Source organism: Vibrio sp. D404a (genome assembly GCF_030248535.1).
Classification (GTDB): domain Bacteria; phylum Pseudomonadota; class Gammaproteobacteria; order Enterobacterales; family Vibrionaceae; genus Vibrio.
Window position 1 is genome coordinate 1 of record NZ_JAHGAJ010000029.1, and the last position, 57671, is coordinate 57671.

At 47.0% G+C, this 57671-nt stretch carries 52 protein-coding genes, 1 rRNA gene and 1 riboswitch (1 of these 54 running past the window's edge); of the genes, 34 read left to right on the forward strand and 19 right to left on the reverse strand.

Annotated elements, in window-relative coordinates; genetic code table 11:
• From KI655_RS17610 to KI655_RS17625, 4 genes are all read right to left on the reverse strand, one after another.
• A 16S ribosomal RNA gene (locus KI655_RS17610) occupies positions 1 to 81 on the reverse strand; the annotation flags it as partial.
• 451 nt (positions 82 to 532) lie between these two features.
• The gene (gene hemG / locus KI655_RS17615) at positions 533 to 1060 is read right to left on the reverse strand and encodes a menaquinone-dependent protoporphyrinogen IX dehydrogenase (protein ID WP_032548604.1); all 528 of its coding nucleotides are present in this window, start codon (positions 1058 to 1060) and stop codon (positions 533 to 535) included.
• Positions 1061 to 1069: 9 nt separating this feature from the next.
• Entirely contained in the window at positions 1070 to 2527 is a 1458-nt protein-coding gene (locus KI655_RS17620) for a TrkH family potassium uptake protein (protein WP_032548605.1), read from the reverse strand.
• Positions 2528 to 2561: 34 nt separating this feature from the next.
• Positions 2562 to 3185 carry a YigZ family protein gene (locus KI655_RS17625; protein WP_150870596.1) on the reverse strand — a complete coding sequence of 208 codons (624 nt, stop codon included), beginning with the start codon at positions 3183 to 3185 and terminating at the stop codon, positions 2562 to 2564.
• A gap of 227 nt (positions 3186 to 3412) precedes the next feature.
• Here KI655_RS17625 and fadB point away from each other — a divergent pair, with 227 nt between their 5' ends.
• From fadB to KI655_RS17640, 3 genes are all read left to right on the forward strand, one after another.
• Positions 3413 to 5584, forward strand: coding sequence for a fatty acid oxidation complex subunit alpha FadB (fadB, locus tag KI655_RS17630; RefSeq protein ID WP_152467918.1), 2172 nt, complete (start codon positions 3413 to 3415; stop codon positions 5582 to 5584).
• Between the two features lie 26 nt (positions 5585 to 5610).
• Entirely contained in the window at positions 5611 to 6774 is a 1164-nt protein-coding gene (gene fadA, locus KI655_RS17635; protein ID WP_285407558.1) for an acetyl-CoA C-acyltransferase FadA, read from the forward strand.
• A 231-nt stretch (positions 6775 to 7005) separates the two neighbouring features.
• Complete coding sequence (locus KI655_RS17640; protein ID WP_285407559.1) at positions 7006 to 7986, forward strand: MDR family oxidoreductase; 981 nt, start codon at positions 7006 to 7008, stop codon at positions 7984 to 7986.
• A gap of 76 nt (positions 7987 to 8062) precedes the next feature.
• Here the strand turns inward: KI655_RS17640 and KI655_RS17645 are convergent, their stop codons facing one another.
• Together KI655_RS17645 and KI655_RS17650 are read right to left on the reverse strand one after the other, a co-directional pair.
• Positions 8063 to 9004, reverse strand: a complete 942-nt coding sequence (locus KI655_RS17645) for a LysR family transcriptional regulator (protein ID WP_285407561.1) — start codon at positions 9002 to 9004, stop codon at positions 8063 to 8065.
• Between the two features lie 169 nt (positions 9005 to 9173).
• Positions 9174 to 9359 carry a hypothetical protein gene (locus KI655_RS17650; protein WP_285352655.1) on the reverse strand — a complete coding sequence of 62 codons (186 nt, stop codon included), beginning with the start codon at positions 9357 to 9359 and terminating at the stop codon, positions 9174 to 9176.
• A 148-nt stretch (positions 9360 to 9507) separates the two neighbouring features.
• Between KI655_RS17650 and tusA the strand changes: the two genes are divergently transcribed.
• Positions 9508 to 9759, forward strand: a complete 252-nt coding sequence (gene tusA / locus KI655_RS17655; RefSeq protein ID WP_032548612.1) for a sulfurtransferase TusA — start codon at positions 9508 to 9510, stop codon at positions 9757 to 9759.
• A gap of 51 nt (positions 9760 to 9810) precedes the next feature.
• Here the strand turns inward: tusA and KI655_RS17660 are convergent, their stop codons facing one another.
• Both KI655_RS17660 and KI655_RS17665 read right to left on the reverse strand, forming a co-directional pair.
• Positions 9811 to 10068 carry a hypothetical protein gene (locus KI655_RS17660; protein WP_285407562.1) on the reverse strand — a complete coding sequence of 86 codons (258 nt, stop codon included), beginning with the start codon at positions 10066 to 10068 and terminating at the stop codon, positions 9811 to 9813.
• A gap of 214 nt (positions 10069 to 10282) precedes the next feature.
• Positions 10283 to 10837 carry a TMEM165/GDT1 family protein gene (locus tag KI655_RS17665; RefSeq protein ID WP_285407563.1) on the reverse strand — a complete coding sequence of 185 codons (555 nt, stop codon included), beginning with the start codon at positions 10835 to 10837 and terminating at the stop codon, positions 10283 to 10285.
• A 39-nt stretch (positions 10838 to 10876) separates the two neighbouring features.
• A riboswitch (yybP-ykoY riboswitch) is annotated at positions 10877 to 11064 on the reverse strand.
• A gap of 209 nt (positions 11065 to 11273) precedes the next feature.
• Here KI655_RS17665 and glyQ point away from each other — a divergent pair.
• The 4 genes from glyQ (at position 11274) to KI655_RS17685 (ending at position 18052) form a co-directional block, all read left to right on the forward strand.
• Positions 11274 to 12194: a glycine--tRNA ligase subunit alpha gene (gene glyQ / locus KI655_RS17670; RefSeq protein WP_032548614.1), complete on the forward strand. Its 921-nt coding sequence runs from the start codon at positions 11274 to 11276 to the stop codon at positions 12192 to 12194.
• A 2-nt stretch (positions 12195 to 12196) separates the two neighbouring features.
• Positions 12197 to 14263 (forward strand): glycine--tRNA ligase subunit beta, encoded by a 2067-nt coding sequence (glyS, locus tag KI655_RS17675; RefSeq protein ID WP_285407564.1) that lies wholly within the window; start codon positions 12197 to 12199, stop codon positions 14261 to 14263.
• Between the two features lie 196 nt (positions 14264 to 14459).
• Positions 14460 to 16547 (forward strand): alpha-amylase, encoded by a 2088-nt coding sequence (locus KI655_RS17680; RefSeq protein WP_285407566.1) that lies wholly within the window; start codon positions 14460 to 14462, stop codon positions 16545 to 16547.
• Between the two features lie 254 nt (positions 16548 to 16801).
• Positions 16802 to 18052, forward strand: a complete 1251-nt coding sequence (locus KI655_RS17685) for a valine--pyruvate transaminase (RefSeq protein WP_285407568.1) — start codon at positions 16802 to 16804, stop codon at positions 18050 to 18052.
• 105 nt (positions 18053 to 18157) lie between these two features.
• Here KI655_RS17685 and KI655_RS17690 read toward each other — a convergent pair whose 3' ends face one another.
• The 5 genes from KI655_RS17690 to dnaA form a co-directional block, all read right to left on the reverse strand.
• Positions 18158 to 18592: an Hsp20 family protein gene (locus KI655_RS17690; RefSeq protein WP_285407569.1), complete on the reverse strand. Its 435-nt coding sequence runs from the start codon at positions 18590 to 18592 to the stop codon at positions 18158 to 18160.
• A gap of 443 nt (positions 18593 to 19035) precedes the next feature.
• Positions 19036 to 21453 carry a DNA topoisomerase (ATP-hydrolyzing) subunit B gene (gene gyrB / locus KI655_RS17695; protein ID WP_032548619.1) on the reverse strand — a complete coding sequence of 806 codons (2418 nt, stop codon included), beginning with the start codon at positions 21451 to 21453 and terminating at the stop codon, positions 19036 to 19038.
• A 17-nt stretch (positions 21454 to 21470) separates the two neighbouring features.
• Complete coding sequence (gene recF, locus KI655_RS17700) at positions 21471 to 22550, reverse strand: DNA replication/repair protein RecF (protein ID WP_150896028.1); 1080 nt, start codon at positions 22548 to 22550, stop codon at positions 21471 to 21473.
• Between the two features lie 37 nt (positions 22551 to 22587).
• The gene (gene dnaN, locus KI655_RS17705) at positions 22588 to 23688 is read right to left on the reverse strand and encodes a DNA polymerase III subunit beta (RefSeq protein WP_285407572.1); all 1101 of its coding nucleotides are present in this window, start codon (positions 23686 to 23688) and stop codon (positions 22588 to 22590) included.
• Between the two features lie 83 nt (positions 23689 to 23771).
• Positions 23772 to 25190 (reverse strand): chromosomal replication initiator protein DnaA, encoded by a 1419-nt coding sequence (gene dnaA, locus KI655_RS17710; RefSeq protein ID WP_032548623.1) that lies wholly within the window; start codon positions 25188 to 25190, stop codon positions 23772 to 23774.
• Between the two features lie 310 nt (positions 25191 to 25500).
• On the opposite strand from dnaA, the gene KI655_RS17715 reads away from it, so the two are divergent.
• The 24 genes from KI655_RS17715 to KI655_RS17830 all read left to right on the forward strand — a co-directional run bounded on the left by KI655_RS17715 (position 25501) and on the right by KI655_RS17830 (position 47520).
• The gene (locus KI655_RS17715) at positions 25501 to 26250 is read left to right on the forward strand and encodes an amino acid ABC transporter substrate-binding protein (protein ID WP_032548624.1); all 750 of its coding nucleotides are present in this window, start codon (positions 25501 to 25503) and stop codon (positions 26248 to 26250) included.
• Between the two features lie 118 nt (positions 26251 to 26368).
• Complete coding sequence (locus KI655_RS17720) at positions 26369 to 27040, forward strand: amino acid ABC transporter permease (RefSeq protein ID WP_032548625.1); 672 nt, start codon at positions 26369 to 26371, stop codon at positions 27038 to 27040.
• Entirely contained in the window at positions 27037 to 27774 is a 738-nt protein-coding gene (locus KI655_RS17725; RefSeq protein ID WP_285407575.1) for an amino acid ABC transporter ATP-binding protein, read from the forward strand. Before KI655_RS17720 ends, KI655_RS17725 begins: the two co-directional genes overlap by 4 nt.
• Positions 27775 to 27980: 206 nt before the next feature.
• On the forward strand, positions 27981 to 28115 hold the full coding sequence (gene rpmH / locus KI655_RS17730; protein WP_004735800.1) for a 50S ribosomal protein L34: 135 nt from the start codon (positions 27981 to 27983) through the stop codon (positions 28113 to 28115).
• Between the two features lie 45 nt (positions 28116 to 28160).
• Positions 28161 to 28484: a ribonuclease P protein component gene (rnpA, locus tag KI655_RS17735; protein WP_032548627.1), complete on the forward strand. Its 324-nt coding sequence runs from the start codon at positions 28161 to 28163 to the stop codon at positions 28482 to 28484.
• The gene (gene yidD, locus KI655_RS17740; protein ID WP_084181753.1) at positions 28451 to 28708 is read left to right on the forward strand and encodes a membrane protein insertion efficiency factor YidD; all 258 of its coding nucleotides are present in this window, start codon (positions 28451 to 28453) and stop codon (positions 28706 to 28708) included. Before rnpA ends, yidD begins: the two co-directional genes overlap by 34 nt.
• 2 nt (positions 28709 to 28710) lie before the next feature.
• Positions 28711 to 30330: a membrane protein insertase YidC gene (gene yidC, locus KI655_RS17745; RefSeq protein ID WP_285407597.1), complete on the forward strand. Its 1620-nt coding sequence runs from the start codon at positions 28711 to 28713 to the stop codon at positions 30328 to 30330.
• A 138-nt stretch (positions 30331 to 30468) separates the two neighbouring features.
• Positions 30469 to 31830, forward strand: coding sequence for a tRNA uridine-5-carboxymethylaminomethyl(34) synthesis GTPase MnmE (mnmE, locus tag KI655_RS17750; RefSeq protein WP_152469501.1), 1362 nt, complete (start codon positions 30469 to 30471; stop codon positions 31828 to 31830).
• A 44-nt stretch (positions 31831 to 31874) separates the two neighbouring features.
• A complete protein-coding gene (gene mioC, locus KI655_RS17755; RefSeq protein ID WP_285407600.1) occupies positions 31875 to 32309 on the forward strand; it encodes an FMN-binding protein MioC in 435 nt (144 codons plus the stop codon).
• 483 nt (positions 32310 to 32792) lie between these two features.
• A complete protein-coding gene (gene mnmG / locus KI655_RS17760; protein ID WP_150870617.1) occupies positions 32793 to 34688 on the forward strand; it encodes a tRNA uridine-5-carboxymethylaminomethyl(34) synthesis enzyme MnmG in 1896 nt (631 codons plus the stop codon).
• The gene (gene rsmG / locus KI655_RS17765) at positions 34688 to 35320 is read left to right on the forward strand and encodes a 16S rRNA (guanine(527)-N(7))-methyltransferase RsmG (protein WP_285407605.1); all 633 of its coding nucleotides are present in this window, start codon (positions 34688 to 34690) and stop codon (positions 35318 to 35320) included. The genes mnmG and rsmG overlap by 1 nt, the downstream gene beginning before the upstream one ends.
• A 14-nt stretch (positions 35321 to 35334) precedes the next feature.
• Positions 35335 to 36108, forward strand: coding sequence for a ParA family protein (locus KI655_RS17770; RefSeq protein ID WP_032548633.1), 774 nt, complete (start codon positions 35335 to 35337; stop codon positions 36106 to 36108).
• 23 nt (positions 36109 to 36131) lie between these two features.
• A complete protein-coding gene (locus KI655_RS17775; RefSeq protein ID WP_285407607.1) occupies positions 36132 to 37013 on the forward strand; it encodes a ParB/RepB/Spo0J family partition protein in 882 nt (293 codons plus the stop codon).
• A gap of 189 nt (positions 37014 to 37202) precedes the next feature.
• On the forward strand, positions 37203 to 37592 hold the full coding sequence (locus KI655_RS17780) for a F0F1 ATP synthase subunit I (protein ID WP_032548635.1): 390 nt from the start codon (positions 37203 to 37205) through the stop codon (positions 37590 to 37592).
• A gap of 8 nt (positions 37593 to 37600) precedes the next feature.
• The gene (gene atpB, locus KI655_RS17785) at positions 37601 to 38398 is read left to right on the forward strand and encodes a F0F1 ATP synthase subunit A (protein ID WP_032548636.1); all 798 of its coding nucleotides are present in this window, start codon (positions 37601 to 37603) and stop codon (positions 38396 to 38398) included.
• Between the two features lie 51 nt (positions 38399 to 38449).
• Positions 38450 to 38704: a F0F1 ATP synthase subunit C gene (gene atpE, locus KI655_RS17790; RefSeq protein ID WP_010319963.1), complete on the forward strand. Its 255-nt coding sequence runs from the start codon at positions 38450 to 38452 to the stop codon at positions 38702 to 38704.
• Positions 38705 to 38775: 71 nt separating this feature from the next.
• Complete coding sequence (gene atpF / locus KI655_RS17795; RefSeq protein WP_032548638.1) at positions 38776 to 39246, forward strand: F0F1 ATP synthase subunit B; 471 nt, start codon at positions 38776 to 38778, stop codon at positions 39244 to 39246.
• Positions 39247 to 39261: 15 nt separating this feature from the next.
• Positions 39262 to 39795, forward strand: a complete 534-nt coding sequence (atpH, locus tag KI655_RS17800; protein WP_032548639.1) for a F0F1 ATP synthase subunit delta — start codon at positions 39262 to 39264, stop codon at positions 39793 to 39795.
• A 13-nt stretch (positions 39796 to 39808) separates the two neighbouring features.
• Positions 39809 to 41350: a F0F1 ATP synthase subunit alpha gene (gene atpA / locus KI655_RS17805; protein ID WP_285407610.1), complete on the forward strand. Its 1542-nt coding sequence runs from the start codon at positions 39809 to 39811 to the stop codon at positions 41348 to 41350.
• A 48-nt stretch (positions 41351 to 41398) separates the two neighbouring features.
• Positions 41399 to 42265: a F0F1 ATP synthase subunit gamma gene (gene atpG / locus KI655_RS17810; protein WP_285407611.1), complete on the forward strand. Its 867-nt coding sequence runs from the start codon at positions 41399 to 41401 to the stop codon at positions 42263 to 42265.
• A gap of 51 nt (positions 42266 to 42316) precedes the next feature.
• Entirely contained in the window at positions 42317 to 43720 is a 1404-nt protein-coding gene (gene atpD, locus KI655_RS17815) for a F0F1 ATP synthase subunit beta (RefSeq protein WP_150870625.1), read from the forward strand.
• An 18-nt stretch (positions 43721 to 43738) separates the two neighbouring features.
• Complete coding sequence (locus KI655_RS17820; RefSeq protein WP_032548643.1) at positions 43739 to 44161, forward strand: F0F1 ATP synthase subunit epsilon; 423 nt, start codon at positions 43739 to 43741, stop codon at positions 44159 to 44161.
• A 161-nt stretch (positions 44162 to 44322) separates the two neighbouring features.
• The gene (gene glmU / locus KI655_RS17825) at positions 44323 to 45684 is read left to right on the forward strand and encodes a bifunctional UDP-N-acetylglucosamine diphosphorylase/glucosamine-1-phosphate N-acetyltransferase GlmU (protein WP_285407614.1); all 1362 of its coding nucleotides are present in this window, start codon (positions 44323 to 44325) and stop codon (positions 45682 to 45684) included.
• A 225-nt stretch (positions 45685 to 45909) separates the two neighbouring features.
• On the forward strand, positions 45910 to 47520 hold the full coding sequence (locus KI655_RS17830) for a diguanylate cyclase (RefSeq protein ID WP_285407654.1): 1611 nt from the start codon (positions 45910 to 45912) through the stop codon (positions 47518 to 47520).
• A 70-nt stretch (positions 47521 to 47590) separates the two neighbouring features.
• Here KI655_RS17830 and punC read toward each other — a convergent pair whose 3' ends face one another.
• Complete coding sequence (punC, locus tag KI655_RS17835) at positions 47591 to 48802, reverse strand: purine nucleoside transporter PunC (RefSeq protein ID WP_032548646.1); 1212 nt, start codon at positions 48800 to 48802, stop codon at positions 47591 to 47593.
• A 162-nt stretch (positions 48803 to 48964) separates the two neighbouring features.
• Here punC and punR point away from each other — a divergent pair, with 162 nt between their 5' ends.
• On the forward strand, positions 48965 to 49879 hold the full coding sequence (gene punR, locus KI655_RS17840; protein ID WP_032548647.1) for a DNA-binding transcriptional activator PunR: 915 nt from the start codon (positions 48965 to 48967) through the stop codon (positions 49877 to 49879).
• A gap of 71 nt (positions 49880 to 49950) precedes the next feature.
• On the opposite strand, the gene ilvA is transcribed toward punR, so the two are convergent.
• From ilvA to ilvG, 5 genes are read right to left on the reverse strand one after another with little or no spacing between them, the layout of a single operon-like run.
• Entirely contained in the window at positions 49951 to 51495 is a 1545-nt protein-coding gene (gene ilvA / locus KI655_RS17845; RefSeq protein WP_150870628.1) for a threonine ammonia-lyase, biosynthetic, read from the reverse strand.
• Between the two features lie 3 nt (positions 51496 to 51498).
• The gene (ilvD, locus tag KI655_RS17850; RefSeq protein ID WP_150896020.1) at positions 51499 to 53355 is read right to left on the reverse strand and encodes a dihydroxy-acid dehydratase; all 1857 of its coding nucleotides are present in this window, start codon (positions 53353 to 53355) and stop codon (positions 51499 to 51501) included.
• Between the two features lie 18 nt (positions 53356 to 53373).
• Positions 53374 to 54324, reverse strand: coding sequence for a branched-chain amino acid transaminase (locus tag KI655_RS17855; protein ID WP_032548650.1), 951 nt, complete (start codon positions 54322 to 54324; stop codon positions 53374 to 53376).
• 12 nt (positions 54325 to 54336) lie between these two features.
• Complete coding sequence (gene ilvM / locus KI655_RS17860) at positions 54337 to 54621, reverse strand: acetolactate synthase 2 small subunit (RefSeq protein WP_032548651.1); 285 nt, start codon at positions 54619 to 54621, stop codon at positions 54337 to 54339.
• 1 nt (position 54622) lies between these two features.
• Positions 54623 to 56269 carry an acetolactate synthase 2 catalytic subunit gene (gene ilvG / locus KI655_RS17865; protein WP_032548652.1) on the reverse strand — a complete coding sequence of 549 codons (1647 nt, stop codon included), beginning with the start codon at positions 56267 to 56269 and terminating at the stop codon, positions 54623 to 54625.
• A gap of 471 nt (positions 56270 to 56740) precedes the next feature.
• On the opposite strand from ilvG, the gene KI655_RS17870 reads away from it, so the two are divergent.
• On the forward strand, positions 56741 to 57671 hold the 5' portion of the coding sequence (locus KI655_RS17870) for a YifB family Mg chelatase-like AAA ATPase (RefSeq protein ID WP_285407618.1). Its footprint extends 593 nt past the window's final position; the window shows 931 of its 1524 coding nt (coding positions 1–931); its start codon is at positions 56741 to 56743; its stop codon lies off the right edge, out of view.

The window sequence follows — 57671 nt, forward strand, 5'->3', positions numbered from 1 at the left end:
GATAACTCGTTTCCGCTCGACTTGCATGTGTTAGGCCTGCCGCCAGCGTTCAATCTGAGCCATGATCAAACTCTTCAATTTAAGATTTTGTGACTCAATGAATACTGATTACATTACATAGTAATGTTGAATTGACTGTGCCGAATCTTACGATTCGAATTGGTCACTCAGTTCATTGAAATCAAGTTGAAACCGAAGTTTCATTTTTGATATTCATCAACGAGTGCCCACACAGATTGATAGGTTTAAATTGTTAAAGAGCTTTTCCTTTTTGAGCTTCGCTCAAATCGGACGGCCATTTTAGCGATTTAAGTTTTAGTGTCAACCACTTTTTTCAAAACTTTTTTCAAGCGCTTAGCTTGGCTAATTTGGCTTACTGATTCGTTCTGGTTTCTTGCGAAGCCATCCCGTGTCAGCGAGGTGGCATTATAGAGATTGCGATCACATTGGCAAGCCCTTTTTTAAGTTTTTTTGCTTTTTTTAATTGTTCGATTAAAAAGAAAACAAAACGCCTCAAAAGTAAGCTTTTCTCTTATAGATTCTTGAGTTTTTCAGTGAATAAAGAGACTTTTTGCCAGTTTGTGTACTCAACTTCTTTGCTGGTATCCGTTTCACCACCAGTCATCGTCATAATAAAGCGAATCATGGTTCTGTCGAAGAAGTTATATCTAGGGTAATAGAGAGCACCTGCGAAAACACCGATTAAAGAAGGTTGCCACGGTGACTTCTTAAGGAATGTCTTTATATACGCACTGCCTTCTGGCGTATCTTTACCTTGGTCTTCTTTACGAGCGGTTAGGTTCACGCAGAAGAACGCCACTTTATTCGATTGAAGTTGAGTAAGATTGCGCTCAATAAACTGGTACAGCTTTTTATTAAGATGACCATAACGAATAGAGGCACCAATCAGTACTTTGTCATACTGAGCGAAATCTACGTCGCCAACAGTGTGCAGATCGCGAATGTCGCAATCAAACTCCGCCATCTCCTCTTTTATATAGTTAAGAATCTTCTTGGTCTGCCCTTCTCGGCTTGAGTAAAGAAATAGTGCTTTTGCCACAATGGTTCCTTAGCTACGCCAGAACGTAGGCGTTAATAGAATTAATAGAGTGAAGATCTCTAAGCGCCCAAACAGCATAGAGACAATCAATACCCACTTTGCTTTATCATTAACATCACCAAAGTGGACTGCTACTTCTCCGAGGCCTGGACCCAGATTGTTCAATGTTGCCGCCACGGCAGAGAACGCACTCAGCTCATCCATACCCGTTGCAATCAGAGCCAACATACAAACCACGAACACCAGAGCATAAGCAGAGAAGAATCCCCATACCGCATCAACAACACGTTGAGGAAGTGCCGTACCGCCAACCTTGATGGTGTAAACCGCACGTGGGTGAACCAAACGCTTCATTTCACGAGCGCCTTGCAGAGTCAGCAATAGAATACGGATAACTTTCATACCGCCACCAGTCGAACCTGCACACCCGCCTATAAAAGAAGAGAATAAAAGCAGTACTGGCAAGAACAGTGGCCACTCTGAAAAGCCGGTTGTAGTAAAACCAGCCGTGGTTGAAATAGAGACCGTCTGGAATAGCGCTTGATCAAACGCATCATAATAAGAGTCGTAAGAGTGGTGATTCAGTAGTAATAAGAAGCAAACCAGAAACAACACCGCTTGGATAAAGATAAAGGCACGAAACTCAGGATCTTTCCAATAGTACTTAGGGTGAACCCCGCCCGATGCAAATGCTGCAAAGTGAAGAGAGTAGTTACACGCAGAGATAAGCAGGAACACAACCGTGATCATGTTAATCGCAGGGCTATTGAAATAGCCCATACTGGCATCATGCGTCGAGAAGCCACCGATAGCTATAGTAGAGAAACTGTGGCTAATGGCATCAAAGAAGCTCATTCCCGCTAGCCAAAACGCTACCGCACAAGCAATAGTTAAACTTAAATAGATATACCAGAGTGCTTTTGCTGTTTCTGCAATCCTCGGGGTCATCTTACTGTCTTTAACAGGACCTGGGATTTCCGCTCTATATAGCTGCATACCACCGATACCCAGTACCGGTAAGATCGCTACAGCGAGTACGATGATACCCATACCACCAAACCACTGCAGGAATTGACGATAAAAAAGAATCGCTTTAGGTAAGTCATCCAGTCCAACAATAACAGTAGCACCGGTTGTGGTGAGAGCCGAGAAAGACTCAAAGAAAGCATCAGTAACCGAAACGTTTGGGTTATCTGCTATTAAAAAAGGAAGTGCACCAGCACTGCCGATTACAGTCCAGAACAGAACAACAATAAGAAAGCCGTCTCTCGCCTTTAATTCATGCTTGTGGCGACGGTTTGGAAACCAGCAGGTAGCGCCACAAAAAAGTAAAACAAAGAAGGTCGTAACAAAAGGAACACCAGCACCATCTCGATAGATCAATGCCACCAGCGCGGGTGCAAGCATTGAGACACTAAAGAGTGCTAATAATAATCCGACGATTCGAATAATTGAGCGAAATTGCATGAGCTAATGAACGAAGCGAAAGGCTTCACACTTCCTAGTTATCTTTTACTTGAGTGACCAGTGCCTTGGCACCGCTTTTATTGATCATGGTTTGAGTGAAGGCTTCGACCTGAAGCAGCTCAATCTCTATGACCATTGTGACCTGAACGCCATAATCCGCTTCAACCTCTACCGCCTGATATTGCGACATGATTGATTGGGCGATCGGCATAAACCCATAGTCTAACTCTAGGCGCAATTTTGTGGTTATTTTTTTCTCGATAGTTTGAAGCAGCTTAAGCGCTTGTTGCACACCACCGCCGTACGCCTTTACTAATCCACCTGTACCGAGCTTAATTCCACCCGAATAACGAGTCACCACGGCCGTCAGTTCCCCCACTCCAGAGCCAGACAGTTGAGCCAATATTGGTTTACCCGCCGTTCCAGAAGGTTCACCGTCATCACTGAAGCCCCACTTCATCGAGTCTTCTGGTCGCCCAGCAACAAATCCCCAGCAATTGTGTCTTGCTGCGCTATGCTCTTGTTTTATCTGATCAACAAACTGCTTAGCCGCCTCGATACTCGGTGTATGAGCAAGGTGGGTAATGAAGACACTTTTCTTAATTTCTTCTTCAAAAACAGCCGAAGCAGCCGGGATTAAATATGGTTGGTCATTCATATCATTTACTTTAGCGATCAGGGCGGCAAAGTGTATCACGGGTGAATAATAAGGGTTAGCGGATCTGTGCTAACGCACAATGTTAAACAATTGTTTAAAAAATGTATTGAAATTAGCCAGTGGTGGGTACAGACTAAAGAAACTGGTCTTACCAGGTATTCTATACTTAAAGAAAGATAACAAAATTCTCTCAAACAATCGTCGATTGTATGTCATGGAGATAGACAATGATTTACCAAGCTAACACCCTACAGGTAAAGGAATTACAAGATGGTATAGCCGAACTTAGCTTTTGTGCTCCAGCCTCTGTAAATAAGCTCGACCTTGCTACATTAGAATCACTCGACAAAGCACTTGATGCTTTAAATGACCACGCTGGACTGCGCGGCTTGATCTTAACTTCAAACAAAGATGCCTTCATCGTAGGTGCAGACATCACGGAGTTTTTGGGCCTATTCGCGAAACCAGAAGCGGAACTAGAAGAGTGGCTGATTTTTGCGAACTCTATTTTTAGCAAGCTAGAAGACCTACCTGTTCCTACCCTTTCAATGATGCGCGGCCATGCACTTGGCGGCGGTTGTGAGTGCGTACTAGCCACTGACTTCCGTATTGGTGACAAGACCACCAGCATCGGCTTACCAGAAACCAAATTAGGCATCATGCCTGGCTTTGGTGGTTGTGTACGTCTGCCACGTGTTATTGGTGCTGACAGCGCAATGGAAATCATCACGCAAGGCAAAGCATGCCGAGCAGATGAAGCACTGAAAGTTGGGTTGTTAGATGCGATTGTTGAAACCGACCAACTACTTGAATCGGCAATTAATACAGTATCTCTGGCCGCGAGCGAGAAGCTAGACTGGGTTGCTCGCCGCAAACAGAAAACCTCTGCGTTATCACTCAGCAAGCTAGAGGCAATGATGAGCTTTACTATGGCGAAAGGTCTAGTAGCTCAGAAAGCAGGTCCTCACTACCCAGCACCGATCACATCTGTTGTCGCGATTGAAGAAGCTGCTCGTTGCGATCGTGATGCTGCATTGGATATCGAGCGTAAACACTTCATTAAACTGGCGAAGTCTGAAGAAGCGAAAGCACTGGTTGGCCTATTCCTTAACGACCAATACATCAAAGGCATCGCGAAGAAAGCTGGCAAGTCAGCGAATAAAGCGACAGAGCGTGCTGCTGTATTAGGTGCAGGCATCATGGGTGGTGGTATTGCCTACCAATCTGCGCTGAAAGGCGTGCCTGTGATGATGAAAGATATTGCTCAAGCATCGCTAGATCTAGGCATGAACGAAGCATCTAAGCTTCTTAATAAACGTCTGTCTCGTGGCCGCATCGATGGCTTCAAGATGGCAGGTATTCTCTCTTCTATTACTCCTAGCCTTCACTACGCAGGTATCGAGCAATCAGATGTGATTGTTGAAGCGGTAGTAGAAAACCCGAAAATTAAAGCAGCCGTGTTGAGTGAAGTGGAGCAGCAGGTTAGTCCTGATACCGTGATTACCTCTAACACGTCGACGATTCCAATCAATCTACTGGCAAAATCTCTACAACGCCCAGAAAACTTCTGTGGTATGCACTTCTTTAACCCAGTACACCGCATGCCTTTGGTAGAGATCATCCGTGGTGAACACACTTCAGATGAAACCATCAATCGCGTTGTCGCTTACGCGGCGAAAATGGGTAAATCACCAATTGTCGTTAACGACTGCCCAGGCTTCTTCGTTAACCGTGTTCTTTTCCCATACTTTGGCGGCTTTAGCATGTTGCTTCGCGACGGTGCTGACTTCACCAAAATCGACAAAATCATGGAGCGTAAGTTTGGTTGGCCTATGGGTCCTGCTTACCTACTGGATGTGGTTGGTCTTGATACTGCGCATCACGCTCAAGATGTGATGGCACAAGGCTTCCCAGAGCGAATGGGTAAAGAAGGCCGTGACGCGATCGACGCGCTATTTGAAGCGAACAAGTTTGGTCAGAAAAATGGCAGCGGCTTCTACAGCTACAGCGTCGACAAGCGTGGTCGTCCGAAGAAAGCCTTCTCAGAAGATATCCTTCCTATCTTGGCAGACGTATGCCAAGCACCACAGGAATTTGATGAAGAGACCATTATCCAGCGTGTGATGATTCCAATGATCAACGAAGTGGTACTGTGTCTTGAAGAAGGCATCATTGCTTCACCACAAGAAGCTGATATGGCTCTGGTTTACGGACTTGGCTTCCCTCCATTCAGAGGCGGCGTTTTCCGTTACCTAGACAGTGTGGGCATCGCGAATTTTGTTGAGACAGCGAAAGGCTACCAAGACCTTGGCGCAATGTACCAAGTACCTCAACTATTGCTTGATATGGCAGAGAAAGGCGAAAGCTTTTACGACGCTCAACAAGCTAGCTCTCTATAACCCACATTTGGAAAAGGAATTACAAAATGAAGAACGTAGTTGTTGTTGATTGCCTTCGCACCCCAATGGGCCGTTCCAAAGGTGGCGCTTTCCGTCATACACGTGCAGAAGACCTTTCTGCACACCTGATGAAAGGCATTCTTGAGCGTAACCCACAAGTTAACCCGAGTGAGATTGAAGATATCTACTGGGGCTGTGTCCAACAGACACTTGAGCAGGGCTTTAACGTGGCACGTAATGCTGCGCTACTTGCTGGCCTACCGATTGAAATTGGTGCTGTAACCGTTAACCGATTATGTGGTTCATCTATGCAGGCTCTGCATGATGCAACACGCTCAATTATGGTTGGCGATGCCGATATCTGTCTGATTGGTGGTGTTGAGCATATGGGTCATGTTCCTATGACGCATGGAGTGGACTTCCACCCTGGCATGTCAAAGAACGTAGCAAAAGCCGCGGGTATGATGGGTCTAACGGCAGAGATGCTTGGTAAGCTGCACGGCATCAGTCGTGAAGACCAAGATGCTTTCGCTGCCCGCTCTCACGCTCGTGCACACGCTGCAACGGTTGAAGGTCGCTTTAAAAACGAGATCTTACCAACTGAAGGTCACGCGGCAGACGGCTCACTGTTCACACTGGATCATGATGAAGTGATTCGCCCAGAGACTACAGTTGAAGGCCTATCTGAGCTTCGCCCAGTATTCGATCCAGCTAACGGTACCGTAACCGCCGGTACATCATCAGCGCTGTCAGATGGTGCATCTGCGATGCTGATCATGAGCGAAGATAAAGCTAACGAGCTTGGTTTGACGATTCGTGCTCGTGTTAAGTCAATGGCAATTGCAGGCTGTGACCCATCAATCATGGGCTATGGACCGGTTCCAGCGACTAAGAAAGCACTGAAGCGTGCGGGCCTATCGATTGAAGATATGGGCGTCATTGAGCTTAACGAAGCCTTTGCAGCGCAATCTCTGCCATGTGCTAAAGACCTAGGTCTTCTGGATATGGTCGACGAGAAAGTAAACCTCAATGGTGGTGCAATCGCACTTGGTCACCCGCTGGGTTGTTCAGGTTCGCGTATCTCAACCACCTTGATTAACCTAATGGAAGCGAAGGACGTGAAGTACGGCCTAGCAACCATGTGTATTGGTTTGGGCCAAGGTATCGCAACGGTATTTGAACGCCCTTAATCTAGAGTAACTCTAAGTTAAGAGACCAATTAATTGTCGTTAGTAGGGTAACGATAAAAATGCAGCCTTAGTCTCTAGGGCTGCATTTTTTTATCTGCCGACTTACCGATATCACAAAACTGGAACTATGCATTTGATGCATAGATTCAATGTTGACGTTTCATTATTTTTTCTTCAATTATTCAACTACAGTTATCTCAGTTTCCTAATATTCCTCCAGTGGAGAGCACCATGTTTAAAGCACTTGTACTAAACCAAGAAGACAAAAAAACGATTGCTAGCGTTTCTCAAATTGACGAGTCACAACTTCCAGAAGGCAACGTTAAGATTGATGTGAACTACTCATCTTTAAACTACAAAGATGGTCTAGCGATCACTGGTAAAGGGCGCATTGTTCGTAACTTCCCTATGGTACCGGGTATCGACCTTTCAGGTGTGGTTTCTCAATCAGACGACCCTCGTTACAAAGCGGGCGACGAAGTGGTACTGACTGGTTGGGGTGTTGGTGAAGGTCACTGGGGTGGCATGGCTGAAAAGGCGAGCCTAAACGGTGACTGGTTGGTACCAATGCCAAAAAGCCTAGACGCTAAAAAAGTAATGGCGATTGGTACTGCAGGCTTCACAGCAATGTTATGTGTTCAAGCTATCGTTGATGCAGGTGTTAAGCCAGAAGACGGCGAGATTCTAGTAACGGGTTCAAGCGGTGGTGTAGGCAGTGTGTCTATCACTCTACTTAACCAACTGGGCTACAAAGTAGCAGCAGTAACAGGCCGTGCATCTGAGAACGGTGAGCTACTTAAATCTCTAGGCGCATCGCGCATTGTTGAGCGTGCAGAGCTAGAAGAGCCAGCAAAACCACTAGAGAAACAGCTGTGGGCTGGTGCTATCGATACGGTAGGCAGCAAAGTTCTAGCAAAAGTACTGGCACAGATCGATTACAACGGCGTTGTAGCGGCATGTGGCCTAGCGGGTGGCTTCGATCTACCAACAACGGTAATGCCATTCATCCTACGTAACGTGCGTCTACAGGGTGTAGATTCAGTAATGTGTCCACGTGAGAAACGTATCAAGGCATGGGAACAGTTAGCTGAACTACTTCCAGAGTCGTTCTACCAACAAGCAACTAAAGAAGTGGCACTGGATGATGCGATCCAAGCTGCTGAAGACATTACTAACGGCCAAATCACTGGTCGTGTTGTCATCAAGCTATAGCTTTAAACACTCGAAGCTATAGAGCTTCAAGCAATAAATACAAGGGGCTGAGTTTACTCAGCCCTTTTTCATTCCGTTAACCCAGCCCGACATCGGCAATCCGCTTTTGAATTAACTCACCACACTCCTCTTTCACCACTCGTCTCAGCCATTGTTGAGAAGCTGACGAATCACAACGCGAATGCCAAATCAGTGAATAATCAAACGGGATAAACTCGAATGGTAGTGGCTTAACAACGAGGTCGTAGCGCTCTGCCACTAAATACGCGAGGTCGGCAGGCACTGTGATCACAAGAGGCATTCTATCGACGATCGCTAAAGCCGCCTCCAAATGATAGGCCCGCAGCACCATCCTTCTTGGCGGTTGATTAGCTAATGCATTATCAAGCAAGGCTTTTACGCCATCACTGATAGCAATCATCGCATGAGGCAGTGATACATAATCATTGAGGCTTAACGCGCTATCAGCCAGAGGGTGATTTTTAGAAAGCAGGCACGATACCCCAACAGGACCTAATACTTGCTGATGCAAGGGGGCGACAGGACCTGTTGGTCGGCATATCGCCATATCAACGCGCTCGGTACTCAGCTGTTTAAATAGGTTTTCATGTTGAAGCGGTGCAAACTCTAGCGAGATGTTTGGTGCTTGCTCATAAATCTTAGGCAACGCATACGGAAGGATGGTTTGCATCGCGTAATCTGTAGTCGCGATCAGGAAACGTTCCGTGCAGTAGTATGGGTCAAAGTCACTTGGACTTAACAGCTGACGAAATGACTCCAACGGCTGATCAATGCGCTGGCTGATTTCGAGTGCTCTTTTGGTCGGAAGTAGACGCTGCCCTTGACGAGTAAAGAGGGGATCGTTAAGGAGTTCACGAAGTCGCCCCAACACTCGACTGGTTGCAGACTGACTAAGATTCAAACGCAAAGCGGCTTGGCTAACGCTGCCCTCTTCAATTAATACCTTAAGAGCAACCAACAGATTTAAATCTCGACGATAAATGTCTTCTAATTCCACACGCTTACCTAGCTGAATACAATGATCATTGTTCACTAACTTGTTTATAGCATGCTTTAGATAAAAAAAATCCCGCAATTACGCGGGGAAGCCCAAGAAAATTTGGGGATAGTGTCGGAATGTGTCGTATCGGAAAAACGTTTTGTACTTAGGTTAGATATCTTGCGATTTAATGTTCCTGCTCTTCTGGCAAGCCACGCCAGCGTCGCATTTCAACCCAAATACCAATAATTGTTGCTGCTATGCCAATGATTGGCATTAACGAGGCCTCTGCTGGTGTGCGTAACACTAACGCGCAAAAAGAAATAAAGCAGAGAACCGAATATATGGTTAATCTATCAAGTGCTGTCAACATCGCCACTCCTTAGCTAGTTGTCATTTGCTAAAGTTGTTACCAACTTGTTAAATAATTTATAGTAAATAATTCTGTTTGCCAAGCACTTATTGCATATTTTTTCTGCAGACGTATTATTCCCCTCGTTATACAGAAAGAGACACCTATCATGACATTCAATCCTGAACTGGCCACACACACTTTAGAAGCACAAGGGCTACGCTGCCCAGAACCGGTAATGATGGTCAGGAAGACAATTCGAAACATGCAGGATGGCGATGTATTACTGGTAACGGCAGACGATCCATCGACCACACGCGACATCCCGAGTTTCTGTCGATTTATGGATCACCAGTTGGTCGGTCAAAACACCGACTCGGTGCCTTATCAGTATCTGATCAAAAAGGGTCTAGAGGCCTAATCGGACGATAATATCCAGATGTAAAAAAGCCGCTCAGTGAGCGGCTTTTTGCTATTCGTTATTTTGGCTGCGGTGCTGCAGATTATCGAGTTGGTTCTGAATTGAGCGCAGCTCCTTACGCATAGGGATGATGTGGGCGACCCGAATCCAAGCCTCAACAGCCAGTCCGGTCATGATCATGGCACCTGCCACCATTGGCAGCCACATGTCCGTCAATACCATCCCCAATAGAGTTAATGCTAAGCCAAAGGTAAATAGGTAGCTCTGACTTTGTGGAGTGATTCCCGTATAACGCGTCAACATAATCATGCCCTCGTGTTCTCAACTCACAACATTAAAATATCATGACAAGTGTGACAGTGATATGTCAGTCGACGCAACTCACAGCACCTCTCTGTAAGAGTTTGAGCTGCTACACATAATGCAGATCGCACCTAAAAAGTTGGCACATTTATAATTATAGATTGATAGATATAGCGATAGATTCCCCCGTTAAACCGAGGGATCTATCAGCGAAAAATCATCAATAGATTGCCGCCGCGACAGCTAAGCCAACAAACAGCAGCGCAGTGATCTTACGAATCAGCGCCAGTGGCATCTTATCGGCGGACAATTTGCCGATCACCACCACAGGTACATTCGCGAGCAACATACCAATCGTTGTACCCAAGATAACCCACAGCAGCGCATCAGCATACTGAGCCCCCAGGATAGAAGTGGCTATCTGAGTCTTATCCCCAATTTCTGCAATGAAGAACGCGATGAAGCTTGCGACAAACGGACCACGGTTGGAGATCTCCTCATCGTCATCAAGCTTATCTGGGATTAGAATCCAACCCGCCATCGCCAAAAAGCTCACCACCACAACCCATTTGAGGACTTCTGGCGATAAGTAATCGGATACAACAACACCTAACCAAGCCGCTAGGGCATGATTGGCAATAGTGGCAAAGAAGATTGCAGCAATAATCGGTATCGGCTTGCGATAACGGCTGGCTAACAGAAGAGAGAGTAACTGTGTCTTATCACCGATCTCGGCCAAGGCAACAGTTGTAATAGAGATTGCTAAAACGCTCACGACATGCTCATTTGGGGCGGGATTATTATTTTAACCGTAGACAAACCTCGCGCCCCACCCCGGTTCACGATGTTTGTCTAAGGTCTTGCTAAACGATGTCGACTTATGTGTTGTTGTGGTCGATTGTCGTCTCGAACGCCATGATGATTTTGCATCAATTATGTTGACGAACGAACCTATTATCCCAGTGTTGATAAATAGGTAAGCTACTCCCCAAAGACGGCGTGATTTTAGCGAGCCCCCTCCTCTAAAACAAGCTGAAAAGTGACTAAAAATTCCCGTTAAGTCGAAAAAAGAAGATTAAAGGGTAAAAAATCCATTAAAAGGGATTTAAGGCTATTAATTAAACAAGATTAACGCTACTCGCTGGGCAAATATCTGGGTATACTTGATTGTTATTTTTCAAATCATTTATAAGAATCGCGCGAACCTGACTATGCAAAAATTCGATATCAAAACCTTCCAGGGAATGATCCTCGCGCTGCAGGATTACTGGGCACAAAACGGTTGTACTATTGTTCAACCTCTAGATATGGAAGTAGGTGCTGGCACCTCTCACCCAATGACATGTCTACGTGCACTTGGCCCAGAGCCAATGTCTACGGCATACGTTCAACCTTCACGTCGTCCGACCGATGGTCGCTACGGTGAAAACCCGAACCGTCTGCAGCACTACTATCAGTTCCAAGTAGCTCTAAAACCATCTCCAGATAACATTCAGGAGTTGTACCTAGGCTCACTTGAAGTTCTTGGTATCGACCCGCTAGTACACGACATTCGTTTCGTAGAAGACAACTGGGAAAACCCAACGCTAGGCGCATGGGGGCTTGGTTGGGAAGTATGGCTAAACGGTATGGAAGTAACTCAGTTTACTTACTTCCAGCAAGTTGGTGGCCTTGAGTGTAAGCCTGTTACTGGTGAGATCACTTACGGTATCGAACGTCTAGCTATGTACATCCAAGAAGTAGACTCTGTTTACGACCTAGTGTGGAACATCGCACCAGACGGCAGCAAAGTAACTTACGGTGATATCTTCCACCAAAACGAGGTTGAGCAATCAACGTACAACTTCGAGCACGCTGACGTCGATTTCCTATTCACTTTCTTCGACCAGTGCGAGAAAGAGTGTAAAGAGCTACTTGAGTTAGAGAAGCCACTTCCGCTTCCAGCTTACGAGCGCATTCTAAAAGCTGGCCACGCATTCAACATCCTTGATGCGCGTAAAGCTATCTCAGTAACAGAGCGCCAACGTTACATCCTTCGTATCCGCAACCTGACTAAATCAGTTGCAGAAGCATACTACGCATCGCGTGAAGCACTTGGCTTCCCAATGTGCAAGAAGGACGAGGAGAAGTAATCATGGCTAAAGAATTTCTAATTGAACTGGGTACTGAAGAGCTACCACCAACACAGCTTCGTACTCTAGCAGAAGCGTTCGCAGCAAACTTCGAAGCAGAGCTAAAGGGCGCGAGCCTGGCTCACGAAGGTGTGAAATGGTACGCAGCACCTCGTCGTCTTGCTCTTAAAGTCGCAGCACTGGCTGAAGGCCAAGAAGACAAAATCGTTGAAAAACGTGGCCCTGCGGTTTCTGTCGCATTCGATGCTGACGGCAACGCGACTAAAGCAGCTCAAGGCTGGGCTCGTGGTAACGGCATCACGGTTGAACAAGCTGACCGTCTAGTAACAGACAAAGGCGAATGGCTTCTTTTCAAACAAGAAGTAAAAGGCCAAGCAACGTCTGAAATCGTTGTTGACCTAGCAGCAAAAGCACTAGGTAACCTACCAATCGCGAAGCCAATGCGTTGGGGCAACAAGACAACTCAGTTCATTCGTCCAGTTAAAACACTAACTATGCTGATGGGTTCTGACCTTATCGAAGGCGAAATCCTAGGCGTAGCATCTGACCGCACTATCCGTGGTCACCGCTTCATGGGTGAGCAAGAGTTCACTATCGATTCTGCAGAGCAATACCCAGCGATCCTAGAAGAGCGCGGTAAAGTAATGGCAGATTACGAAGCGCGTAAAGCGATCATCCTTGCTGATTCGCAAAAAGCAGCAGCAGCGGTTGGTGGTACAGCTGATCTAGAAGATGACCTAGTAGAAGAAGTAACGTCTCTGGTTGAGTGGCCAGTCGTTCTTACTGCGAAGTTTGAAGAAGAGTTCCTAAAAGTACCTTCTGAAGCATTGGTTTACACCATGAAGGGTGACCAAAAATACTTCCCTGTTTACGATGACAACAAGAAGCTACTTCCTAACTTTATCTTCGTATCGAACATCGAGTCTAAAGAGCCTCGCCACGTTATCGAAGGTAACGAGAAGGTTGTACGCCCACGTCTTGCGGATGCTGAGTTCTTCTTCAACACTGACCGTAAGCGTCCTCTGATCGACCGTCTACCTGAGCTAGAGCAAGCTATCTTCCAGAAGCAGCTTGGTACTATCAAAGACAAGACAGACCGCATCACAGAGCTTGCTGGCTACATCGCTGAGCAGATCGATGCTGACGTTGAGAAATCTAAGCGCGCAGGTCTACTAGCGAAATGTGACCTAATGACATCTATGGTATTCGAGTTCACGGATACTCAGGGTGTTATGGGCATGCACTACGCAACTCACGATGGTGAAGACGAGCAAGTTGCACTAGCACTTTACGAGCAGTACATGCCTCGTTTCGCAGGTGATGACCTACCAAGCACTGGTATCTCTTCTGCAGTAGCAATGGCAGACAAGCTAGACACTATCGTAGGTATCTTCGGTATTGGCCAAGCTCCAAAAGGTTCTGACCCATTCGCTCTACGTCGTGCATCACTTGGTGTGCTACGTATTATCGTTGAAAACGGCTACAACCTAGACCTAACTGATCTGATCGCAAAAGCGAAAGAACTACTAGGCGATAAGCTAACCAACGACAACGTAGAAGCTGACGTTATCGACTTCATGCTAGGTCGTTTCCGCGCATGGTACCAAGATGCTGGCTTCAGCGTGGATATCATCCAAGCGGTACTAGCACGTCGTCCAACTAAGCCAACTGACTTTGACCAACGTGTTAAAGCGGTTTCTCACTTCCGTGAACTAGAAGCGGCAGAAGCACTAGCAGCAGCGAACAAACGTGTTGGTAACATCCTTGCGAAATTCGATGGTGAGCTAGCAGCAGATATCGATCTAGCCCTTCTTCAAGAAGATGCAGAGAAAGCACTGGCTGAAAACGTTGCTGTAATGACAGAAGCACTAGAGCCAGCATTTGCGACAGGTAACTACCAAGAAGCACTAAGCAAGCTTGCTGACCTACGTGAGCCTGTTGATGCGTTCTTTGATCATGTAATGGTTATGGCTGATGACGAAGCTCTGAAGAAGAACCGTCTAACGCTACTGAATAACCTACGTAACCTGTTCCTACAGATTGCTGATATCTCGGTCCTTCAAAAGTAAGGTTCTTCAAAGATAAGCTTATAAACAGCTGAAATACGGTATTAAGCCTAACAAAGGGAAGCGCACGCTTCCCTTTTTGTTTTTGTGAACTTGGTATTTATTTGTAGAGGTAATAGCCACTACTCGATTGTATTAGTCCTCAGAATGTAGATCCCAACCTTTGATATAACGGGAGTCTTATTCGGGGAAGGATACAATGAAGAAGACCAGTCTCGCGCTCTCAATTCTTGCACTCAGCGCATGCAGCCAAACCAGCGACAATCCACTCCTGTTGACCATTGACGATCAGGCTCTGACCTTTCAATCAACGGGACAAGGTACATTGATTGCCGAGCGCGAGCTCAGCAAAGGCACGCACACCTTTTCTATGAGCGATGCTGCCCAAACCTGTGGCACAAGTTACGCCTTGGCCGAAGAGAGCCGAGTGAAATTTAATAAGCCTCTGCGCGTAGACGACTGCGCAGAAGAGTCGCAAATTGATATCAAGGTATTCAGAGCCAACACCTACCAATTTACCCTCAATCCACAATCTAATGAGTTGACGGTTAAGGTAAAACCTAAGCAGAAGAAGGTGCAGAGTTTTGCATGCCCTATTCCAAGTGACCAACCCACCACCATAAATGTGGCTCAAACCTTTGATGATGGTACCTTGGTCAGAGATGCGCTTTCCGGTAATCAAACCACGGTAACGAACGGCAGCGTTACCATGAAGCCAGCAGATAATAGCCAAGGCATTCTCCTACTCGAAAAAGTCGAAGCCGAGACCAAAGCGGAATTTAGTTGGGACAACGCCACGGTTTACTTCGTGATGACCGACCGCTTCCATAACGGAAATCCAGACAACGATAATAGCTATGGACGCAGCAAAGATGGACAAGATGAGATCGGTACCTTTCATGGTGGTGACTTAGCCGGTCTAACCGAAAAGCTCGACTACATTGAATCGCTAGGTGCTAATGCTATCTGGATCACCTCGCCACTGGAGCAAATCCACGGCTGGGTTGGCGGTGGTGACAGAGGTGACTTCAAACACTACGCCTACCATGGTTACTACCATCAAGACTGGACCAAGCTTGATGACAACATGGGCACAGAAGACGAGCTGCGTACCTTCATCGATACTGCACACAGCAAAGGCATCCGCGTGATTTGGGATGTGGTGATGAACCACACCGGTTACGCCACCCTAGCTGATATGCAAGAGTTCGACTTCGGAAAACTCAATCTCAGCGACCAAGAAGCCAAACAAACGCTAGGAGAAAACTGGACAGATTGGCAACCCGCCGAAGGCCAAAACTGGCACTACTTTAATAACTACATCTCTTACAGCGACCAAGAAGCATGGGAAAAATGGTGGGGCAAAGCATGGCTACGCAGCGATATTGGCGCCTATGATTCGCCGGGCTACAACAACCTGACCATGTCTTTGGCGCACCTACCGGATTTGAAAACAGAATCGACAGAAACCACGGGGCTACCCAACTTCTATCGCAAAAAATCCACCAGCGCCACCAATGAACTAATGACACCTCGTGACCACTTAATCACCTGGCTATCTGATTGGGTCCGTGAATACGGTGTCGATGGCTTTAGAGTCGATACCGCCAAACACGTTGAGCTCGACGCATGGGCAGAACTAAAACAGAGCACCACACAAGCACTGGCTGAGTGGAAGCAAAACAACCCAGACAAAGCCCTGGATGACCTACCATTTTGGATGACGGGCGAAGTGTGGGCGCATAGCGTGGTGAAATCCGACTATTTTGCTAACGGGTTTGATTCGATCATCAACTTTGAATTCCAGAGCGACATTGCACCGAAAGCGCTCAAGTGTCTGTCTGATCTCGATGCCGATTACCTTCGCTATGCAGAGAAGATCAACAGTGACAGCGAGTTCAACGTACTGAGTTACCTATCGTCTCACGATACCTCGTTATTCTGGACACAACACGGCACTGACTTTGCCAAGCAAACCAAAGCGGCCAATGCATTAATGCTTGCTCCGGGCGCTGTTCAGATCTATTACGGTGATGAAATCGCACGCGACTTCGGCCCAACCGGCTCCGACCCAATGCAGGGCACACGTTCTGCGATGCCTTGGGACCAAATCAATGGGGAGCGTGCAGAGCTACTTGAGCATTGGCAGGCACTCGGTCAATTCCGTCAGCGTCACCCAGCAGTTGCACAAGGCAAACATATCCTGCGTAACAGCGAGGGCTACTATGCCTTCGAGCGCCAATATCAAGATGACAAGGTGCTCGTGGTTTATACCGGCTCGAAATAAATCACGCTGGAAATAAATCTTAAAAACAAAAGGAGAAGCACAGGCTTCTCCTTTTTTGATCCTAAAAACCGGATTCAATAAGCAAACGGTTACTCATAATTCAAACTTTATAGAAGTTTTTTACGTGTTAGAGCATTTGGCGCTATGCGTCGCAAAAACATTACGGTATGTTCAAGGAATACACTGATGGCAGACATAAGGTCTGTCTTAATGACACATAACAAGCAATCACAATGAATTAGGTAAAGTAAGTAATGCAATTCTCTCAATTTGGTGAAAAATTTAATCAGTACTCAGGTATTACGCAGTTAATGGATGATTTGAATGATGGTCTACGCACTCCAGGTGCCATCATGCTCGGTGGTGGTAACCCAGCAGCCATTCCTGCCATGCTCGACTACTTTCACCAAGCCAGTGGAGAACTCCTCGCCAGTGGGGCCCTGATCAACGCCCTCGCTAACTATGATGGACCGCAGGGCAAAGATGTTTTCGTGAAAGCGTTAGCCGCTCTACTTAAAGAGACCTATGGCTGGAACATCAGCGAAAAGAACATCAGCCTTACCAATGGCAGCCAAAGCGGCTTCTTCTACCTATTCAACCTGCTTGCGGGTAAGCAGCAAGACGGCTCACACAAGAAAATCCTGCTGCCATTGGCGCCGGAGTACATCGGTTACGGCGATGCCGGAATAGATGAAAACATCTTTATCTCTTACCACCCAGAGATCGAGATGCTCGACAATCGCATGTTCAAATACCACGTCGACTTTGAAGAGCTTAAGGTCGATGAATCGGTCGCGGCGATCTGTGCCTCGCGTCCAACCAACCCAACCGGCAACGTACTGACCGATGAAGAGATCCGCAAGCTGGATAAGTTGGCTCGTGACAACAACATCCCTCTGATCATTGATAATGCCTACGGCTTGCCGTTTCCAAACATCATCTTTGAAGATGTTGAACCCTTCTGGAATGAAAATACGATTCTGTGCATGAGCCTGTCAAAGCTTGGCTTACCGGGTGTGCGTTGCGGTATCGTGATTGCGAGCGAAGAAGTAACGCAGGCGATGACCAATATGAATGGCATCATCAGCCTAGCACCGGGCAGTATTGGTCCAGCACTGGCGCATCATATGATTGAGAAGGGTGATTTGCTTGATCTAAGCGAGAACACCATTAAGCCGTTCTACCAGCAGAAGTCCCAACGTGCGGTTAAGTTACTGCAGCAAACCATTACCGACTCTCGCTTCCGCATTCATAAGCCAGAGGGCGCTATCTTCTTGTGGCTGTGGTTTGATGAACTGCCGATCACGACCATGGAATTATACAAGCGCTTGAAAGCACGTGGCGTATTGATTGTCCCGGGTGAATACTTCTTTATAGGTCAAGAAGACGAGTGGGATCATGCCCATCAGTGCCTACGTATGAACTATGTGCAAGACGATGAGATGATGCAAAAAGGCATTAAGATTATCGCTGAAGAAGTGGAAAAGGCTTACAGCGAGCAGTAATCAAAGCTTTTAGCTTACCGTAGCCCAAATACAAAAAGAGCACCTGATTGGGTGCTCTTTCACACTTATTTCCCGATGTTTTTAGCTCTTGCGAGCTAATAGTAATTAGCCTTCGATTAGACCATTACCATTAATAGCAATCTTACGTGGTTGCATCGCTTCTGGGATTTCGCGTTCTAGGTCGATGTGCAGTAGACCGTTTTCCATGCTCGCACCTACTACTTTTACGTAGTCAGCCAGTTGGAATTTACGCTCGAAATCACGCTCTGCGATACCTTGGTACACATAGGTTTTTTCTGCTTCTGGTTTACGCTCACCTTTAACAATTAGCATGTTCTCTTTTTGAGTTAGGTCTAATTGGTCATCAGCAAAACCTGCAACTGCCATAGTAATACGGTAGTTGTTCTCGTCTTTTTGCTCGATGTTGTATGGAGGGTAACCGCCAGAAGAGTTCTTCGATGTGTTCGCTTCCATCATGTTGAATAGACGATCGAAGCCAATTGCGTTGCGGTATAGTGGAGTGAAATCTACAGTTCTCATAATGCTATCCTTTTAGTAAGCAATAGTCTTAGTCGTGAGTTTACGCGGATCGATAGTGTGTTCGATCGTTGCCGACTAAGGGATTTATCCGCTACTCCTCGGGTTCTCATAACGCTGGGACGTAGTAATAAATCAGTTCAATTGTGTGCCTTCAAGGTTATCCTCTCCTGAGCGATACCTCTTCAGCGTTTCAAAGGTCTGTTTCTTCTCTCTTGAGCAAGACAGTCACCCTCTTCACCAATAGATATATGGATTGAACAAAATAGTTTCAAGGGATTAGGCTAAAATATTTTCTACGCGCTTCTAGAGATCCCCAACTCGGTCGTTCCTCCCTCTTGAGGATGACGAACCAACCTATTGAAAGATAATTAAAATATCGGCAATAAAAAAGACTGCCATTTCTGACAGTCTTTTAAAATTTTCAGATTGTTTTTTAGGACAATCTACACATCTAGGTTAGCTACCTTAAGTGCGTTTTCCTCGATGAAGTTACGACGAGGCTCAACTTGGTCACCCATTAGCGTGGTGAACAGTTGGTCTGCACCGACTGCATCTTCGATCGTTACTTGCATCATGCGACGTGTCTCTGGGTCCATAGTCGTTTCCCAAAGCTGATCTGGGTTCATCTCACCTAGACCTTTGTATCGCTGTAGGCTTAGACCACGACGAGACTCTTTCACTAACCAGTTCAGAGCATCAACAAAGTTGTTCACCTCTTGAGTGCGCTCACCACGTTTGATGTATGCGCCCTCTTCGATTAGACCATCTAGAGCCTCAGATAGGCTTGCTAGCTTGTCGTACTCTTTCGAGTTGAACAGCTCAACACTCAATGCGTGCTCGTGTGTCACACCGTGTGTACGAACAACAACTTTAGGTAGGCTTAGACCTAGCTCTTCGTGTTTCTCAACTTCTAGTGAGTACTGGCTTGCACCGACTTCTTTCGCGTTCAGTTGCTCAACAAGCTGTTTGCCCCACGCTTCAACTGCCGCTTCGTCGTGACACTGCTCTGCCGTTAGGCGTGGCATGTAGATCATTTCGTGCATCAGTGCGTGTGGGTAACGACGGCTCATACGCTCCACCAGCTTAATGCCAGAGTTGTATTGTTGAACCAGCTTCTCTAGCGCTTCACCTGCCAATGCTGGCGCATCTGCATTTACGTGAAGTGCTGCGTTATCAAGAGCCAATGCCACTTGGTATTGGTTCATTGCGTCTTCGTCTTTAATGTACTGCTCTTGCTTACCTTTCTTCACTTTGTAAAGCGGTGGCTGAGCGATGTAGACGTAGCCGCGCTCGATAAGCTCAGGCATTTGACGGTAGAAGAAGGTCAATAGTAGCGTACGAATGTGCGAACCATCGACGTCGGCATCGGTCATGATGATGATGTTGTGGTAACGCAGTTTATCTGGGTTGTACTCATCGCGACCGATACCACAACCAAGTGCTGTGATCAGCGTTGCTACTTCCTGTGAAGACAGCATCTTATCGAAGCGCGCTTTTTCAACGTTCAGGATCTTACCTTTCAGCGGTAGGATAGCCTGGTTCTTACGGTTACGGCCTTGTTTTGCGGAGCCGCCTGCCGAGTCACCCTCCACTATGTATAGTTCAGAGAGTGCTGGATCTTTTTCCTGACAGTCAGCCAGTTTACCTGGTAGGCCTGCTAGGTCTAACGCGCCTTTACGACGAGTCATTTCACGAGCTTTACGCGCTGCATCACGTGCACGTGCTGCATCGATGATCTTAGTACAAACCGTTTTCGCTTCCGCTGGGTTCTCAATTAGGAACTCAGACAGCTTCTCACCCATCGCCTGCTCAACCGCAGATTTCACTTCAGAAGAAACCAGCTTGTCTTTGGTTTGGCTTGAGAACTTAGGATCTGGCACTTTCACCGAGATAACCGCAGTCAGACCTTCACGTGCATCATCACCTGAAGTCGCTGTCTTCGCTTTCTTAGAGAAGCCTTCTTTATCCATGAAGCTGTTCAGTGTACGCGTTAGCGCTGCACGGAAGCCCGCAAGGTGAGTACCACCATCGCGTTGAGGGATGTTGTTGGTGAAACAGTAGATGTTCTCTTGGTAACCATCATTCCATTGCATCGCTACTTCTACAGTGATGCCATCATCACGCTCGTTATCGAAGTGGAAGATTTTCTGGATGATTGGTGTCTTGTTGGTGTTTAGGTGCTCAACAAACGCTTGGATACCACCTTCAAACATGAAGTGATCGCCTTTGTCTTCTTCACGCTCATCACGTAGCTTGATTGATACGCCTGAGTTTAGGAAAGAAAGCTCACGCAGACGCTTCGCTAGAATGTCGTAGTGGAATTCGGTGTTAGAGAACGTCTCTTCACTTGGCCAGAAACGAATCTCTGTACCCGTTTTGTCCGTCTCACCAATCACAGCTAGTGGCGCTTGAGGCTCACCGTGGTGATAGGTTTGAGTATGGATTTGACCACCGCGGTGGATAGTAAGAGTAACCTGCTTCGACAGTGCGTTTACTACAGAAACACCTACACCGTGCAGACCACCCGATACCTTGTATGAGTTGTCATCGAACTTACCACCCGCGTGAAGAACCGTCATGATTACTTCCGCTGCAGATACCTGCTCTTCTGGGTGCATTTCGGTAGGGATACCACGGCCGTCATCGCGAACAGAAACCGAGTTATCGTCATGAATAGTAACAATGATGTCATTACAGTGACCAGCAAGTGCTTCATCAATAGAGTTATCTACCACCTCGAAGACCATGTGGTGCAGACCGGTACCATCATCCGTGTCGCCAATGTACATTCCAGGACGCTTACGTACCGCATCCAGACCCTTCAGTACCTTAATACTCGATGAATCGTAATTATCTGACATAGTTACTCTCTGACTAATTATCCTTGCTCTATTTTGCCATGTTCCACATGAAACATCCTGCTATTTTCATCATGCATGTCGGCAATCTGATCAGCGGTAATAGAGCTTACAAAAACTTGTGCCTGGGTCGCCTTTAAACACTCCGCAAGGCGTGCTCGGCGTTGGCTATCTAATTCGGAAGCGAAGTCATCTATTAAGTAGACGCACTGCTTACCTGTCATCTGAGTTAGGTGTTGGCCTTGAGCCACGCGCAGCGCGCACACCATCAACTTCAGTTGACCTCGTGACAAGACATCCTCCACTGGAGTGCCGTTCACTTTTATCTTTAGATCCGCTTTGTTTGGTCCACTAAAGGTGTAACCAAGCTGCTGATCCCTTTCAAAATTCTTCTCTAGTATCTCAGCATAGGGCGTATCTTTGTCCCAGCCGCGATAGTAGTTAATCTTTATCTCAAACTCTGGCAAGAAGGTAGCGCAAATCTCTTCTGCGACCTGTTTAAGCTGCTCAACATAGGTTGCTCGCCACTGGCTGATGTTTTCCGCCAATCGCGCCAGCTCCTGATCCCAGTAACTGAGTTCACGATAGTGGGAGGCTGTTTTGAGCAGCGCGTTACGCTGCTTATTGAGGCGCTTCACTCGCCCCCATGCATCGTAAAAACCAGATTCGCTGTGAAACACGCCCCAGTCAATAAAGGCACGACGATGTTTCGGCCCATCCGTCAGTAAATCAAACCCTTCTGGGTGAATCAACTGCAAAGGCAAGACTTGCGCTAATTGCGCCAGCTTTTGTCCAGATTGACCGCCTATTTTAACCTCTGTTGTGCCATCGCGCTGCTTATTAATGCCAATAGGCAGCTCAAATTGATCCGAGGTCAAAAAACGGCCGTGAACAAACAGCTCACTACACTCATTTTGGATGATGCGACCAGTTAAGGAGCTCTTGAAAGAACGGCCATGCCCGAGCAGGTAAATCGCTTCGAGGACACTGGTTTTACCGCTGCCGTTCGCCCCTATAAGAAAGTTAAAGCCTGATGACGGTTGAATGTCACAGGCTTCAATATTTCTAAACTGCTTAACGATCAGACGAGAGAGTGGCATAACGTCATCATATTAATCATTAACGACGGCACCATCTCTATAGACGGATTGGCATAACAACGTACATCGCGCTGTCATCTTGTGCGTTCTCAATCAGTGCACTGGCGTTGGCATCCGACATAGATACACGAACCTGTTCACAGCGTAGCGTGTTCAGTACATCCAGAACATAGCTTACGTTGAAGCCGATCTCTAGCGCGTCACCTTCGTAGTTCACGTCTAGCATCTCTTCCGCTTCTTCTTGCTCTGGGTTGTTCGCCGTGATGCGCATTTCGCTATCCGCAAGATTCACACGCACGCCACGAAATTTTTCATTCGATAGAATTGCAGCACGAGAGAAAGCAGAGCGAAGTTCATCACAGCTAGTTTCTAGCGTTTTGGTGGTATTTTGCGGCATTACGCGGCGATAATCAGGGAAACGACCATCAACAAGCTTAGAAGTGAATACATAATTATTCACCTCAGCACGCACGTTTGAACTACCAATTTGCAGCGTTACCGGCTGTTCAGGCGCATCTAATAGCTTAACGAGCTCTTGAACACCCTTACGAGGCACAATGATCTGCTTTTGTGCGAAATCAGCACCAAGCTGAGCTTGAGATACCGCCATACGGTGACCATCAGTCGCAACACTGCGTAGCGTTGAGCCTTCAATCTCAAACAACATACCGTTGAGGTAGTAACGAACGTCTTGGTTCGCCATTGAGAATTGTGTCTTCTCAATCAGACCACGCAGTTCTGCTTGTGTCACAGACACTTCAACTTCGCTGCTCCAGTCTTCAATATTTGGGAAATCAGCCGCAGATAGCGTTGCTAAAGAGAAACGGCTGCGGCCAGAGCGTACTTGAACACGGTCGCCATCGAGAACCACTGTGATCACTGAGCTATCTGGTAAACCGCGACAGATATCAAGGAACTTACGAGAAGGTACCGTAATGCTGCCCGCTTCAAACTCACCTTCTAGTGTCACGCGACTCACCAACTCCACTTCTAGATCGGTGGCGGTCATTGATAATACGTTATCTTCAACCTTGATCAGTAGGTTACCTAGGATTGGCAGGGTTGGTCGACCACCCAGTGCGCCAGAGACTTGTTGTAACGGCTTAATCAGGTGACTGCGTTCAATGGTAAATTTCATAGCTTGCTCTTAAGGTATCAAGGGCGGCCCGTTATCCAACGAGCGGCCGATATTCTGTTATCTCTGGTTAAGAATACTGTGTATTAAGAAGAAAGGGTACGGATCAGGTTAGAATAGTCTTCTTTAATGTCGTGGCTCTCTTCACGAAGTTGAGCAATTTTACGACACGCGTGCAGAACCGTGGTGTGGTCACGACCACCAAATGCATCACCAATCTCAGGTAAGCTGTGGTTGGTTAACTCTTTTGCCAGTGCCATCGCCAATTGACGTGGGCGCGCAACTGAGCGAGAACGACGCTTAGACAGTAAGTCCGCTACTTTAATCTTGTAGTACTCCGCCACTGTCTTCTGAATATTATCGATAGTAACCAGCTTCTCTTGCAGTGCCAGTAGGTCACGCAGTGCTTCGCGTACGAAATCGATGGTGATTGGACGACCTGTGAAGTTTGCGTTAGCAATGACACGGTTCAATGCACCTTCAAGCTCACGGACGTTTGAGCGCAGTCGCTTAGCGATAAAGAATGCCACTTCATCGGCTAGGTGAATCTGATGGTCTTCTGCTTTCTTCATCAAGATCGCAACGCGAGTCTCTAGTTCAGGCGGCTCGATCGCAACCGTTAGGCCCCAACCAAATCGAGATTTAAGACGATCCTCTACCCCGTTGATCTCTTTTGGATAACGGTCAGAAGTTAGAATGATCTGTTGATTGCCTTCCAGTAGCGCATTAAAGGTATGGAAGAACTCTTCTTGAGAACGCTCTTTATTCGCAAAGAATTGGATGTCATCAATAAGCAGCGCATCAACACTACGGTAGTAGCGTTTGAATTCTTCAATCGCGTTGTTCTGTAGGGCTTTAACCATATCCTGAACAAAACGCTCAGAGTGCATGTACACCACTTTAGCGTTCGGCTTACCATCAACAATCGCATTACCTACCGCGTGCAATAGGTGAGTTTTACCTAGGCCGGTACCGCCATATAGAAATAGTGGGTTGTACGCTGCACCTGGGTTATCAGCCACTTGGCGTGCTGCTGCTAAGCCAAGTTGGTTCGACTTACCCTCAACGAAGTTGTTGAACTTGTGTTTAGGGTTCACGTTTGAACGGTGGTTAAGGTCGACCTCTGCTGCAGGCTCTTCATCATCCCATGTCTTGTGAACAGGTTTACGAGCTTGAAGTTGTGCCGGAGCCGAAGATTCAGCGGCAACATCAGCGGCTGTGCGCGCTGGCTTAGGGGCTGCAGGCTTAGGCGCCGACACCGGTTTACTTCCCACTTCAAAATGAAGATGTGGGATATCGTTACCGCAATACTCTTGCAGTAGACGGTTAATGCTATTTAGGTACTTATCACGCACCCAATCCAACACAAAGCGGTTCGGTGCAAATAGAGTAAGAGTATTGTCATTGAGCTCCGCTTGTAACGGACGAACCCACATACTGAATTCTGTAGCTGGTAGCTCTTCTTGAAGCTGTTGCAAACATTGCAACCAAAGCGAAGATGACACGGTGCCCCCACTCTATTTAAGTTATTTGAAATGACGGGCAATTTTACCTGTTGATAAATCAGATCGCCAGCAATTGATCGCGGATCCAGTGAATAAGATCCAAGTTATTCACAATAATTTTAGCCAAAATGTCTGGATCCACACAAATTGCCCCAAATTTACTCACATAATGATCCACTTATGCCCGGATCCTGTCTAGTTATCCCCAAAATTAGAATTCAATCTGGTTATGGTTAATAACATCTGGTTATTTATTCTATTGACTGTTTTCCCAGTAACATCTCACCCCATAATGATAAGGAGTTACCAAATGAAAAACTGGGTTAAAGCTGCAATTGCGGCTATCGCACTATCTGCTGCTACTGTTCAAGCTGCCACTGAAGTTAAAGTAGGCATGTCTGGCCGTTATTTCCCGTTCACGTTTGTGAAGCAAGATAAGCTACAAGGCTTTGAAGTGGATCTGTGGGATGAAATTGGTAAACGTAATGACTACAAAGTGGAGTACGTAACAGCGAACTTCTCTGGTCTATTCGGTCTTCTTGAAACAGGTCGTATCGATACGATCTCAAACCAAATCACAATGACAGACGCACGTAAGGCAAAATACCTATTTGCTGACCCGTACGTGGTTGATGGCGCACAGATTACTGTACGTAAAGGTAACGACAGCATTAAAGGCATTGAAGACCTAGATGGTAAAACCGTTGCGGTTAACCTAGGCTCAAACTTTGAACAGCTGCTACGTAACTACGACAAAGACGGCAAAATCAACGTAAAAACTTACGACACAGGTATTGAGCACGATGTAGCACTAGGTCGCGCGGATGCTTTTGTTATGGACCGCCTATCAGCTCTTGAGCTAATCAAGAAAACAGGTCTACCGTTGCAACTAGCAGGTCAACCTTTCGAAACTATCGAAAACGCATGGCCATTTGTTGATAACGAAAACGGTAAGAAGCTTCAAGCAGAAGTGAACGAAGCACTTGCAGCAATGCGTGCTGACGGTACGCTAGAGAAAATCTCTGAGAAATGGTTTGGTGCGGACATTACTAAGAAGTAATTACTCACTCTAAACAGCCATAACCCACTGCTTTTCTCTGCAGTGGGTTTTTCTTTTTTTAGTCACTAATAACCACAACACATTACCCAACGCCTGACATAACCAAACGAGATAGATTATGGGATTTGACTTTAATTACATGCTGGAGTTGCTACCGATACTGTTTAAGTATCTAGGCACAACCATGGAGATGGCAATATGGGGCCTATTCTTTGCCCTGATCCTGTCTGTGATACTAGCAAACATTCGTGTGTTCAAAATCCCAGTACTGGATCAACTCAGCCAACTCTATATTAGCTTCTTCCGTGGTACCCCACTGCTGGTACAGCTATTCCTGCTTTACTACGGCTTACCTCAAGTGTTCCCATGGATGGTTGGCTTAGATGCCTTCAGTGCCGCTGTTATTGGTTTAACATTGCACTTCGCCGCCTACATGGCAGAGAGTATTCGTGCCGCGATTATTGGTATCGACCGCAGCCAAATGGAGGCGAGTCTTTCGGTAGGTATGACGACTAGTCAGGCGATGCGCCGTGTGATCCTGCCACAGGCAACACGTGTCGCTCTACCGTCACTGATGAACTACTTCATTGATATGATTAAGTCGACCTCGCTTGCCTTCACCCTTGGTGTGGCTGAGATTATGGCAAAAGCGCAAATGGAGGCCTCTTCAAGCTTCCGTTTCTTCGAAGCGTTCTTAGCCGTAGCACTTATCTACTGGGGTGTGGTGGTGATTTTAACTCGTATTCAACTATGGGCCGAAGCGAAACTGAATAAGGCGTATGCACGATGATCAAATTAGAAAATATCCACAAGCAGTTTGGAGAGACGGAAGTCCTTAAAGGTATCGACCTTGAAATCCAACAAGGTGAGATTATCGTTATCATCGGTTCTAGTGGTACTGGTAAGTCGACCCTATTGCGTTGCGTGAACTTTCTAGAGCACGCCGATCAAGGCTCGATTGCGATTGATGACATCAAGGTGGACGTTGAAAATCACACCAAAGCAGAGGTGCTAGCCCTGCGTCGTAAGACCGGCTTTGTCTTCCAAAACTACGCACTGTTTGCGCATCAAACCGCCAAGCAAAACATCGCTGAAGGTTTGATCACGGTACGTGGTTGGAAGAAGCAGCAAGCCTATGAAAAAGCACAACAAATACTTGATGATATTGGTCTAGGCGACAAAGCTGATAGCTACCCAGCCGCGCTTTCAGGCGGCCAACAACAACGTGTGGGTATTGGCCGAGCCATGGCCCTTCAACCAGAGCTACTTCTGTTCGATGAGCCGACTTCTGCACTCGATCCTGAATGGGTCGGTGAAGTACTTAACCTAATGAAAAAACTGGCAAATCAGCATCAAACCATGCTGGTGGTTACCCATGAAATGCAGTTCGCGAGAGAAGTCGCGGATCGCGTGATCTTCATGGCAGATGGCTACATTGTCGAGCAAGGATCTCCACAGGATATTTTTGGTAATCCACAAGATCCTAAATTAAAAAAATTCCTAAATAAGGTTGGGATCGAGTAAGGATCCTTGAGATTTTAGAGATTCTACGTATAATCCCCCGACCGGAATTTTAGTTAACCCAATCATTGACACTTTTTGTGACAGTGATTACAATTCCGCCTCTTTGTTGAGAGGCGTCGGTTCTCCTTTCTTTATATAAAGAGGGAAACAATGCCCACGCCGGGTTTAACAAAAACCTAAAACTACTGATCAGTAAGGTAATTACAATGAAACGCACTTTTCAACCTACAGTTCTAAAGCGTAAGCGTACTCACGGTTTCCGTGCTCGCATGGCTACTAAGAACGGTCGCGCAACAATCAATGCACGTCGTGCAAAAGGCCGTAAGCGTCTTTCTAAGTAATCTTTGATTATTTTGAAAAAGCTAGCCTTCGGTCGGGAGTTACGCTTGTTAACTCCCGAACATTATCAAAATGTCTTCAAGCAAGCTCATCGAGCTGGCTCCCCTCATTTCACCATCATTGCTCGTAAAAACTCTCTTTCAAATCCTCGTCTTGGATTAGCCGTTCCGAAAAAGCAGATTAAAACCGCCGTTGGTCGCAATAAATTTAAGCGCCTATGCCGTGAAAGCTTTCGTAACAATCAACACAAACTTCCTAACAAAGATTTTGTTGTTATTGCTAAAAAGAGCGCGCAAGATTTGAGCAATGAAGAAATGTTCAAATTATTAGACAAATTATGGCTTCGCCTGTCTCGCCCTTCGCGTGGTTAGCGCTAATACCTATCTATTTTTATAGATGGTTCATTAGTCCACTCATTGGCCCTCGCTGCCGATTTACTCCAACCTGCTCTTTATATGCGATAGAAGCGTTGAAAGCTCACGGTTTTGTAAAAGGGTGTTGGTTATCAGGCAAACGTCTATTAAAATGCCATCCTTTGAACGAAGGGGGCTATGACCCCGTTCCACCAGTCCAAAAACAAGACAGAGATAAATAACGATGGATTCTCAACGTAATATCCTGTTAATCGCACTGGCTCTGGTATCTTTCTTACTTTTCCAACAGTGGAACGTAGCGAAGAACCCAGCACCACAAGCGGTTGAGCAGGCACAATCTGGCAGCACTCTACCAGCGCCATCTTATGCAGACGACCTAGATCCAGCTCCGGGTCAAGTTGCTTCGGCAAAAGCGATCACAGTAACCACTGATGTACTGACTCTGTCAATTGATACGGTTGGTGGCGACGTGGTATCGGCAAGCCTTAACGACTACTCTGCTGAATACGATTCAAAAGACAGCTTTGTTCTACTTAAGAACGAACCTGGTCACCAATTCATCGCTCAAAGTGGTCTTGTTGGCCCACAAGGTATCGACCTAAGCAGCACGAACCGCCCAAGCTACACAGTTTCAGCTGACAGCTTCACACTGGCGGATGGTCAAGATGAACTACGCATCCCAATGACCTACCAAGCGAACGGCCTTGATTACACCAAAACATTCATCCTTAAGCGCGGCAGCTACGCGATTGATGTTGAATACGATGTGGTGAACAACTCAGGCAACAACGCAACATTTGGTATGTACGCTCACCTACGTCAAAACGTAATGGATGACGGCGGTAGCCTAACAATGCCAACTTACCGTGGTGGTGCTTACTCTACGGAAGATACGCGTTACAAAAAATACAGCTTCGACGACATGCAAGATCGCAACCTGTCTCTTAACCTAGCGAACGGCCAAGGTTGGGCAGCGATGATCCAACACTACTTTGCAAGTGCATGGATCCCACGCGACGAAGCAGGCAGCAACCTTTACACTCGTGTAATTGGCAACCTTGGCGACATCGGTGTTCGCATGCCAAACAAGACGATTGCAAATGGCGACCAAGCAAACTTCACAGCAACACTATGGGTTGGTCCAAAACTTCAAGACCAAATGGCTGAAGTTGCACCGAACCTAGACCTAGTAGTGGACTACGGCTGGCTATGGTTTATTGCTAAACCACTTCATACTCTGCTTTCGTTCATCCAAGGCTTTGTATCGAACTGGGGTGTAGCGATCATCATCCTAACATTCATCGTTCGTGGTGCTATGTACCCACTGACGAAAGCTCAGTACACGTCTATGGCGAAAATGCGTATGCTTCAGCCTAAGCTGACTGCGATGCGTGAGCGTATTGGCGATGACCGTCAACGCATGAGCCAAGAAATGATGGAACTGTACAAGAAAGAGAAAGTAAACCCGCTAGGCGGCTGTCTACCTATCCTTCTACAGATGCCTATCTTCATTTCGCTATACTGGGCACTAATGGAGTCTGTTGAACTGCGTCACTCACCGTTCTTCGGTTGGATTACTGACCTTTCAGCACAAGACCCTTACTACATCTTGCCACTTCTAATGGGTGCTTCAATGTTCCTAATTCAGAAGATGAGCCCGACAACAGTAACGGATCCAATGCAGCAGAAGATCATGACCTTCATGCCGGTTATGTTCACATTCTTCTTCCTGTTCTTCCCATCTGGTCTGGTTCTTTACTGGCTAGTATCGAACATCGTAACTCTGATTCAGCAAACGCTTATCTATAAGCAGCTGGAGAAGAAAGGCTTACACTCTAAGTAAGCGTTACGCAGTCGGTAAGACTAAGAGTTAAAAGAAAGGCGGCCAAAAGGTCGCCTTTTTGTTTTGGGCTGATTACAATTCAGCTAATTGATTAATCGTGAGCGCCCTGTCGGCGTTCACTTGCTAGCAGGCACAACTATGACTACAGATACGATTGTTGCTCAAGCGACCGCGCCCGGGCGTGGTGGTGTCGGTATTATCCGCGTTTCAGGCCCACAGGCAGCTCAGGTTGCTCTAGAGGTCACTGGTAAGGTTTTAAAACCTCGCTACGCTGAGTACCTGCCATTCAAATCTCATGATGGTATTGAGTTAGACCAAGGTATTGCCCTTTACTTCCCTAACCCGCACTCCTTCACAGGTGAAGATGTTCTTGAACTTCAAGGTCACGGTGGCCCTGTGGTTATGGACATGTTGATTAAACGCATCCTAACCATCTCAGGTGTACGTGCTGCACGTCCGGGCGAGTTCTCAGAGCGCGCATTCCTCAATGACAAAATGGATTTAACCCAAGCAGAAGCCATTGCTGACCTGATTGATGCAAGCTCTGAAGAAGCGGCAAAATCGGCGCTCCAGTCACTGCAGGGTGAATTCTCAAAGCGCATCAACACGCTGGTAGAGTCACTGATTCACTTACGTATCTATGTTGAGGCGGCAATTGACTTCCCAGAAGAAGAGATCGACTTCCTAGCCGACGGTAAAGTAAGTGCTGATTTACAGGCTATCATCGACAATTTGGAAGCGGTTCGCCAAGAGGCTAACCAAGGTGCCATCATGCGCGAAGGCATGAAGGTGGTGATTGCTGGCCGTCCTAATGCAGGTAAATCGAGCCTACTCAACGCACTATCTGGTAAAGAGTCCGCTATCGTGACTGATATTGCTGGTACCACACGCGACGTACTGCGTGAACATATCCACATTGATGGCATGCCACTGCATATCATCGATACTGCAGGCCTGCGTGACGCATCTGACGAAGTCGAGAAAATCGGCATTGAACGTGCTTGGGAAGAGATTGAACAAGCGGACCGAGTGCTATTTATGGTGGATGGCACAACCACAGACGCGACTGACCCGAAAGATATCTGGCCTGATTTTGTTGATCGCCTACCGGCTAAAATCGGTATGACGGTGATCCGTAATAAAGCCGATCAAACGGGTGAAGAGCTAGGGATCTGTCATGTGAATGACCCAACACTCATTCGTCTATCAGCGAAAACAGGCCAAGGCATTGATTCTCTTCGTAATCATCTAAAAGAATGCATGGGCTTTGCTGGTGGCCATGAGGGCGGCTTCATGGCACGCCGACGCCACCTTGATGCACTGGAACGCGCATCAGAGCACCTGGATATTGGCCAGCAACAACTTGAAGGCTATATGGCAGGTGAAATCTTGGCAGAAGAGCTGCGTATTGCTCAACAGCACCTTAACGAGATTACAGGTGAGTTCAGCTCAGACGACCTACTCGGTCGCATCTTCTCTTCTTTCTGTATTGGTAAATAAAAACTAGGGTGAGCATAGCTCGCCCTTTTTATAAGGAAATATCCATGATCCACATTATTACGGGCAGCACACTCGGTGGGGCTGAGTACGTTGGTGATCACTTAAATGATCTCCTCGAAGAACAAGGTCTGGCAATCACGCTCCACAATCAACCTGAGTATGCATCGATCCCGCAGCAAGATACTTGGTTGATCGTGACATCAACCCATGGTGCAGGTGAATTCCCAGACAATATCAAGCCATTCATTGCCGATCTGACCGAGCAAGCACCTCAACTCGATAAGGTTCGTTTTGCTGTGATTGCGATTGGTGACTCAAGCTACGATACCTTCTGCGCCGCAGGCCAAGCCGCCCATGAGTTATTAACAAATCTTGGCGCACAGGCGATTTCTGACTGTTTTACCATCGATGTATTGGAGACTCCGGTACCCGAAGACGCTGCAGAAGAGTGGTTTAACGATCATAGTGAGCAGTTTTAGAGTTCTATAATCGATAAAAAAGCGGCGAAAGCCGCTTTTTTTGTACCCAAAACCACCAGCTGTGAATAACTTTTACCAATGAAATGGCACTTTTTTCTCATTTATTGCCATTTTTCTTGTGGATAAGATCATAGAAATACAGTGATTAACCTATAGTTATCCAAATAACAACTTAAGATCACTTTTTAGGGTGTGTATAAGTAGCCTTTTTGATCCCAGCTAATCCTCATCCTGATCAAAATTAGATCACACCATTTGATCCAAAAAAGATCCATGATCTTGTTGATCATTTTTGAGTTATCCACAGAACCTCTCGATCCTAATAATAGATCCAATAAAAGATCTCTTTAAAGATCTTATCTATATTAATTAAAAATAGCGTTCCTGAAAAATTCCAAAAACGTTTTCTCACGCTATGAAAACAGGTAGAATATCGCTCCTTTTTATCTGTCTAGAAATCGTTTGAATACCTGAGGTCGGTTCATGCTTTATCACGAAAAATTTGACGTCATCGTAGTCGGTGGCGGCCATGCAGGAACGGAAGCCGCACTCGCATCTGCGCGTACTGGTCAAAGTACGTTACTCCTTACTCACAATATCGATACCCTGGGGCAAATGTCTTGTAACCCAGCGATTGGTGGTATTGGTAAGGGACACTTAGTAAAAGAAGTCGATGCAATGGGTGGATTGATGGCTCAAGCCATTGATCATGCAGGTATTCAATTCCGTACTCTTAATGCCTCTAAGGGACCAGCCGTTCGTGCTACACGCGCTCAAGCTGACCGTGCCCTGTACAAAGCGTACGTTCGCAGCACCCTAGAAAACACACCAAACCTGACTCTGTTCCAACAGTCAGTGGATGATTTGATCGTAGAACAGGATCAAGTCGTCGGTGTTGTGACGCAAATGGGACTGAAATTCCATGCTAAGGCTGTGGTATTAACGGTTGGTACATTCCTAGGCGGTAAGATCCATATCGGTATGGAAAGTTCATCAGGTGGTCGCGCGGGTGATCCACCATCGATCGCATTGGCTCAGCGTCTGCGTGATCTTCCTTTCCGTGTTGATCGCCTAAAAACGGGTACTCCACCGCGTATTGATGCTCGTAGTGTCGATTTCTCTGAACTTGAGGTTCAGCACGGTGACAACCCAACACCTGTTTTCTCATTCATGGGCAACCGTGCGCAGCAGCCACGCCAAATCCCGTGTTATATCACGCACACTAACGAATCCACTCATGAAGTGATTCGTAATAACCTAGACCGAAGCCCAATGTATGCGGGCGTGATTGAGGGTATCGGTCCACGTTACTGTCCTTCAATCGAAGATAAGGTGATGCGTTTTGCTGATAAGAACAGCCACCAGATTTTCATCGAGCCGGAAGGCCTAACCACGCACGAGCTATACCCAAATGGTATCTCGACCAGCTTGCCATTCGATGTTCAGGTGCAGATTGTTCGCTCAATGAAAGGCTTCGAGAATGCACACATCGTGCGTCCAGGCTACGCAATTGAGTACGATTTCTTTGACCCACGTGATTTAAAACAGACTTACGAGACTAAGTTTATCAAGGGTCTATTCTTTGCGGGTCAAATCAACGGTACCACGGGTTACGAAGAAGCGGCGGCGCAAGGCTTGATGGCCGGTTTGAACGCAAGTCTGTTTACTCAAGACAAAGAAGGTTGGAGCCCACGTCGTGATCAGGCTTACATGGGCGTATTGATTGACGACCTATCCACCATGGGTACTAAAGAGCCGTACCGCATGTTTACTTCGCGTGCTGAATACCGTCTGTTACTGCGTGAAGACAACGCCGATATCCGTTTGACGGAAAAATCTCGTGAACTTGGTTTGATTGACGATGCGCGCTGGGCGCGTTTCAACGAGAAAATCGACAACATGGAAAAAGAACGTCAGCGCCTGAAAGAGACTTGGATTAACCCGAAATCTGAAGACATCGATGCACTTAACCAGATCCTAAAAACGCCAATGTCGCGTGAAGCGAGTGGTGAGGATCTTCTGCGTCGTCCAGAAATGACTTATTCACAACTGACGGCTCTGGATCGTTTTGCTCCAGCTTTAGACGATCAACAAGCTGCAGAACAGGTTGAAATCCAAGTGAAATACGAGGGTTACATTCAGCGTCAGCAAGATGAGATCGAAAAGTCGCTGCGTCACGAAAATACCAAACTGCCTGTTGATCTTGATTACAGCCAAGTAAAAGGTCTATCTAACGAAGTGGTACTTAAATTGTCGACGGCTAAGCCAGAGTCGATTGGTATTGCTTCTCGAATTTCAGGTATTACGCCGGCTGCAATCTCTATCCTACTGGTTTACTTGAAGAAACATGGCCTACTGAAGAAAGGTGAGGAAGCATAATGAGCGCACTACGCGAAAAACTGGATCACCTGATCAGCCAGACCAACCTAGAAGTATCAGATAAACAACGTGGCCAACTGGTTGGTTACGTTGAACTGCTCAATAAATGGAACAAGGCGTATAACCTAACTTCGGTTCGCGACCCGATGGACATGATGGTGAAACATATCTTAGATAGCATCATTGTCAGCACTCACTTACAGGGCAAGCGTTTTATTGATGTCGGTACGGGTCCAGGCCTTCCTGGTATCCCGCTCTCAATTATGAATCCTGATTGTGAGTTTTTCTTGTTGGATAGCCTTGGAAAGCGTATTCGTTTTATCAAGCAAGTCGTACATGAGTTGGGTATCGACAACGTGACACCTGTTCAAAGTCGCGTTGAAGAGTTCCAGCCAGAAGAAAAGTTTGACGCTGTGCTCAGTCGTGCGTTTGCATCAATGACAGACATGGTTGAGTGGTGTCATCATTTACCTAAAGAGCAATCCGGTGTATTTTTGGCTCTTAAAGGACAACATCCTAGAGACGAAATGGACCAGTTACCGGACTGGTGTTCAGTAACTGACATCAAAGCTTTGCAAGTTCCAGAGCTTGATGGAGAGCGTCATCTAGTAACGTTATCGCGTCAGGGATAATCAGCGAGGCCATAGTGGGTAGAATTGTAGCAATTGCCAACCAGAAAGGTGGTGTAGGAAAAACAACAACTTGCATTAATTTGGCAGCCTCTATGGCCGCCACTAAGCGCAAAGTTTTGGTTGTCGATCTCGATCCACAGGGTAATGCCACTATGGCAAGCGGTGTCGACAAGTATCAGGTTGAAGCAACTGCTTACGATTTACTGGTTGAAGACACACCTTTTGATGAGGTAGTTTGCCGCAGTACGTCGGGAAACTACGATCTCATCGCAGCCAACGGTGATGTTACCGCGGCTGAAATCAAGCTGATGGAAGTGTTTGCGCGTGAAGTGAGGCTTAAGAATGCCCTCGCGTCAGTTCGCGATAACTATGATTTCATCTTTATTGATTGCCCCCCTTCTCTAAACCTTCTTACAATTAATGCGATGGCTGCGGCGGACTCTGTTTTGGTTCCGATGCAGTGTGAATACTTTGCGTTAGAGGGTTTAACAGCCTTGATGGATACCATCAGTAAACTGGCAGCTGTTGTGAATGAGAATCTGAAGATCGAAGGCTTACTTCGTACTATGTATGATCCTCGCAACCGCTTGTCGAATGAAGTATCTGATCAACTCAAGAAGCATTTTGGTAGCAAGGTCTACCGAACTGTGATCCCTAGAAATGTACGTCTTGCTGAGGCTCCAAGCCACGGCAAACCAGCGATGTACTACGACAAATACTCCGCCGGTGCAAAAGCCTACTTGGCACTTGCTGGTGAGATGTTACGTCGTGAAGAAGTCCCAGTTTAAATAAAACCAAAGGAATTCGCTCAATGTCTAAGCGTGGTTTAGGAAAAGGGCTAGATGCATTGCTTGCAACTAGCTCAATGGCTCGTGAAAAACAGCAAGTCGCTTCTCATAGTCAGGTACTGTCTGCCGATGGTGAGCTTACTGAGCTTGCAATTGGCAGCTTGAAGCCAGGTGTCTATCAGCCACGTAAAGACATGGCGCCAGACGCGCTAGAAGAGCTGGCTGCGTCGATCCAGTCTCAGGGTATCATTCAGCCGATCGTGGTGCGCCCACTGTCGCAAGATCACTATGAGATCATTGCAGGTGAGCGTCGCTGGCGTGCTGCTCGTCAAGCTGGCCTTAAACAAGTGCCGTGCTTGGTGAAAAAGGTCGAAGACCGCGCAGCAATTGCCATGGCCTTAATCGAGAACATTCAGCGTGAAGACTTGAATGTAATTGAAGAGGCGCAAGCCCTAGAGCGTCTACAGAACGAGTTTGAGCTGACACACCAGAAGGTGGCTGAGGTCATCGGTAAGTCTCGCACCACAGTGAGTAACCTTCTGCGCCTTAATCAGCTGGCAGCACCGGTTAAAGAATTGGTGGTGACTAAGCAGCTTGAGATGGGTCACGCTCGCGCATTGTTAGCCCTAGAAGGTGAGCTGCAAGTGGAGACGGCTAACACAGCTGCTCGCAAGCAACTCACGGTTCGTCAGACCGAACAACTTGTCAAAAAGTGCCTAAAACCAGAGGTTGAAGCGGAAACCCAGCCGCAAGACCAAGAAGCCATCGAACTTTCACGAAGACTGACGGAAAAATTGCAAGCAAACGTTACAATTGTCCGATCTGGTACAGGAAAGTCAAAAGTGACGATTACACTTGATGAGCCTCACAAATTAGAGCAACTTATTGCCAAGCTAGAGGACTAAATGAGATAATTGACTTAGGTCAATAATGTAATAAACAATAATTTTCGTACGAAAGTTGTCGGTTTGTATACAAAAATGTAAATGATTGCTGCGTTTTTATTGCAATCAGTTTGGCTGAACGTATAATTTTCGCCAATTTCTCAGCACGCTTTTAAGCGGTGGTAAGTGGCTTAAAAGAGGAACGAATACATGGTAGCGGCGTTAGCAAGACCAGGACGAGTGCTTGCAAAGCAAATGTTATTGATCGAGCTTAGCGCGGTTATATTAGTGGCGGTGGGGTTAGGTTTAGCTGTTAATCCTGATTGGGGTTTTGCTTCACTGGTGGGTGGCGGTATTTTTGTCATTGCCAATGTGGTGTTTTGTGTGTGTGCTTTTCTTTTTTGTGGGGCGCGTGCAACGAAACTGGTTGCAGCGTCGTTCTATGCAGGCGAAGCATTAAAAATCTTAATCACAGTTTTACTATTCTCTATTGTCTACATGTATATGCAGGTGGAATTAATTCCCCTCAAACTGACCTATTTACTGGCTCTCGGTATTAATATCTTTGCGCCAGTGCTTTTCATTAACAATAAGAAATAGGACGAGTTATGGCTGCGGCAACAGCATCCGGATACATTGAACACCACTTACAGAACCTGTCTTTAGCCAAGCTAGGTTTTGTAGAGGAGACAAGTTTCTGGAACGTACATATAGACAGTCTGTTCTTCTCTGTACTAACTGGTGCGTTATTCCTTTGGGTATTTCGCTCAGTAGCAAAGCAAGCAACAGCAGGTGTACCTGGTAAGCTTCAGTGTTTTGTCGAAATGGTAGTGGAATTCGTTGGTGACAACGTTAAAGAAACTTTCCATGGTCGCAACCCGCTGATCGCTCCACTAGCACTGACTATATTCTGCTGGATTATCTTAATGAACTTGATGGACCTAGTGCCTATTGATTTCTTACCATATCCTGCAGAGCATTGGCTAGGTATCCCTTACCTGAAAGTGGTTCCTACAGCTGATGTTAACATCACCATGGCAATGGCTTTGGGCGTTTTCGCTCTGATGATCTACTACAGCATCAAAGTGAAAGGGCTTGGCGGGTTTGCTAAAGAATTGGCATTACACCCATTCAATCACCCAATTATGATTCCATTCAACTTGGTACTTGAGGTAATTTCGTTACTAGCGAAGCCACTATCTCTAGGTATGCGTTTGTTTGGTAACATGTTTGCGGGTGAGGTTGTATTCATTCTTATCGCAGCGATGCTACCGTGGTACTTACAATGGGTAGGTGCTCTACCTTGGGCTATCTTCCACATCTTGGTTATTTTGATTCAAGCATTTGTTTTCATGATGTTGACAATTGTTTACCTATCAATGGCCCACGAAGATAGTGATCACTAAAAAAAATTTTTAAGCTTTATTCTAACTATTAATGTTAATCGGAGAACGTAAATGGAAACTGTACTAAGTTTTTCAGCAATTGCTGTTGCTATTATTGTTGGTCTTTGTGCCGTAGGTACTGCAATTGGTTTTGCAATTCTTGGTGGTAAATTCCTAGAAGGTGCTGCACGTCAACCTGAAATGGCTCCTATGCTTCAAGTTAAGATGTTCATCATCGCAGGTCTACTGGATGCGGTTCCAATGATCGGTATCGTAATCGCACTTCTATTCACTTTCGCAAACCCATTCGTTGGTCAACTAGGTTAATCACTTTTAACTTCAGACAAACTCAGGTTTGTCATTGATTAACACTAAGTCCGAATAGAGGGGTAGCTGTTGTGAATATGAACGCAACTCTGCTAGGTCAAGCGATTGCTTTTTCTATGTTTGTTTGGTTCTGCATGAAATATGTATGGCCACCAATCATGCAAGCAATTGAAGAGCGTCAGAAGAAAATTGCTGACGGTCTACAAGCAGCTGAACGTGCTGCTAAAGATTTGAACCTGGCACAAGCCAACGCTTCTGAACAACTGAAAGAAGCGAAGCGCACTGCAACTGAGGTTATTGATCAGGCAAATAAGCGTAAAGCACAAATTCTAGACGAAGCTCGTGAAGAAGCTCAGGCAGAACGCCAGAAGATTCTTGCTCAAGCAGAAGCTGAACTTGAAGCTGAACGTAAACGTGCACGTGATGACCTGCGCAAACAAGTCGCAACTCTGGCAATTGCTGGTGCTGAGAAAATCCTTGAACGTACTATCGACCAAGAAGTACACAAAGATGTTCTTGACAACATTACTGCAAAACTTTAATGCAAGGGGCTGAATATGTCTGATTTGACTACAATCGCACGCCCCTATGCTAAAGCAGCCTTTGACTTTGCGGTTGAGAAGGGCGAGCTAGACCAATGGGGTCAAATGCTTACTTTCGCAGCCGAGGTCGCACAAAACGATGATATTGTTAGCCTACTGAACAGTTCAACAACTGCCAGCAAGCTAGCTGAAATTTTCATTGTAATCTGCGGCGAACAATTTGATGCACATGGCCAAAACTTTATCAAAGTGATGGCAGAGAATGGCCGACTTAAGGCTCTTCCAGATGTATGTCACGAGTTTTTCGCTCTGAAAAAAGAGCACGAGAAAGAGATCGACGTTGAAGTAACTTCAGCAGTAGAACTTTCTAAAGAACAACTGGCAGACATCAGCAGCAAATTGGAACAGCGCCTAGAGCGCAAAGTTCAGCTGAATTGCAGTATAGATGAGACTCTACTTAGTGGAGTTATTATTCGAGCCGGAGACCTAGTCATCGATAACTCAGCTCGTGGTCGTCTAGACCGCCTGAGCGATGCATTGCAGTCTTAATGGGGATTGGAGCATGCAACTTAATTCCACGGAAATTAGCGATCTAATTAAACAACGCATCGAATCTTTCGACGTTGTTAGTGAAGCTCGCAACGAGGGTACTATCGTATCGGTAAGCGATGGTATTCTTAGCATTCACGGCCTAACGGACGTGATGCAAGGTGAAATGATTGAACTACCGGGTGGCCGCTACGCACTAGCACTTAACTTGAACCGTGATTCGGTTGGTGCTGTTGTAATGGGCCCATATGCTGACCTTCAGGAAGGCATGAAAGTTACAGGTACTGGCCGCATTCTTGAAGTGCCAGTAGGTCCAGAACTACTTGGTCGTGTTGTAAACACACTAGGTGAGCCAATTGATGGTAAAGGTCCTATCGAAGCGAAACTGACTTCGCCTGTAGAAGTAATTGCACCAGGTGTAATCGACCGTAAATCGGTAGACCAACCTGTACAAACTGGTTACAAGTCTGTTGACTCAATGATCCCAATCGGTCGTGGTCAGCGTGAGCTAGTAATCGGTGACCGTCAGACTGGTAAAACAGCGATGGCGATCGATGCGATTATCAACCAAAAAGATTCTGGTATTTTCTCTATCTACGTAGCAATCGGTCAGAAAGCATCGACTATCGCTAACGTAGTTCGCAAACTAGAAGAGCACGGCGCGCTAGAAAACACTATCGTTGTTGTTGCATCTGCTTCTGAATCTGCAGCGCTACAATACCTAGCGCCATACGCAGGTTGTGCGATGGGTGAATACTTCCGTGATCGCGGTGAAGACGCACTGATTGTTTATGATGATCTATCTAAGCAAGCGGTAGCTTACCGTCAGATCTCGCTACTACTTAAGCGTCCACCAGGCCGTGAAGCATTCCCGGGTGATGTATTCTACCTTCACTCTCGTCTACTAGAGCGTGCAGCTCGTGTAAGCGAAGAGTACGTAGAAAAGTTCACTAACGGTGAAGTGAAAGGTAAGACAGGTTCTCTAACTGCTCTTCCTATCATCGAAACACAAGCTGGTGACGTATCTGCATTCGTACCGACGAACGTAATCTCGATTACCGATGGTCAGATCTTCCTACAAACTGAGCTATTCAACGCGGGCGTACGTCCAGCTGTTGACCCAGGTATCTCAGTATCTCGTGTAGGTGGTTCAGCGCAGACTAAAATCATCAAGAAGCTATCTGGCGGTATCCGTACAGCACTAGCACAGTACCGTGAACTTGCGGCATTCGCACAGTTCTCGTCTGACCTTGATGAAGCGACTAAGAAGCAGCTAGACCACGGTCAAAAAGTTACAGAACTAATGAAGCAGAAGCAGTACGCTCCAATGTCTGTATTTGACCAAGCACTAGTAATCTTCGCTGCAGAGCGTGGTTACCTTCAAGACGTAGAGCTTGCTAAGCTTCTAGACTTTGAAGCTGCTTTACTATCGTATGCTCGCAGTCACTATGCCGATCTTGCAACGCAGATCGACAAAACGGGTGTTTACAACAATGACATCGAAGCTGAGCTGAAGAAGCTTGCTGACGATTTCAAAGCAACCCAGACCTGGTAATTGGTGGGTGGCCTTAGGGTCACCTCATACCATTAACGGAGAGTAACGATGGCCGGCGCAAAAGAGATACGTAATAAAATCGGTAGTGTTAAAAGCACACAGAAGATTACGAAAGCAATGGAAATGGTAGCAGCTTCAAAAATGCGTCGTTCTCAAGACGCAATGGAAGCTACTCGTCCATATGCAGAAACAATGCGTAAAGTGATCGGTCATTTGGCTAACGGTAGCCTTGAGTATAAGCATCCTTATCTTGAGGAACGTGAAGCCAAACGTGTTGGTTACATCATCGTTTCTACAGACCGTGGTCTATGTGGCGGCTTGAACATTAACTTGTTCAAGAAAGCTATGTTAGACATGAAAGATTGGTCTGAGAAAGGTGCTGACATTGAACTGGCAATTATCGGTTCAAAAGCAACAGCATTTTTCAACAACAGCGGCGCGAAAGTAGCAGCTCAAGTTTCTGGCCTAGGCGATAGCCCTAGCCTTGAAGACTTAATCGGCTCTGTAAGCGTAATGCTGAAGAAATATGATGAAGGTGAATTGGATCGCCTGTTCGTAGTGTTCAACAAGTTTGAAAACACTATGGTACAAGAACCAACGATCGATCAATTACTTCCTTTGCCTAAATCGGATAGCGAAGACATGCAGCGCGATCATGCTTGGGACTACATTTATGAGCCTGAGCCAAAACCACTACTAGATGCACTATTGGTTCGTTACGTCGAATCTCAAGTGTACCAAGGTGTGGTAGAGAACCTTGCTTGTGAGCAAGCGGCTCGAATGATTGCTATGAAAGCTGCAACAGACAACGCTAGCGACCTAATTGATGACTTAGAACTTGTGTACAACAAAGCCCGTCAAGCGGCAATCACACAAGAACTTTCTGAGATCGTTTCAGGCGCATCAGCGGTTTAATCGCTTTTTCGGTTAAAGCTTAGGTAAAACTAAATAGTTAGAGGATTAACGATGGCTACAGGTAAGATCGTACAGATCATCGGTGCAGTAGTCGACGTAGAGTTCCCACAGGGTGAAGTACCACGTGTATACGACGCTCTGAACGTTACTGAAGCTAAAGAACGTCTAGTTCTTGAAGTTCAGCAACAACTTGGCGGTGGCGTAGTTCGCGCAATCGTAATGGGTAGCTCTGATGGTTTACGTCGTGGTTTGACAGTAGAAAATACTGGCGCGCCAATCTCAGTACCAGTAGGTACTAAGACCCTAGGTCGTATCATGAACGTTCTAGGTGACGCGATTGATGAGTGTGGTGAAATCGGTGCAGAAGAGCACTACGCAATTCACCGCGAAGCGCCTAGCTACGAAGAGCAGTCTAACGAGACAGCACTTCTAGAAACAGGTGTTAAAGTAATCGACTTGGTTTGTCCATTCGCTAAGGGTGGTAAAATCGGTCTATTCGGTGGTGCAGGTGTAGGTAAGACCGTTAACATGATGGAACTTATCAACAACATCGCACTTCAGCACTCTGGCCTATCTGTATTTGCAGGTGTAGGTGAGCGTACTCGTGAAGGTAACGATTTCTACTTTGAGATGCAGGAAGCAGGCGTTGTAAACGTTGAAAAACCTGAAGAATCTAAAGTAGCGATGGTTTACGGTCAGATGAACGAGCCACCAGGTAACCGTCTACGTGTTGCACTGACTGGTCTAACAATGGCAGAGCGTTTCCGTGACGAAGGTCGTGACGTTCTACTATTCGTAGATAACATCTACCGTTACACGCTTGCAGGTACTGAGGTATCAGCACTTCTAGGCCGTATGCCTTCTGCGGTAGGTTACCAACCTACACTAGCGGAAGAAATGGGTGTTCTACAAGAGCGTATCACGTCAACTAAGCAAGGCTCTATCACGTCTGTACAGGCGGTATACGTACCTGCGGATGACTTGACTGACCCATCTCCAGCAACAACGTTCGCGCACTTGGATGCAACGGTTGTACTTAACCGTAACATCGCAGCTATGGGTCTATACCCAGCGATCGACCCGCTAGATTCAACTTCACGTCAACTAGATCCACTAGTAGTTGGTCAAGAGCACTACGATATCGCTCAAGGTGTACAACGTACACTTCAGCGCTACAAAGAGCTTAAAGACATCATTGCTATTCTAGGTATGGACGAGCTATCTGAAGAAGATAAGCAAGTTGTATCTCGTGCTCGTAAGATTGAGAAGTTCCTAACTCAGCCTTACCACGTAGCGGAAGTATTTACAGGTGACCCAGGCGTTTACGTACCTCTTAAAGAGACTCTACGTGGCTTCAAAGGTCTACTAGACGGTGAATACGATGACATTCCAGAGCAAGCGTTCATGTACTGCGGTACTATCGACGAAGCTATTGAGAATGCTAAGAAGCTATAAGGCTAACTAGGAGGCGATATGGCAGCAATAACCTTTCACCTAGACGTAGTAAGTGCAGAGAAAAAACTTTTCTCTGGTCTTGTTGAGACGTTTCAGGTGACCGGTAGCGAAGGTGAACTTGGTATTTTCCATGGTCACACACCGCTGCTGACCGCTATCAAGCCTGGTATGGTGCGTATTGTTAAGCAGCACGGCCACGAAGAAATCATTTATGTTTCTGGTGGTATGGTAGAAGTTCAGCCCGGTACAGCGACTGTACTGGCTGATACAGCTATCCGTGGTGAAGAGCTAGACGCAGCAAAGGCGGAAGAAGCTAAGCGCAAGGCTGTGGAGAATATCCAAAATCAGCATGGCGACATGGACTTCGCACAAGCGGCCGGTGAACTGGCTAAAGCCATTGCTCAGTTACGAGTTATCGAACTGACAAAACAGCGTCGTTAATTTTATAGAAATTATCGATACTGAGATAAAGGCGACCTAAGGGTCGCCTTTTTGCATTTTTGGATAAGCCATATGTGTTAAATCATCAGATTATTTAATTTGTTAGCTAAAAACGGTTACAATATCGTCTTAACTAAAATAACGTCAGATAGGTTGTTCCAATGAATTTCAGCGCGGTTATCCTCGCGGCGGGTAAAGGCACTCGCATGTACTCAAACACACCAAAGGTGCTACATACCCTTGCGGGTAAGCCAATGGTTAAACACGTTATCGATACTTGTAACGGCTTGGGTGCACAAAACATCCACCTTGTTTACGGTCACGGTGGCGACCAGATGAAAGCGACTCTTGCTGAAGAGCAAGTTAACTGGGCGCTACAAGCAGAGCAGCTAGGTACGGGTCACGCAGTCGATCAAGCGTCAGCGCACTTTGCTGATGATGAGAAAGTTCTGGTTCTGTACGGTGACGTTCCACTGATCTCAGCTGAAACCATTGAAAACCTATTAGATGCACAACCAACTGGCGGCATTGCGCTGCTGACTGTTGTATTAGATAACCCAACAGGTTATGGCCGTATTATTCGTAAGAATGGTCCAGTGGTTGCGATAGTTGAGCAAAAAGATGCAACCGACGAGCAGAAGCTGATTAAAGAGATCAACACGGGCGTTATGGTTGCTACGGGTGGCGATCTGAAGCGTTGGTTGTCTGGCCTAAGCAATGACAACGCGCAAGGCGAATATTACCTAACAGACGTTATCGCAGCAGCTCACGATGAAGGTCGTGCGGTAGAAGCGGTACATCCAAACAGCCCAATTGAAGTTGAAGGCGTTAACGATCGCTCTCAACTTGCTCGTCTAGAGCGTGCTTACCAAGCGGAACAAGCGGACAAGCTGCTTAAGCAGGGCGTGATGTTGCGTGACCCAAGCCGCTTTGACCTACGTGGTGAGCTGCAGTGTGGTATGGACGTAGAGATTGATGTTAACGTGATCATTGAAGGCAGCGTTAGCATTGGCGATAACGTGACTATCGGCGCTGGATGTGTTCTAAAAGATTGTGAGATCGACGACAACACAGTGATTCGTCCATACAGCGTAATTGAAGGCGCGACGGTTGGTGAAGACTGTACGGTTGGTCCATTTACACGCCTACGTCCAGGTGCCGACATGCGTAACGATTCACACGTGGGTAACTTTGTCGAAGTGAAGAACACGCGTCTAGGCGAAGGCTCTAAGGCAAACCACCTGACTTACCTTGGTGATGCAGAGATCGGTCAGCGCGTTAATGTTGGCGCTGGCGCGATCACTTGTAACTACGACGGTGCAAACAAGTTTAAGACCATCATCGGCGACGACGTTTTCGTTGGCTCTGATAGTCAGCTGATTGCCCCTGTGACGATTGCAGATGGTGCGACAGTAGGTGCAGGCTCAACCGTGACACGCGATGTCGCTGAGAATGAGTTGGTGATCAGCCGTGCTAAAGAGCGCAAAATCGCAAACTGGCAGCGTCCAGTGAAGAAAAAATAATCAATGATTATTGTTTAGTTTTATTAAAAGAAAGAGCCAGTTACGTGAGTGACTGGCTCTTTTTTGTTGTCTGTTGCTAATAATTTAATCAACACCCTGATTGTAATATGTTGTGACATTGTTATTATTCGGGTTGGGGTTCTGTAAATTTAAGGTGAAATACGCACAATGAGATTGGTCGAGAAAAAATGGCAAACCATGCCGATCATTATCTTATCTTTTTCAATGTTGATAGGGCTGTATGGCTTTTACGTCACGCTGGAAAAGCTGGTGGTTGAAAACGAACGCGAGCATTTGATATCGCTGATGTCAGACGTGATCTATGAGATTCGTGAAGACAGCGGCTCGTTTACCGCCGATATGGACGTGGATGATTACATCGGTGATCTCACTCAAGCCAACACTCGACTTAGAATCCAAGTGATTGACCCACAAGGTGTGGTGATTGGTGATACTGACCTCTCCGATCACGCCCTAGCCGGTGTCGAAAACCATGGTGACCGACCTGAATTTCTACAAGCTCTCAAGCATGGCAATGGCAGTGATGTTCGCTTTAGTACCGTTACCTCAATAGATCGAATCTACTACTCGCAAAAAGAGACGGTAAAAGGTAAAGACTTTGTGGTGGTGATCTCCTCACCGATGCACCAGCTTAAGCAGATGAATTTCCAGTTAATGGGGATTTTGATCGGCATGGTGCTGCTGAGTCTGAGCTTTTTGATTGGCACCTCGTATGTGAGTAACCGTCAGATAGTGCAGCGTGTTGAAGAAGAGCAGAAGAAGCAAGACGAACGTATTCGTCAGCGTACCCATGAGATTGAGCTGATGCACCGCTTGGCCAACATGCTAGCGGCGTGTAACAACATGGTTGAAGCTCAACAGATCGTCTCGGATATCCTGCCGAGAATCCTTGGTAAGATTAATGGCAGTGTTTCCCTAATGCGCGCTTCACGTAACCAATTGATCACCCAGCTTGATTGGGGAGACACTTGGCCGGGAAGTTCGAGCTTTGCACCTGAAGAGTGCTGGTCGCTGCGTAAAGGGCGTCCTCATCAATCTAACGATGACTTTCACTCGCTGAGTTGTGGTCACATGGACGAGATAGAGAACAACCAAACCTTGTGCATTCCATTGACCGCGCACGGTAATACCATTGGCATCATGCACCTCTATTTTGGCCAAGGGCATATTGAAATTGACCCGATCACCGAGCAGTTAGCATTCAGTGTTTCTGAGCATTTAGGCTTGGCGTTGGCTAACTTGAGCCTACAAGAGAAGCTTCGTTCGCAAGCATTGAGCGATCCATTAACGGGCTTGTTCAACCGCCGCTTCTTCGAGCAAAAACTGGAAGAGCATTCAATGAACTCGGCCACCAGCGAGCAACCTTTGTCATTATTGATGCTCGATTTGGATCATTTCAAGCGCTTCAATGATAACTTTGGCCATGATGCGGGTGACTTCGTGCTGAAAGAGATCAGCGCCTTGCTCAAGCAGAGTGTTAGTGAAGATGAAATTGCTTGTCGTCTTGGTGGGGAAGAGTTGGCTGTGTTGCTGCCACATTATTCAATGGAGCAGGCGACCGACTTTGCTCAAAGCCTATGTGATGCCGTGCGCTCAATGCACTTGGAGCACAAAGGCTTGTCACTGGGACAATTAGGCGTGTCGATTGGTGTTGCAACCTATCCTAAGCCTGCGTCGGATACCGAGTCTCTGGTTAAGATGGCTGACAATGCACTTTATATGGCGAAAGACATGGGACGCAGCCGCGTGATTAACTACGATGAGTACAGCCGACATAAAGCACCAGCGCTGGAAGTGGTGGAGAATGAGAGCTGATTGAGTTCTATGAGAGAAAAAAAGAGCGAGTACTAAACTCGCTCTTTTTAGTTTTGAATGAATGAGCAGGCTAGTCTTGGTTGTCTTCAGCGACTACGCGCGAGTTATCCGGCGCAGAGAAGTGCTGAGACAACTCTTTATTTGAGAAGATGTAACCAAACCATAGGCCACCTAAACAGATCACGATAGCAACACCGGTAACGCTCAGTGCTTGGCTCGCCATTGCTGCAACCAGTGCACTTGCCAGGCTGCTAATACAGATCTGTAAACTGTTCTGTAGACCTGCAGCCGTCGCTGGGCTCTGTTTGGCACTTGATAGCGCGCGGTTTACTACGATTGGGTAAAGTGCGCCATTTGCTACTGCAATCAAACAGAATGGGGCTAATAGAGGCCAAATAGACGTCAGTTCCCACTGTGAGGCGATGAAGATAAGCATTGCCGCCACACTGAACAGACCCACTAGGTTGCGCAGCACCACACCATCGCCGTATTTCTTCACCGCTTGCTTACCAAAGTAGCCACCCGCCATAAACGCAATCGTCTGTGGGATAAAGCTTAGGCCAATGTCTTTTGCTTCATAACCTAGCTGAGCCATGATCTCTGGCATACCCGTTAGGTAGGCAAAGAAAGCGGCCGATGCTGAAGCGAACATCAGTACATTACCCAAGTAAGGTTTAGATTTAACTAGCGCCTTAATATCAGATTTAATAGAGGTTTGTTTTACCTCTGGTTGTTCTTTTGGTTGAGCCATCGTAGTTGCAACCAATAGCGCGCCCATTAGAGTTAGAGTAATGAAGATGCTGTGCCAACCAAAGTTATCCGCTAGAAGCACACCCAGTTGAGGCGCCAGTGCTGGAGATAGCGCCACTAAAGGCATGATGGTGGCAAAAATTTGTTGGCTGCTGCTTTGTGAATAGCGCTTGATTACCATCGCTTGCCAGATCACAGCAGGAGCACACACACCGATCGCTTGGATAAAGCGCAGTGTCAGCAGTTGCCAAACCTCAGTGCTGAAAGCCAAACCAAATGATGCTGCCGTAAACAGAACTAGACCGACAGCCAGTGTGTTGCGGTGGCCATATTTATCGCTGGCAAGACCCCAAAGAAGCTGACCCATCGCCATGCCGCCAAGGAATACCGTTAGAGATAGGGCAATCTGCTCTGGGCCGGTTGCAAAGTCGATCTCCATTGCCTTAAATGCAGGTAGATACATATCGGTCGCGATGAAACCTAGCATGGACAGAACTGCAAGGTAGGTCAGCTGAAACTTAGAAATATTCATAAAATGCCATTAAGCTGTTGTAGTGATGTATTTATCATCAAAATTATTGTTTGTTGTTGGGTGACGTCATGCCCGTTTTATGTACGCTGACATTCTATTTTTCTGCTTTGTTAAAATAAAACGCTAAAATATGTGGTTATCAATCAAAAAATTTGAAGGCTTATGTTCTCTAAATCATCGTTAGAAATGCTCGACACTGTGGCTCGGTTGGGAAGTTTTACGGCTGCTGCTGAACAACTGCACAAGGTGCCATCAGCGATCAGCTACGGGGTTCGTCAGATAGAGCAAGAACTTGGTGTGCTGTTGTTTAAGCGCCTGCCGAGAAAGGTTGAGCTGACACCTGCCGGAGAGGTGTTTATCGAAGAGGCGCGCTCTTTATTGCGCCAGATGGAGGAGGTGAGTGCCCAGACCAAGCGAGCTGCCCGAGGGTGGAAAAAGACTCTGCGCTTAACCCTAGACAACGTGGTTAAGCTCGACAAGATGAAGCCGATGATTGAAGAGTTTTATGAGACCTTTGATTTTGCTGAACTGCAGATCAACATGGAGGTGTTCAATGGCTCTTGGGAGGCGATCGCTCAAGGGCGTGCCGATATTGTGATTGGTGCCACTTCTGCGATTCCGGTAGGCGGTGACTTTGAGGTTAAAGAGATGGGGCCGCTCGATTGGGCGTTTGTTATGTCACCAAGTCATCCGTGTGTGAGAGAGCAGAACCTTGATGAGACCTTTGTCAGTCAGTTCCCAGCTATCTGTTTAGATGATACCTCGAGCGTATTGCCCAAGCGTCATACGGGTCACTACGCCAATCAAAGGCGCTTGCTGCTGCCTAATTGGTACAGTGCTATTGAATGCCTTAAGAATGGAGTAGGGGTTGGCTATATGCCACGCCATATTGCAGCTCCTATCATTGAGCAAGGCTTGCTGGTGGAGAAAATACTGCCGGAGCCGAGCCCTCTCAGTCAGTGCTGTCTTGTGTGGCGCAAAGACGACAATCATAAGTTGATTGAGTGGATGGTGAATTACTTGGGATCCAGTGATCAACTGCATCGAGATTGGTTGGATCATCGCAAGGCGATCTAGTTGAACGATCTTTAAAGATAAGATCAAAAAGAGCGAGTTAATACTCGCTCTTTTTATTAGATAACAATCTCTTAGGACAAGAAGAACTTGTACGAAGGGTTATCGGTTTCATCTTTGCATTGGTAGCCAAGCTCACGCAGGTGAGTTGAGAATTGTGCAAGGTCGTCGTCACTCAATTCAAATCCACACAAAACACGACCATAGTCGGCGCCGTGATTACGGTAGTTGAACAGGCTAATGTTCCAGTGGGTGCCAAGCGTATCTAGGAACTTGATCAGAGCACCTGGGTATTCTGGGAACTCAAAGCTGTACAAGCGCTCTTTCAATGGCTTGGATGGCTTACCACCAATCATATAGCGGATATGCAGTTTCGCCATCTCATCATCTGAAAGGTCGACTACCGGATAGCCGCCCTCACGAAGATCAGAGATGATGCTATCGAGCTCTTCCTGCCCACCATTGAGACGTACACCGACGAAGATGTTCGCTAGGCTGTCGTCGTTATGACGGTAGTTAAACTCTGTCACAGCACGGCCGCCGATGATATTGCAGAACTCGAGGAAGGCACCTTGTCGTTCTGGAATTGTCACCGCAAGCAAACCTTCGCGCTTTTCACCCAGTTCACAACGTTCGGACACATAACGCAGACCATGGAAGTTGGTGTTGGCACCAGACAGTACTGTCGCCAGTTGCTTGCCTTGCAGTTGGTTCTGCTCAGCAAACTTCTTCAAACCTGCCAGAGCAAGCGCACCAGAAGGTTCGGCAATCGCACGAGTATCTTCAAAGATGTCTTTTACTGCAGAGCAGATCTCATCGCTAGAAACGGCAATATGGCCATCGATGTACTGCTGGCATAGGCGGAAGGTCTCTTCACCAATGCGCTTAACTGCAACGCCATCGGCAAACATACTGACCTGATCTAGAACTACCGGCTCACCTGCATCTAATGCTGCTTTGAGGCAAGAGGAATCCTCTGGCTCTACTGCAATCACTTTGATTTCTGGCATTAACTGCTTAATCAGCACAGCAACACCAGCGGCTAGACCGCCACCACCAACGGGTACAAAGATATAATCGAGATGACCATTTTGCTGCAGCATCTCCATACCCATGGTGCCTTGTCCTGCAATCACTAATGGGTGATCGAAGGGAGGTACAAAGGTATAGCCGTGCTCAGCTGAAAGGCGTTCTGCTTCAGCCTTCGCTTCATCAAAGTTGCTGCCGTGCAGAACCACGTTGCCACCGAAGCCACGTACCGCATCTACTTTGATGTCTGGAGTCGTTTTTGGCATCACTATCGTGGTCTGAATACCGAGCTTAGAGCCAGACAGAGCCATGCCTTGAGCATGGTTACCTGCCGATGCTGCAATTACACCTGCAGCTTTCTGTTGTTCAGAAAGACTGGATACCATGTTATAGGCACCACGCAGCTTGAACGAGTGAACTGGCTGACGGTCTTCACGCTTAAGCTGAACCTGGTTACCGATACGTGCGCTCAGGCGTGGCATCTCTTGCAGCGGCGTAACGATAGCCGCTTCATAAACTGGAGCTCTTAATATCTGGCGCAGGTAGTCTGCACCAGATTGTAAACGGGGCGTTGAGGTGTCATCACTCATAGATTAGCCCTCAAGCTTCGACTTATCGCGCACTGCGCCTTTGTCGGCACTGGTCGCCATGCTTGCGTAGGCTTTAAGTGCGAATGACACTTCGCGTTGGCGATCAGCTGGTTTCCAGCCAAGCTCATCCTGTTTCGCACGACGAGCAGCAAGCTCTTCTTCTGGAACGTCTAGCGAGATAGAACGGCTAGGGATATCGATAGTGATGATATCGCCATCTTGAACAAGGCCAATAGTACCGCCACTTGCTGCTTCTGGAGAGGCGTGACCAATAGATAGACCAGACGTACCACCAGAGAAACGGCCATCCGTTAGCAGTGCACAAGACTTGCCTAGGCCCATAGACTTCAGGTAAGTCGTTGGGTACAGCATCTCTTGCATACCAGGGCCACCTTTAGGGCCTTCGTAACGGATAACAACCACTTCACCCGCTTTCACTTTGCCACCTAGAATGCCTTCTACCGCAGTGTCTTGGCTTTCAAACACGATCGCAGGGCCTTGGAACTTGAGGTTCTCTTCATCAACACCGGCTGTTTTAACGATACAGCCGTCAACCGCGATATTACCAGATAGAACGGCTAGGCCACCCTCTTGGCTAAATGCGTTCTCTTTTGAGCGGATACAACCATCGGTGCGGTCGTCATCTAGGCGATCCCAGCGGCAATCTTGAGAGAAGGCTTGAGTGGTACGGATACCTGCAGGGCCTGCACGGAAGAACTTAAGAACGTCTTCATTCTCAGTTTGCATGATGTCGTACTCAGCAAGCTGTTGCTGCATTGTCATGCCAAGAACAGTACTGGTTGAGCCATTGAGTAGGCCTGCGCGGTCTAGCTCACCCAGAATCGCCATGACACCACCGGCGCGGTGTACGTCTTCCATGTGGTACTTCTGAGTAGATGGTGCCACTTTACACAGGTGAGGAACGCGACGTGACATCTCATCGATGTCATTCATATCAAAGTCGATCTCGCCTTCTTGCGCTGCTGCTAGCAGGTGAAGAACCGTGTTACTAGAACCACCCATTGCGATATCTAGCGCCATAGCGTTCTCAAAGGCTGCACGGTTGGCGATGTTGCGCGGTAGTGCTGATTCATCGCCTTGGTCGTAGTAGCGCTTAGTCAGTTCAACAACGCGCTTACCAGCGTTAATAAATAGCTGCTCACGGTCTGCATGGGTCGCTAGCATAGAGCCGTTGCCTGGCTGAGATAGGCCCAGTGCTTCCGTTAGACAGTTCATTGAGTTTGCCGTGAACATGCCTGAACAAGAGCCACAAGTTGGACAAGCTGAACGCTCGATCTGCTCACTCTGCTCATCTGAAACTGTTGGATCGGCACCCTGGATCATCGCATCAACAAGGTCTAGTTTGATGAGTTGATCAGAAAGCTTTGTTTTACCCGCTTCCATTGGGCCACCAGAAACAAAGATCACTGGGATGTTGAGGCGCATCGCTGCCATCATCATTCCCGGAGTGATTTTGTCACAGTTAGAGATACACACCATCGCGTCGGCACAGTGTGCATTGACCATGTACTCTACAGAGTCAGCGATCAATTCACGTGAAGGCAGCGAGTAAAGCATGCCGCCGTGACCCATCGCGATACCATCATCGACGGCAATGGTATTGAATTCTTTAGCGATACCGCCCGCTTTTTCGATTTCACCTGCGACCAGCTGCCCCATATCTTTAAGGTGAACGTGGCCTGGAACAAATTGAGTGAATGAGTTTACAACAGCGATGATTGGCTTACCGAAGTCATCATCTTTTACACCCGTTGCACGCCAAAGGGCACGAGCACCCGCCATGTTGCGGCCGTGAGTTGTAGTTGCGCTGCGATATTTGATTTTTGGAGCCGAAGACATTTGCTACTTCCTTATAAATTATTGAGCTGAAGGTGCTTGTTCTGGGTAAACGTAATCCAACCAGCCCCACTTATCTTCTGTGGTGCCGTTGAATAGGCCAAAGTAAAGGTCTTGCATTACTTTAGTGATTGGGCCGCGTTTACCACAACCGACTTCAATCTTATCAACTGTACGTACTGGCACGATTTCAGCTGCTGTACCTGTCATGAATATTTCATCTGCTAGGTAAAGTGCTTCACGTGCAATATTGGCTTCACGTACTTCATAGCCGCGATCACGGGCTAGAGTCATGATGCTGTCGCGTGTAATACCAGGCAGGATCGCGCTGGTCGCTGGTGGCGTCGTAATCACGCCGTCTTTCACGACAAAGATGTTCTCACCGGCACCTTCTGACAGGTAGCCATCGACACTCAGTGCGATACCTTCATCGTAACCGTGACGACGAGCTTCACCACCAACCAGTAGTGATGAAAGGTAGTTACCACCTGCTTTTGCTGCGGTTGGGATGGTATTAGGTGCTGCGCGATTCCAGCTTGAAATCATCGCATCTACGCCGTTTTCTAGAGCTTCTTCTCCTAGGTACGAACCCCATGGGAAGGCAGCGATGATTAGGTCCATCTCAGTATTTTCTGGAGGACATACACCAAGGCCAACATTACCGACAAAGCCTAGAGGGCGGATGTAGGCAGACTCAAGCTTATTTTGACGCAGTGTTTCGCGTGTGGCTTCCATGATCTCCTCTTCCGTGTAAGGAATAGGGAAGCGGTAGATCTTGGCTGAGTCTTTTAGGCGCTTCGCGTGTTCTGGGTGACGGAAAATGATTGGGCCATTTGGAGTGTTGTAGCAACGAACACCTTCAAATACTGAAGTTCCGTAGTGCATAGCGTGAGTTAAGACGTGAACGTTCGCCTCAGCCCAAGGAATCATCTCACCATTAAACCAAATGTAGTCTGCTGTTTTTGCTGTCATGTTTGCGCTTCCTTATGCACCAATCTTTTGTTGTAAGTTATTGTTTGGTAGTTCGTTACGGCTAATGGAAATCACATCGACAGTGCGTACATCCCATAGCTTTTCAATCTGATTGACCAAGAAAGAGATAGGGCGGTCGCTATCAACGATGATCTCAACGCTCGCGATTTTGCTCTCGTGGTTCTGAGTACCAGCAACCTGCTTAACGATGAAGCCACGGTGACGAATAACACGAAGAACACGCTCTAACAGTACCGGCTTATCATCGGCTTTGATGTCTAGTAAATATCTTTCCATGTTACGTGTTCTCCAACATATCACTGTTTGATGCACCAGGTGGTACAAGTGGCCATACGTTCTCTTCTTCGTCGATCAATACATGCAGAAGGTAAGCTGTTTTGCTCTCAAGCATCTCTTTGATGGCTGGCTCAACTTCTTCCTTCTTGGTGATGGTTTTACCCGGAATATCGAAGGCTTTTGCTAACATCACGAAGTCTGGATTGTCATCTAGGATGGTTTCACTGTGGCGGCCATCGAAGAACAGCGATTGCCATTGACGAACCATACCAAGGCGCGAGTTGTTGAGTAGCACCATCTTCACCGGGATCTGGCGACGTTTAAGTGTCCCAAGCTCTTGAACATTCATCATGAATGAACCATCACCTGAGATAAGGATTGATTGATCATCCGGGCGCGCAACGGCTGCCCCCATCGCTGCAGGCAAACCAAAGCCCATGGTACCTAAGCCTGCAGAGGTGATGAAGTTCTGCGGCTGACGAGGTTGAATGTGCTGTGCAGCCCACATCTGGTGTTGACCAACGTCGGTCGAGACAATTGAGCTATCCGGCATCATGTCTGAAAGTTGCTTAAGCAGCAGTGGTGCGAAGATTGGGTCACCAGGGTGGTCATAGCGCCACTTAAATGTGCTGCGTAAGCTCTCAGAGTGATGAACCCAAGGACTGATGTCTTGAGTCAGCTCTAACTGAGGAAGAATAGTGTTGATGTCACCACGCAGTGGAGCGTGCGCATGACGAAGCTTGTGGATCTCTGCCGCATCGATATCGATGTGAATGACTTTTGCGTGTGGCGCAAAGGTATCTAGCTTGCCCGTTACTCGGTCATCAAAGCGCGCGCCGACTACGATCAGTAGGTCGGATTCTTGAACGACTAAGTTAGCCGCTTTGGTGCCGTGCATACCTAACATACCTAGGTAGTGTGGGTCATCGCGCTCGATGGTACCTAAGCCTTTTAATGTGCTAACCGCTGGCATTGGATTAAGACGTAAGAACTCACGTACAGAATCGGTTGCCTTTGCCAGTTGAACACCACCACCAACGTAAAGAACAGGGCGGGTAGCTTGAGAAAGGACTTGCTGTGCCGTCTCGATCGCTTCTTGTGGTGCCACCGGTATTGCTGGTGGCGTGAAAGAAGGAAGAACTTCTACTGGAGCTTCTGCAAGTTGCACATCTTTGGCGATATCAACGATAACTGGGCCTGGACGACCGGTTTTAGCTACTTCAAAGGCCTCTGCTAAGGTTGGAGCAAGGTCTTCAATGTCAGTAACAAGGTAGCTGTGCTTAGTACAAGAGAGAGACATACCGATCACATCCATTTCTTGGAAGGCATCAGTACCAATGTGGGAGCTAGCGACTTGGCCAGTGATGGCGACGAGGGGGATTGAGTCCATAAATGCATCGGCAAGGCCGGTGACTAGGTTAGTGGCGCCCGGACCAGAGGTCGCCATACATACTGCAACATCCTGAGTGGCTCTCGCCATCCCTATGGCGGCCATTGCAGCACCTTGCTCGTGACGACATAGGATGTGTTCCACACCACCGTCGTACAATGCATCGTAGATTGGCATTATGGCACCACCTGGATAACCAAATACGGTGTCTATACCCTGCTGCTTCAAAGCGGATACGACTAATTCTGCACCTTTCATCGTAAATCCCCCTGGTTACCGGTATTTTGGTAACTATTTTTTTTGTTGCTGCACATCGTGTGCTCCCATTCTTCCTGTCTATCGGCGTAGCCGAAAATGCTTCAAAGTATAAAAATCGAATCTATAAATTAGAAAAAACCCCCGGACTTGTCAGTGCGGGGGTTTTAAAAATTTGTGGCTATTTTTTATCCACACGCCCCCGCGTCGTCATAATAATGACCACGATAATCAGGTTAATCAGTGCGTATAGGCGTGTGTTTAGTGTCATAAAATCCGAGCTTTCTCGTCGATTGTCGTATGTAAAACCATCTATCTCTAGTGTTATCACAGAAAACTGTTTCCTGACAAGCAAAATGTCATTCTTTTTTCACATTAAAAACTAATTCCACCAAGCTATATAACAATCTTACGGCTTTGGTGAGGAACGAATACCCAGGCTGAATACTTTTAAATCAAGAACAAAGGAAAGCTATGGGACTCGCAATTATTCATAGTCGCGCCAGCGTCGGTGTGGAAGCACCTGCGGTCACTGTCGAGGTGCATATCAGCAACGGAATGCCAGGGTTCTCTTTGGTCGGACTACCAGAGACAACGGTCAAAGAGTCTAAAGATCGCGTGCGTAGTGCAATTATTAATTCTCGCTTCGAATTTCCTGCAAAGCGCATCACTGTCAACCTTGCACCAGCGGATCTGCCCAAAGAGGGCGGACGGTTTGATCTGCCGATTGCTTTGGGAATTTTGGTGGCGTCGGAGCAGCTACCAGAAACCAAGGTGCTTAAGCATGAGTTTATTGGTGAACTGGCTTTGTCTGGTGAGTTACGGAGGGTTAAGGGAGTGCTGCCTGCCACGTTGGCGTGTGATAAATCAAAGCGAGCCTTGGTGGTTCCACATGACAACGGTGAGCAAGCGGCGCTGGTGGGCAAGGGCGAGCATAAATCGGCGCAAACCCTGCTTGAGGTGTGCAGCTACCTGTGTGGACAACATGCCTTAGAGTTGAATAACGCCAGCGAACCTCACAGTGCGCCGCAATCGATGCGGGATCTACAAGATATTATCGGTCAGCAGCAAGGCAAAAGGGCATTGGAGATCGCAGCAGCAGGCAATCATAACTTACTGTTTCTAGGTCCTCCCGGTACCGGCAAAACCATGCTTGCCTCACGCCTTTGTGATTTATTACCTGAGATGAATGATGATGAAGCGATGGAGACGGCTTCAGTGGCGTCACTTACCCAGCAAGAGATCAATCAGTACAACTGGAAGCAACGCCCGTTTCGCTCTCCTCATCATTCAAGCTCAATGGCAGCACTAGTGGGTGGAGGTTCTGTGCCAAGGCCGGGAGAAATATCATTGGCGCATAATGGGCTGTTGTTTCTCGATGAGATGCCGGAGTTTGAGAGAAAGG

Coding starts and splice junctions, on each gene's coding strand:
- KI655_RS17620 (WP_032548605.1), bottom strand. CDS start 2,527: ATGCAATTTCGCTCAATTATTCGAATCGTCGGATTATTATTAGCACTC.
- KI655_RS17625 (WP_150870596.1), bottom strand. CDS start 3,185: ATGAATGACCAACCATATTTAATCCCGGCTGCTTCGGCTGTTTTTGAA.
- fadB (WP_152467918.1), top strand. CDS start 3,413: ATGATTTACCAAGCTAACACCCTACAGGTAAAGGAATTACAAGATGGT.
- fadA (WP_285407558.1), top strand. CDS start 5,611: ATGAAGAACGTAGTTGTTGTTGATTGCCTTCGCACCCCAATGGGCCGT.
- KI655_RS17640 (WP_285407559.1), top strand. CDS start 7,006: ATGTTTAAAGCACTTGTACTAAACCAAGAAGACAAAAAAACGATTGCT.
- KI655_RS17650 (WP_285352655.1), bottom strand. CDS start 9,359: ATGTTGACAGCACTTGATAGATTAACCATATATTCGGTTCTCTGCTTT.
- tusA (WP_032548612.1), top strand. CDS start 9,508: ATGACATTCAATCCTGAACTGGCCACACACACTTTAGAAGCACAAGGG.
- KI655_RS17660 (WP_285407562.1), bottom strand. CDS start 10,068: ATGATTATGTTGACGCGTTATACGGGAATCACTCCACAAAGTCAGAGC.
- glyQ (WP_032548614.1), top strand. CDS start 11,274: ATGCAAAAATTCGATATCAAAACCTTCCAGGGAATGATCCTCGCGCTG.
- glyS (WP_285407564.1), top strand. CDS start 12,197: ATGGCTAAAGAATTTCTAATTGAACTGGGTACTGAAGAGCTACCACCA.
- KI655_RS17680 (WP_285407566.1), top strand. CDS start 14,460: ATGAAGAAGACCAGTCTCGCGCTCTCAATTCTTGCACTCAGCGCATGC.
- KI655_RS17685 (WP_285407568.1), top strand. CDS start 16,802: ATGCAATTCTCTCAATTTGGTGAAAAATTTAATCAGTACTCAGGTATT.
- KI655_RS17690 (WP_285407569.1), bottom strand. CDS start 18,592: ATGAGAACTGTAGATTTCACTCCACTATACCGCAACGCAATTGGCTTC.
- gyrB (WP_032548619.1), bottom strand. CDS start 21,453: ATGTCAGATAATTACGATTCATCGAGTATTAAGGTACTGAAGGGTCTG.
- recF (WP_150896028.1), bottom strand. CDS start 22,550: ATGCCACTCTCTCGTCTGATCGTTAAGCAGTTTAGAAATATTGAAGCC.
- dnaN (WP_285407572.1), bottom strand. CDS start 23,688: ATGAAATTTACCATTGAACGCAGTCACCTGATTAAGCCGTTACAACAA.
- KI655_RS17715 (WP_032548624.1), top strand. CDS start 25,501: ATGAAAAACTGGGTTAAAGCTGCAATTGCGGCTATCGCACTATCTGCT.
- KI655_RS17720 (WP_032548625.1), top strand. CDS start 26,369: ATGGGATTTGACTTTAATTACATGCTGGAGTTGCTACCGATACTGTTT.
- KI655_RS17725 (WP_285407575.1), top strand. CDS start 27,037: ATGATCAAATTAGAAAATATCCACAAGCAGTTTGGAGAGACGGAAGTC.
- rpmH (WP_004735800.1), top strand. CDS start 27,981: ATGAAACGCACTTTTCAACCTACAGTTCTAAAGCGTAAGCGTACTCAC.
- yidD (WP_084181753.1), top strand. CDS start 28,451: ATGGCTTCGCCTGTCTCGCCCTTCGCGTGGTTAGCGCTAATACCTATC.
- yidC (WP_285407597.1), top strand. CDS start 28,711: ATGGATTCTCAACGTAATATCCTGTTAATCGCACTGGCTCTGGTATCT.
- mnmE (WP_152469501.1), top strand. CDS start 30,469: ATGACTACAGATACGATTGTTGCTCAAGCGACCGCGCCCGGGCGTGGT.
- mioC (WP_285407600.1), top strand. CDS start 31,875: ATGATCCACATTATTACGGGCAGCACACTCGGTGGGGCTGAGTACGTT.
- mnmG (WP_150870617.1), top strand. CDS start 32,793: ATGCTTTATCACGAAAAATTTGACGTCATCGTAGTCGGTGGCGGCCAT.
- rsmG (WP_285407605.1), top strand. CDS start 34,688: ATGAGCGCACTACGCGAAAAACTGGATCACCTGATCAGCCAGACCAAC.
- KI655_RS17775 (WP_285407607.1), top strand. CDS start 36,132: ATGTCTAAGCGTGGTTTAGGAAAAGGGCTAGATGCATTGCTTGCAACT.
- KI655_RS17780 (WP_032548635.1), top strand. CDS start 37,203: ATGGTAGCGGCGTTAGCAAGACCAGGACGAGTGCTTGCAAAGCAAATG.
- atpB (WP_032548636.1), top strand. CDS start 37,601: ATGGCTGCGGCAACAGCATCCGGATACATTGAACACCACTTACAGAAC.
- atpE (WP_010319963.1), top strand. CDS start 38,450: ATGGAAACTGTACTAAGTTTTTCAGCAATTGCTGTTGCTATTATTGTT.
- atpH (WP_032548639.1), top strand. CDS start 39,262: ATGTCTGATTTGACTACAATCGCACGCCCCTATGCTAAAGCAGCCTTT.
- atpA (WP_285407610.1), top strand. CDS start 39,809: ATGCAACTTAATTCCACGGAAATTAGCGATCTAATTAAACAACGCATC.
- atpG (WP_285407611.1), top strand. CDS start 41,399: ATGGCCGGCGCAAAAGAGATACGTAATAAAATCGGTAGTGTTAAAAGC.
- atpD (WP_150870625.1), top strand. CDS start 42,317: ATGGCTACAGGTAAGATCGTACAGATCATCGGTGCAGTAGTCGACGTA.
- KI655_RS17820 (WP_032548643.1), top strand. CDS start 43,739: ATGGCAGCAATAACCTTTCACCTAGACGTAGTAAGTGCAGAGAAAAAA.
- glmU (WP_285407614.1), top strand. CDS start 44,323: ATGAATTTCAGCGCGGTTATCCTCGCGGCGGGTAAAGGCACTCGCATG.
- KI655_RS17830 (WP_285407654.1), top strand. CDS start 45,910: ATGTTGATAGGGCTGTATGGCTTTTACGTCACGCTGGAAAAGCTGGTG.
- punC (WP_032548646.1), bottom strand. CDS start 48,802: ATGAATATTTCTAAGTTTCAGCTGACCTACCTTGCAGTTCTGTCCATG.
- punR (WP_032548647.1), top strand. CDS start 48,965: ATGTTCTCTAAATCATCGTTAGAAATGCTCGACACTGTGGCTCGGTTG.
- ilvA (WP_150870628.1), bottom strand. CDS start 51,495: ATGAGTGATGACACCTCAACGCCCCGTTTACAATCTGGTGCAGACTAC.
- ilvD (WP_150896020.1), bottom strand. CDS start 53,355: ATGTCTTCGGCTCCAAAAATCAAATATCGCAGCGCAACTACAACTCAC.
- KI655_RS17855 (WP_032548650.1), bottom strand. CDS start 54,324: ATGACAGCAAAAACAGCAGACTACATTTGGTTTAATGGTGAGATGATT.
- ilvM (WP_032548651.1), bottom strand. CDS start 54,621: ATGGAAAGATATTTACTAGACATCAAAGCCGATGATAAGCCGGTACTG.
- ilvG (WP_032548652.1), bottom strand. CDS start 56,269: ATGAAAGGTGCAGAATTAGTCGTATCCGCTTTGAAGCAGCAGGGTATA.